At 74.5% G+C, this 41,114-nt stretch carries 36 protein-coding genes, 1 pseudogene and 1 riboswitch; of the genes and pseudogenes, 22 read left to right on the top strand and 15 right to left on the bottom strand.

Going from position 1 to position 41,114, the window contains the following annotated elements; all coding sequences use genetic code 11:
* Positions 1-1,375: LuxR C-terminal-related transcriptional regulator (locus ACFV4N_RS14540; protein WP_499672999.1), on the top strand; the 1,375-nt coding region annotated here is incomplete at its 5' end.
* 78 nt (positions 1,376-1,453) lie between these two features.
* Here the strand turns inward: ACFV4N_RS14540 and ACFV4N_RS14535 are convergent.
* From ACFV4N_RS14535 to ACFV4N_RS14525, 3 genes are all read right to left on the bottom strand, one after another.
* Positions 1,454-2,425 (bottom strand): ABC transporter ATP-binding protein, encoded by a 972-nt coding sequence (locus tag ACFV4N_RS14535; RefSeq protein WP_499672998.1) that lies wholly within the window; start codon positions 2,423-2,425, stop codon positions 1,454-1,456.
* On the bottom strand, positions 2,425-4,008 hold the full coding sequence (locus ACFV4N_RS14530) for an ABC transporter permease (RefSeq protein WP_499673000.1): 1,584 nt from the start codon (positions 4,006-4,008) through the stop codon (positions 2,425-2,427). Before ACFV4N_RS14530 ends, ACFV4N_RS14535 begins: the two co-directional genes overlap by 1 nt.
* 275 nt (positions 4,009-4,283) lie before the next feature.
* Complete coding sequence (locus tag ACFV4N_RS14525; protein ID WP_499672997.1) at positions 4,284-5,318, bottom strand: thiamine ABC transporter substrate-binding protein; 1,035 nt, start codon at positions 5,316-5,318, stop codon at positions 4,284-4,286.
* A riboswitch (TPP riboswitch) is annotated at positions 5,306-5,422 on the bottom strand. (Overlaps the previous gene by 13 nt.)
* Positions 5,423-5,447: 25 nt before the next feature.
* Here ACFV4N_RS14525 and ACFV4N_RS14520 point away from each other — a divergent pair.
* A complete protein-coding gene (locus tag ACFV4N_RS14520) occupies positions 5,448-5,747 on the top strand; it encodes a 4a-hydroxytetrahydrobiopterin dehydratase (protein ID WP_499672996.1) in 300 nt (99 codons plus the stop codon).
* Here ACFV4N_RS14520 and ACFV4N_RS14515 read toward each other — a convergent pair.
* Positions 5,703-6,926: a mannosyltransferase gene (locus tag ACFV4N_RS14515; protein ID WP_499672995.1), complete on the bottom strand. Its 1,224-nt coding sequence runs from the start codon at positions 6,924-6,926 to the stop codon at positions 5,703-5,705. The genes ACFV4N_RS14520 and ACFV4N_RS14515 overlap by 45 nt on opposite strands.
* A gap of 517 nt (positions 6,927-7,443) precedes the next feature.
* Here ACFV4N_RS14515 and ACFV4N_RS14510 point away from each other — a divergent pair.
* Positions 7,444-8,010 carry a Uma2 family endonuclease gene (locus tag ACFV4N_RS14510; RefSeq protein ID WP_499672994.1) on the top strand — a complete coding sequence of 189 codons (567 nt, stop codon included), beginning with the start codon at positions 7,444-7,446 and terminating at the stop codon, positions 8,008-8,010.
* A 51-nt stretch (positions 8,011-8,061) separates the two neighbouring features.
* On the opposite strand, the gene ychF is transcribed toward ACFV4N_RS14510, so the two are convergent.
* Positions 8,062-9,141: a redox-regulated ATPase YchF gene (ychF, locus tag ACFV4N_RS14505; RefSeq protein WP_499672993.1), complete on the bottom strand. Its 1,080-nt coding sequence runs from the start codon at positions 9,139-9,141 to the stop codon at positions 8,062-8,064.
* A 79-nt stretch (positions 9,142-9,220) separates the two neighbouring features.
* Between ychF and ACFV4N_RS14500 the strand changes: the two genes are divergently transcribed.
* The gene (locus ACFV4N_RS14500; protein WP_499672992.1) at positions 9,221-10,489 is read left to right on the top strand and encodes a DNA-3-methyladenine glycosylase 2 family protein; all 1,269 of its coding nucleotides are present in this window, start codon (positions 9,221-9,223) and stop codon (positions 10,487-10,489) included.
* Positions 10,486-10,998, top strand: a complete 513-nt coding sequence (locus ACFV4N_RS14495; protein WP_499672991.1) for a methylated-DNA--[protein]-cysteine S-methyltransferase — start codon at positions 10,486-10,488, stop codon at positions 10,996-10,998. Before ACFV4N_RS14500 ends, ACFV4N_RS14495 begins: the two co-directional genes overlap by 4 nt.
* 49 nt (positions 10,999-11,047) lie before the next feature.
* Here the strand turns inward: ACFV4N_RS14495 and ACFV4N_RS14490 are convergent, their stop codons facing one another.
* Together ACFV4N_RS14490 and ACFV4N_RS14485 are read right to left on the bottom strand one after the other, a co-directional pair.
* Entirely contained in the window at positions 11,048-11,890 is an 843-nt protein-coding gene (locus ACFV4N_RS14490; protein WP_499672990.1) for a DUF6542 domain-containing protein, read from the bottom strand.
* 47 nt (positions 11,891-11,937) lie between these two features.
* Positions 11,938-12,885: a DNA recombination protein RmuC gene (locus tag ACFV4N_RS14485; protein ID WP_499672989.1), complete on the bottom strand. Its 948-nt coding sequence runs from the start codon at positions 12,883-12,885 to the stop codon at positions 11,938-11,940.
* 88 nt (positions 12,886-12,973) lie between these two features.
* On the opposite strand from ACFV4N_RS14485, the gene ACFV4N_RS14480 reads away from it, so the two are divergent.
* Positions 12,974-14,119, top strand: coding sequence for a metallophosphoesterase family protein (locus ACFV4N_RS14480; protein WP_499672988.1), 1,146 nt, complete (start codon positions 12,974-12,976; stop codon positions 14,117-14,119).
* Complete coding sequence (locus ACFV4N_RS14475; RefSeq protein ID WP_499672987.1) at positions 14,116-16,992, top strand: AAA family ATPase; 2,877 nt, start codon at positions 14,116-14,118, stop codon at positions 16,990-16,992. Before ACFV4N_RS14480 ends, ACFV4N_RS14475 begins: the two co-directional genes overlap by 4 nt.
* 287 nt (positions 16,993-17,279) lie before the next feature.
* Here the strand turns inward: ACFV4N_RS14475 and ACFV4N_RS14470 are convergent, their stop codons facing one another.
* The 4 genes from ACFV4N_RS14470 to ACFV4N_RS14455 form a co-directional block, all read right to left on the bottom strand.
* Entirely contained in the window at positions 17,280-18,104 is an 825-nt protein-coding gene (locus ACFV4N_RS14470; RefSeq protein ID WP_499672986.1) for a MerR family transcriptional regulator, read from the bottom strand.
* Positions 18,097-18,633, bottom strand: coding sequence for a VOC family protein (locus tag ACFV4N_RS14465; RefSeq protein WP_499672985.1), 537 nt, complete (start codon positions 18,631-18,633; stop codon positions 18,097-18,099). The genes ACFV4N_RS14470 and ACFV4N_RS14465 overlap by 8 nt, the downstream gene beginning before the upstream one ends.
* Positions 18,634-18,689: 56 nt before the next feature.
* Positions 18,690-19,652 carry a TIR domain-containing protein gene (locus tag ACFV4N_RS14460; protein ID WP_499672984.1) on the bottom strand — a complete coding sequence of 321 codons (963 nt, stop codon included), beginning with the start codon at positions 19,650-19,652 and terminating at the stop codon, positions 18,690-18,692.
* A gap of 109 nt (positions 19,653-19,761) precedes the next feature.
* On the bottom strand, positions 19,762-21,654 hold the full coding sequence (locus ACFV4N_RS14455) for an ABC transporter ATP-binding protein (RefSeq protein WP_499672983.1): 1,893 nt from the start codon (positions 21,652-21,654) through the stop codon (positions 19,762-19,764).
* Positions 21,655-22,027: 373 nt separating this feature from the next.
* On the opposite strand from ACFV4N_RS14455, the gene ACFV4N_RS14450 reads away from it, so the two are divergent.
* Positions 22,028-22,669: a PLL family lectin gene (locus tag ACFV4N_RS14450; protein WP_499672982.1), complete on the top strand. Its 642-nt coding sequence runs from the start codon at positions 22,028-22,030 to the stop codon at positions 22,667-22,669.
* A gap of 69 nt (positions 22,670-22,738) precedes the next feature.
* On the opposite strand, the gene ACFV4N_RS14445 is transcribed toward ACFV4N_RS14450, so the two are convergent.
* A complete protein-coding gene (locus ACFV4N_RS14445) occupies positions 22,739-23,683 on the bottom strand; it encodes a 4-hydroxy-3-methylbut-2-enyl diphosphate reductase (protein ID WP_499672981.1) in 945 nt (314 codons plus the stop codon).
* Between the two features lie 62 nt (positions 23,684-23,745).
* Here ACFV4N_RS14445 and ACFV4N_RS14440 point away from each other — a divergent pair, with 62 nt between their 5' ends.
* The 8 genes and pseudogenes from ACFV4N_RS14440 to ACFV4N_RS14405 all read left to right on the top strand — a co-directional run bounded on the left by ACFV4N_RS14440 (position 23,746) and on the right by ACFV4N_RS14405 (position 29,747).
* Positions 23,746-24,297: a lipid droplet-associated protein gene (locus tag ACFV4N_RS14440; protein ID WP_499672980.1), complete on the top strand. Its 552-nt coding sequence runs from the start codon at positions 23,746-23,748 to the stop codon at positions 24,295-24,297.
* Positions 24,298-24,300: 3 nt separating this feature from the next.
* Positions 24,301-25,548 (top strand): annotated as a pseudogene (gene xseA, locus ACFV4N_RS14435) (exodeoxyribonuclease VII large subunit); the annotation flags it as partial.
* 274 nt (positions 25,549-25,822) lie between these two features.
* Entirely contained in the window at positions 25,823-26,230 is a 408-nt protein-coding gene (locus tag ACFV4N_RS14430; RefSeq protein ID WP_499672979.1) for a sugar ABC transporter substrate-binding protein, read from the top strand.
* Positions 26,227-26,466 (top strand): exodeoxyribonuclease VII small subunit, encoded by a 240-nt coding sequence (locus ACFV4N_RS14425; protein ID WP_499672978.1) that lies wholly within the window; start codon positions 26,227-26,229, stop codon positions 26,464-26,466. Before ACFV4N_RS14430 ends, ACFV4N_RS14425 begins: the two co-directional genes overlap by 4 nt.
* 80 nt (positions 26,467-26,546) lie before the next feature.
* The gene (gene glpX, locus ACFV4N_RS14420; RefSeq protein ID WP_499672977.1) at positions 26,547-27,596 is read left to right on the top strand and encodes a class II fructose-bisphosphatase; all 1,050 of its coding nucleotides are present in this window, start codon (positions 26,547-26,549) and stop codon (positions 27,594-27,596) included.
* Positions 27,597-27,720: 124 nt separating this feature from the next.
* Entirely contained in the window at positions 27,721-28,488 is a 768-nt protein-coding gene (locus ACFV4N_RS14415) for a S1 family peptidase (protein ID WP_499672976.1), read from the top strand.
* Between the two features lie 143 nt (positions 28,489-28,631).
* Positions 28,632-29,246 (top strand): L,D-transpeptidase, encoded by a 615-nt coding sequence (locus tag ACFV4N_RS14410; RefSeq protein WP_499672975.1) that lies wholly within the window; start codon positions 28,632-28,634, stop codon positions 29,244-29,246.
* A 183-nt stretch (positions 29,247-29,429) separates the two neighbouring features.
* Complete coding sequence (locus ACFV4N_RS14405; protein WP_499672974.1) at positions 29,430-29,747, top strand: L,D-transpeptidase; 318 nt, start codon at positions 29,430-29,432, stop codon at positions 29,745-29,747.
* A gap of 156 nt (positions 29,748-29,903) precedes the next feature.
* Here ACFV4N_RS14405 and ACFV4N_RS14400 read toward each other — a convergent pair whose 3' ends face one another.
* Positions 29,904-30,875, bottom strand: coding sequence for an NAD(P)/FAD-dependent oxidoreductase (locus ACFV4N_RS14400; protein WP_499672973.1), 972 nt, complete (start codon positions 30,873-30,875; stop codon positions 29,904-29,906).
* 65 nt (positions 30,876-30,940) lie between these two features.
* Here ACFV4N_RS14400 and ACFV4N_RS14395 point away from each other — a divergent pair, with 65 nt between their 5' ends.
* From ACFV4N_RS14395 to ACFV4N_RS14375, 5 genes are all read left to right on the top strand, one after another.
* Positions 30,941-32,335, top strand: a complete 1,395-nt coding sequence (locus ACFV4N_RS14395; protein ID WP_499672972.1) for a class II fumarate hydratase — start codon at positions 30,941-30,943, stop codon at positions 32,333-32,335.
* Positions 32,336-32,588: 253 nt separating this feature from the next.
* The gene (locus ACFV4N_RS14390; RefSeq protein WP_499672971.1) at positions 32,589-34,139 is read left to right on the top strand and encodes an ATP-dependent DNA ligase; all 1,551 of its coding nucleotides are present in this window, start codon (positions 32,589-32,591) and stop codon (positions 34,137-34,139) included.
* A gap of 66 nt (positions 34,140-34,205) precedes the next feature.
* Positions 34,206-35,645, top strand: coding sequence for a GuaB1 family IMP dehydrogenase-related protein (locus tag ACFV4N_RS14385; protein WP_499672970.1), 1,440 nt, complete (start codon positions 34,206-34,208; stop codon positions 35,643-35,645).
* 34 nt (positions 35,646-35,679) lie between these two features.
* On the top strand, positions 35,680-36,660 hold the full coding sequence (locus tag ACFV4N_RS14380; RefSeq protein WP_499672969.1) for an ABC transporter ATP-binding protein: 981 nt from the start codon (positions 35,680-35,682) through the stop codon (positions 36,658-36,660).
* Entirely contained in the window at positions 36,657-37,427 is a 771-nt protein-coding gene (locus ACFV4N_RS14375) for an ABC transporter permease (protein ID WP_499672968.1), read from the top strand. Before ACFV4N_RS14380 ends, ACFV4N_RS14375 begins: the two co-directional genes overlap by 4 nt.
* Before the next feature lie 48 nt (positions 37,428-37,475).
* Here the strand turns inward: ACFV4N_RS14375 and phoH2 are convergent, their stop codons facing one another.
* Both phoH2 and ACFV4N_RS14365 read right to left on the bottom strand, forming a co-directional pair.
* Positions 37,476-38,765 carry an RNA 5'-3' helicase PhoH2 gene (phoH2, locus tag ACFV4N_RS14370; protein WP_499672967.1) on the bottom strand — a complete coding sequence of 430 codons (1,290 nt, stop codon included), beginning with the start codon at positions 38,763-38,765 and terminating at the stop codon, positions 37,476-37,478.
* A 469-nt stretch (positions 38,766-39,234) separates the two neighbouring features.
* Positions 39,235-40,470: a DUF885 domain-containing protein gene (locus tag ACFV4N_RS14365; protein WP_499672966.1), complete on the bottom strand. Its 1,236-nt coding sequence runs from the start codon at positions 40,468-40,470 to the stop codon at positions 39,235-39,237.
* A 234-nt stretch (positions 40,471-40,704) separates the two neighbouring features.
* Between ACFV4N_RS14365 and ACFV4N_RS14360 the strand changes: the two genes are divergently transcribed.
* Entirely contained in the window at positions 40,705-41,073 is a 369-nt protein-coding gene (locus ACFV4N_RS14360) for a hypothetical protein (RefSeq protein WP_499672965.1), read from the top strand.
* Positions 41,074-41,114 lie beyond the last annotated feature (41 nt).

Below are 41,114 nucleotides of genomic sequence, written 5' to 3'. Positions count from 1 at the left end.
GCCGGACGCGGCCGCGCGGCGGCTCGTGCGCCCCGCCGGCGAGCTGCTCCACCGGGACCGGGACCTCGCGGTCACCGCGCTGGGCCTCGCCGGCGAGGCCGCGGCCGTCGCGGGCGACCACGCGCTGCACCGGGACACCGCCCGCCTGGCCGCGACGTGGCGGCGACCCGACGAGCCGCCCGCCTCCCGGCTCACCCTCGACCACCTCGTCGGCACCGCCGCCGGCTACGCGGGCCGCCACGACGAGGCCGTGCCGCTCCTGCGCTCGGTCGTCGACCTGGCCGAACGCGTGCCGAACGCCACCGCCAAGATCCGGGGCGGGCACGCCGCCCACGTCCTCGGCGACGCCGACCGCGCCCGCGCGCTGGCCGACCGGGGCGTCGACGCGGCCCGCGAGAGCGGCCTCGTGGCGCTCGTGCCGTGGGCGCTGGCCCACCGCGCGCTGACCGCGCTCACGGCCGACGGGCACGAGGCCACGCTCACCGCCGCGTTCGAGGGCGTCCACGCCGCGACCGCCGCCGGCCAGCACAACGCCGTCGCCGAGCACCTGGTGATCCTCGCCCTGCTCGCCGCCCTGCGCGGCGACGCCGACACCGCGCGGCACCGCGTCGACGCGGCCGCCGACCAGGTCCGCAGGCTCGGCCTCGGCCGGTCCGGCACGGTCGGCGCGTGGGCGTCGGCCTGCGCGGACCTCGTCCGCGACCGGCCCGCCGACGCGCTGCGCCGGATGCGCTGCGCCACCGTGCGCGGCGTCCACGCGGGCATCGAGGTCATGGCCTCACCCGACGTCGTCGAAGCCGCCGTGCGCGCCGGCGAACCCGACACCGCCGACCGCGCCCTGCGCCGGTACGAGGCGTGGGCGCGCAGCACCGGCGCACCGTCGAGGCTGGCCGTGTCGCACCGCTGCCGCGCCCTCGTCAGCGCGGGACCGGAGGCCGAGGAGCACTTCGCCGAGGCCGTGCGCCTGCACCGCGCCGCCGGGACGCCGCTGGAGCTGGCCAAGACCGAGCTGTTCTACGCCAGCCGGCTGCGGCGGGGGCGGAAACCGCGCCGGGCCAGGGAGCTGCTGCACGACGCCGTGCGGCACTTCGAGCAGTACGAGGCCGACCACTGGGCCGAGCGCGCCCGCGCCGAACTGCGCGCCGCGGGCGAGCCGGTGGGGCAGGGCCGGGCGCCGGGTCGGGCCGCCGACCGGGCCGCCGGGTTGACGCCGCAGCAGCGCCAGATCGCCCGCCTGGTCGCGGAAGGGGCCACCAACCGCGAGGTGGCGGCCCGGCTGTTCCTCAGCCGCCGCACCGTGGAGCACCACCTGCGCAACATCTTCACGCGGCTGGACATCCGGTCCCGGGCCGAGCTGGCCGGGTTCGTGGACTGAGCCGGTCGGGTTCGCGGGCCGGGCCGGGTTCGCGGGCCGGGACCGGCCGGTTTCGCGGGTCGGGGCCGGGTGGTCCGGTCAGCCGATGACCGCGACCCCGTCGTGGTCCACCACCAGGCGGACCCGGTCACCGGGCGACGGGGGCGCGGCCACCGGCGCCACCGCCTCGAACCCCTCCCCCGCCACGTCCACCAGCAGCCGCACGTGGTCGCGCCGGTGCACCCGTTCCCGCACGGTCGCCTCGACCGCCCCGCCCGGGTCGACGCGCAGGGCCGTGGCCCGCAGCCCGACCCGCGCGTCCACGCCCACCAGCTCCCGGGCCGCCGCCGCGTCCAGCACCCGGCCGCACCCCAGGAACCGGGCCGTCTCCACGTCCACCGGCCGCCGCCACACCTCCGCCGGCTCGCCCACCTGCACCACCCGGCCCGCCCGCATCACCGCGACCCGGTCGGCGAGGGTGAACGCCTCGTCGTGGTCGTGCGTCACCACCAGCGCCGTCGCGCCGGTCTCCCGCAGCAGCCGCGCCAGGTCCACGGCCAACTGCTCGCGCAACGCCCGGTCCAGCGCGGACAGCGGCTCGTCGAGCAGCAGCAGCTTCGGGCGCGGCGCCAGCGCCCGCGCCAGCGCCACCCGCTGCTGCTCACCGCCGGACAGCTCGGTCACCCGCCTGCTCCCGTAGCCGGCCAGGCCCACCAGCTCCAGCAGCCCGTCGACGCGCCCGTCCCGCTCCGCCCGCCCCACGCCGCCCATGCGCAGCCCGAACGCCACGTTGCCCGCCACGTCCCGGTGCGGGAACAGCTGCCCGTCCTGGAACACCAGGCCGAACCCGCGCCGGTGCACGGGCGTGCCCGCCAGGTCCGCGCCGTCCCACGCGACGCGGCCCGCGCTCGGCGGCTCCAGGCCCGCCACCGCCCGCAGCAGCGTCGACTTGCCGCAGCCGGACGGCCCCAGCAGCGCCACCACCTCGCCGTCGGCGACCGCCAGGTCCACCCCGGACACGGCGGTCACCGCGCCGTACCGCACGCTCAAGCCCTCGACGCGCAACGCCACTAGAACTCCCCGCCGCTCGGCACGCGCAGCCGCTCGATCGCGAGCACGGCCACCGTGGTCACCACCATCAGCAGCGCGCACGCCGCGTACGCCATCTGGCTGTTCAGCTCGCCCGGCCGCGACATCAGCCGGGCGATCACCACCGGCAGCGTCGGCGACTCCGGCCGGGCCAGGAAGCTCGTCGCGCCGAACTCGCCCAGCGCCACCACGAACCCGAACCCGGCCGCCGCCACCAGCGACCGCGACGCCAGCGGCAGGTCCACCTCGCGCCACACCCGCCACGGGCTCGCGCCCAACATCGCCGCCGCCTGCCGCACCCGCTCGTCCACGGCCCGCAGCACCGGCAGCACGACCCGCACCACCAGCGGCGTCACCACCAGGGCCTGGGCCAGCGGCACCAGCAGCGGCGAGGTGCGGAAGTCACCCGGCAGCGCGTCCATGGTCACCAGGTAGCCGAAGCCGACCGTCACCGCGGACACGCCCAGCGGCAGCATCAGCGCCGCGTCCAGGGCCTCGGCGAACCACGAGCCGCGCCGGCGCAGCCCCACCAGCACCACCGCCGACACCACGCCCACCACCAGCGCGATCAGCGTCGCGTCGGTGGCCGCGCGCAGCGAGTTCAGCGCCGCGTCCAGGCCGGTCACCGCGAGCGTGCCGCGCTCGCCCGTGCCGGCCAGCGCCGCGTACCCGGCCAGGCTCCACCCGTCCCGGCCGGACAGCGACCGCACCAGCAGGCCCACCACCGGCGCGAGCAGGGCGGCGACCACCAGCCACGCGGCGGCCACCACCGCCCACTCGCCGCCGGTCGGCCGGCGCGGCGGCTCCACCCGCAGCGGCAGGCCCCGCTCCCGCCTGCGCCGGGCCGCGCCGCCCAGCGCCAGCACCGCGACCACGGCCGCGAACTGGAGCAGCGACAGCGCCGCCGCGCCCGGCAGGTCGAACAGCTCCACCGTGCGCAGGTAGATCTCGGTCTCCAGGGTGCGGTGGCGGGCGCCGCCGAGCACCAGCACCACGCCGAAGCTGGTGGCGCAGAACAGGAACACCACCGAGGCGGCCGACCCGATCGCCGGCGCCAGCAGGGGCAGCGTCACCGACGCGAACGCCCTCGGCCGCGACGCGCCGAGCGCCCGTGCCGCGTCCTCCGCGCGCCGGTCGACGCGCGCCCACAGGCCGCCGACCGTGCGGGCGACCACGGCCACGTTGAAGAACGCGTTGGCCAGCACGATCGGCAGCACACCGCCGTCCGGCCACAGCGCCCGGAACGCCAACCCGACCACCACGGTCGGCAGCACGAACGGCACCATCACCGCCGCCCGCACCACCCCCGTGCCGCGCACCCGGCAGCGGGCCAGCACGAACGCCACCGGCATCCCGGCGACCAGGGCGAGCCCCGTCGCGGCGGCGGCCTGGCCGAGGGTGAAGCCGACCAGGGACCAGGTGCGGGCGTCGGACAGGACCGGGAGCACGCCGCCCTCGCCCAGGCCGAGGCCGACGATCGCGGCCACCGGCCAGGCGAAGAACACGCCCAGGAACGCCAGCGGCAGGACGGCCGCGAGCGCCCACCCCGCGCCGGGGGTGAGCAGGGTGCGGCGGAGCGGGCCCGGCTGGCGGCGGGGGTTGGGGCCGGGGCCGGATGGGCCGAAGTCGGCCGGCGCGAGGTCGGGCGGACCGGGGCTCGCCGAGCCGGAGCCGTCCGAACCGGGACCCGCCGGCACGAGACCGGCCCGGCTGGGGCTCGGCGAGCCGGAACCGGCCGGGTCCGGGCCAACCGAGTCCGGGCCGGTCGGAGCAGCGCTCGCCGCGTCCGGGCCGGCCGGAGCGGAACCCGGCGGGTCGGAGCCGGCCGGCACCGGGCCGGTCAGCCCTGCACCAGGGTTCGCCACTCGGACACCCAGCGCTCGCGGTTCGCGTCGACCTCGGCGGCGGGCAGCGACCGGGACTCGGCCGGCAGCGGCGCGGCCTTGGCCCACGCCTCGGGCAGCGCCACGCCCTCCCGCGACGGGTACACGTACATCTGGCCGGGCACGTCGGCCTGGAACCGCTCGGACAGCAGGAAGTCCACGACCTTCTTCGCGTCCTCGGCGTTCTTCGCCCCGTTGAGCACGCCCGCGTACTCGACCTGGCGGTAGCAGGTGTCCAGCAGGGCCTTGGTGCGCGGCGTGCCGTCGTCGCCGATCTCCGCCGACGGCGAGGACGCGTAGGACACCACGATCGGCCGGGGCCCCTTGCCGCTGGAGCCGGAGAAGTCCTGGGTGTAGGCCTCCTCCCAGCCGCTGACGACCTTGACGCCGTTGGCGGTCAACCGGCCCCAGTAGCGCTGCCACTCGCCCTCGCCGAAGGTGGCGATGGTGCCGAGCAGGAACGCCAGGCCCGGCGACGAGGTGGCAGGGTCCTCCACGACCAGCATGTCCCGGTACTTCGGGTCGGCCAGGTCCGCGAGCCCCGCCGGCTCGCCCACGTCCTTCAGCGCGGCCACGTCGACGTTCAGGCACACGTCGCCGACGTCCACGGCGTGCAGCCGGTTCGGCGGGTCGAGCTGGTAGCGCTGGGCGCCGTGCCGCGCCTCCGGGCTGGCGTACTCGGCGAACACGCCCTCCGCCAACGCCCGCGAGGCGAAGGTGGAGTCCACGCCGAAGGCGACGTCGCCGATCGGGTTGTCCTTGGTCAGGACCAGCTTGTTGGTCACCTCGCCCGCGTCGCCACTGGCCAGGGGCTTGATCGTGATGCCGGTCTCCGCCTTGAAGGCGTCCAGCACCTCCTGGGACGCGGCGAACGAGTCGTGGGTCACCAGGGTGACCACGCGCTCGCCCTCGGCGGGCCCGTTCGTGGCGGCCACCGAGCAGCCCGAGAGCAGCGCGAGCGCGGCGGCGGCGGACAGCAGGGGTCGGAACATCATCTCTCCCTACACCGGCATGACCCGGATCAGGTGCGGACGGTCGAAGGCCTGCGTGCCTTCCTCTCAGCCCGGCGCGACACCGGACTCCCGTGGTGAACCGGCAGTTTAACGGGCAGGATCTGGACCATGCCGAAGGCCGAGCTGTTGACCGACGACCAGGTGGACGCCGAACTGGTCTCGCTGACCGGGTGGCGCGCCAGGGAGGCCGCCCTGGAGCGCACCGTCGAGCTGGCGAGCTTCCCCCGCGCCATCGAGGTGGTGAACCGGGTCGCGGAGATCGCCGAGCGCGACGACCACCACCCGGACGTCGACATCCGCTGGCGCACCCTGACGTTCCGCTGCCGGACGCACGTCAGCGGCGGGATCACCGCGCTGGACGTGTCACTGGCCCGGGAGATCGACGCGGTCCTCGACGCGCTCGCGTGACGGGGCACGGGACCCACGCGACCCGGGCCGCAGCGCCACCGCGACGGTGACCAGGGTGAGCAGCCCCACCGCCGGGTAGACCCAGCCGAGCGCCGACAGGTGCCAGGGGCGCGGGATGACCCAGATCGACTCCTGCGCGATGAGCAGGATCGAGATCAGGTAGCTGCCGATCGCCGCCAGCCACGCCACCGCGGTCACCTTGGCCAGCCGGTGCGCGGTGCCGTAGAGCAGCCACATCAGGGCGGGCACGGCCCACACCCAGTGGTGGCTCCACGAGATCGGCGACACCAGCAGCCCCAGGAGCTGCACGGTGACGATCATCGCGAGGGTGTCCTTCGCCTTCACCGCCGCGTGCAGGGCGAACCCGGCGAGGACCGCGGCCACCACCGCGCCGGCCAGGAACACCGGCCCGGTCTGCACGTCGTACCCGAGGGTGCGGCTCAGCGCGCCGCGCAGCGACTGGTTGATCGCCGAGCCGACGGGGCCGACGCGCTCCGCGTCGCCGAGCAGGTGGAACCAGTACTGGGCGGACAGGGCCGGCGACACCGCCCAGCCGACCCCGACCGCGGCGGCGAACGCGACGACCGACCACACCGCCGCCCGGTACTGCCTGGTGACGAGGAAGTAGAGGCCGGAGATCGCGGGCGTGAGCTTCAGGGCCGCCGCGACGCCCACGCCGGCCCCCTGCGCCCAGGCGCGCGCGCTGACCAGCGTGCCCATCAGCAGGGCGGCGAGGACGAGGTTGATCTGGCCGTAGTTCAGCGTGGTCCGCACCGGCTCGACCCAGATGAACAGGCCGGTCCACAGCAGGGCCCGGCGCGGGTCGCGGCTGCCGACCAGCTCCAGGGACTTCCGGGTGACGAACCACAGGCACGCCAGGCTGACGAGCTGCCAGAACCAGCGCGCCACGCCCCACGGCACCCAGGACAGCGGCACGAACACCAGCGCGGAGAACGGCGGGTAGGTGAACGGCAGGGCGAACTGGTCGGAGAACTCCTCCAGCCGCCACTCGTACAGGGCCCCGGTGAACAGCTCCGGTGAGGCGTTCCGGTAGACCATGAGGTCGACCATGGTCATCTTCGTCTGGAAGGCGACCATGGCCAGGTGCCCCAGCAGTGAGAGCCCGAACAGCCACGGTGCGAGGGCCAGCGCACGCCCCTCCAGTGCACGCAGCGCCACTCCTACCTCCACGTTCGTGTGAATTGCACGACTGCCGGGCCACGAAACGGGGTACCCGAACGTCAAGACGAGTGGGAGATCAACGCAAGGGGATATCGCATGACCGCCGACATCGTCGTGTTCACCGTCGCCGCCCTGGGCATGCTGGCGACCGCGGGTGGCGTCTTCGCCATGGCCCGCCACAGCCGCAACCAGGTGCGCTGACGGCACGCAGACAGTACCTCGGGGCGGCGCACGCGGTGCGCCGCCCCGAGTCGTGCCGGGGGTCGGCGCGCCCGTGGCGAGGGCCGGCGCGCCCGTGGCAGAGGGCTGTGACGGACGTTCCGCAAACGCTTGCGCACTGCCTGGCGCGGCCATGGACAGCATGTCCCGGTGGTCCACCGACCCCCGTGGACCGCCTCATCGTGCGATGGCGCTCCGCGCCGCGCCGCTGGTGGACTGTGACCACAGCGCCCCGAGATCCTGGAGGCCACCCGTGAGCATCTCCCACGCCGCAGGAACGAGTTACGGTGAAGTCATGGCCGGCTTGCCCGAGTGGATGCGCCCACCGCGCGAAGAAGGCTGGCTCGCGGAGGACCTGGATCAGCTGCCCGAGGCGCCCCGACACACCGAGTTGATCGACGGAGCGCTCGTTTTCATGATGGCCCCGCAACGGCGCTGGCACAGCCGCTTCCTCACGAGGCTCACCCTCGCGCTGGAGGAGCAGGCGCCGGGAGGCGTCGAGGTGGACCGGGAGATCACCGTCCGCCTCGACGCCCACAACCGCCCCGAACCGGACATCGTCGTCACGACCGCCCCCTTCGTTGGGGAGCAGACCTGGCTCGCGCCGCAAGAGGTGCTGCTGGTGGTCGAGACGGAATCGCCGGAGTCGCGGATCCGCGACCGCACCGTCAAGCCGCACAAGTACGCCGAGGCCGGCATCGGGCACTACTGGCGCGTCGAGGAGGAGGGCGGCAAACCGGTCGTGCACGTCTACGAGCTGGACGAGCAGACCAAGACCTACGTCCCGGTCGGCATCTTCCGCGACCGACTGCGCCGCCCGGCGCCGTTCGAGGTCGAGCTCGACCTGGCCGAGCTGGTCTAACGCGGCTTCGTCCACCCCGCCGGCGCGGCCTCGCCGGCGGGGATCGGCCCGTCACACGTTGAAGCGGAACTCCACCACGTCGCCGTCCGCCATGACGTAGTCCTTGCCCTCCATGCGGACCTTGCCCGCCGCCCGCGCGGCGGCCATCGAGCCCGCCTCCACGAGGTCGTCGAAGGACACGACCTCGGCCTTGATGAACCCGCGCTCGAAGTCGGTGTGGATCACGCCCGCCGCCTGCGGCGCGGTCGCGCCCTTGGGGATCGTCCACGCCCGCGACTCCTTGGGCCCCGCCGTCAGGTAGGTCTGCAGCCCCAGGGTGTGGAACCCGGCCCGCGCCAGCGCGTGCAGGCCCGGCTCGTGCTGGCCGATCGACTCCAGCAGCTCCCGGGCGGACTCCTCGTCCAGCTCCAGCAGCTCCGCCTCGACCTTGGCGTCGAGGAACACCGCGTCCGCCGGCGCCACCAGCTCGCGCAGCTCCTTCAGCTTCGCCTCGTCGGTCAGCACGCCCTCGTCCGCGTTGAACACGTACAGGAACGGCTTGGTGGTGAGCAGGCTCAGCTCGCGCAGCAGCGGACCGTCCACTTCGGACCGCGCCGCGAACAGCGTGCGGCCCGAGTCGAGGACCTCGCGCGCCTTCTGCGCGGCCTCCAGCGCCGGCCGCCGGTCCTTGACCGTGCGCGCTTCCTTCTCCAGCCTCGGGATGGCCTTCTCCAGGGTCTGGAGGTCCGCGAGGATCAGCTCGGTGTTGATCGTCTCGATGTCGGCGACGGGGTCGACGCGGCCGTCCACGTGCACCACGTCGTCGTCCGCGAACACCCGGATGACCTGGCAGATCGCGTTGGCCTCGCGGATGTTGGCCAGGAACTTGTTGCCCAGGCCCGCACCCTCCGACGCGCCCTTCACGATGCCCGCGATGTCGACGAACGACACCGTCGCGGGCACCTCGCGCTCCGAGGAGAAGATCCCGGCCAGCTTGCCGAGGCGCTCGTCCGGCAGCGGCACCACGCCGACGTTCGGCTCGATGGTCGCGAACGGGTAGTTCGCCGCCAGCACGTCGTTGCGCGTGAGGGCGTTGAACAGGGTGGACTTGCCGACGTTGGGCAGGCCGACGATACCGAGGGTCAAACTCACGGGAGGTGAGTCTACGCGCCCCACCCCCGTGTCCGATTCCCGCGAGACCACACCGGTAAGGGCTGGCAGAGTGGTTGCCGTGCTCCTCGACGACGAACGCGCCTACCGGGCCGTCGCGGCCCGTGACGCCCGGTTCGACGGCTGCTTCATCCTGGCGGTGCGCACCACCCGCATCTACTGCCGCCCGTCCTGCCCTGCGGTGACGCCGAAGCGCCGCAACGCCGAGTTCTACCCCACGGCGGCGGCCGCGCAGTCGGCCGGCTACCGGGCGTGCCGGCGGTGCCTGCCCGACGCCGTGCCGGGCTCGCCCGAGTGGAACCTGCGCGCCGACCTGGCCGCGCGCGCCATGCGCCTGATCTCGGACGGCGTGGTGGAGCGCGAGGGCGTGCCCGGCCTGGCGAACCGGCTCGGCTACTCCGAGCGCCACCTGACCCGCGTGCTGACCGCCGAGCTGGGCGCCGGTCCCCTGGCCCTGGCCCGCGCGCACCGCGCCCACTCCGCCCGCCTGCTGATCGAGACGACCGACCTGTCGTTCTCCGACGTGGCGTTCGCGGCGGGCTTCGCGAGCGTCCGCCAGTTCAACGACACGATCCGGTCGGTCTTCGCCACGACGCCGTCGGCCATGCGCGCCACCCGCGCGGTCACGGGCCCGGCCGGCCGCATCACCCTGCGCCTGCCCTACCGGCCGCCGTTCGACGCCGCCGGCCTGCTGGCCGGCTTCCGGGCCTCGGCGATCCCGGGCGTCGAGCACGTGACCGACACCGCCTACGCCCGCTCCCTGCGCCTGCCGCACGGCCAGGCCACGGTCCGCCTGGAACCCGCCGACGGCCACGTCCTGTGCACGCTCCGGCTCACCGACCTGCGCGACCTGGGCAGCGCGGTGAGCCGCGTGCGGCGGCTGATGGACCTGGACGCCGACCCGGTGGCCGTCGACGGGTTCCTGTCCGCCGACCCGGTGCTGCGCCCCCACGTGCTGTCCCGGCCGGGCGTCCGCCTGCCGGGCAGCGTGGACGGCGCGGAGACCCTGCTGCGGGCCCTGGGCCACACCTCGCCCGGCGAGCCGCTGGCGCACCCGGACGGCGAGGTCACCCACCTCTACCCGGAGCCGGCGGCGATCGACTCCCCGGTGGCGCGGGCCCTGGCCGACGGCTCCCTGCGGGTGGACGTGGGCCGGGACGCGGACGAGCTGCACGCCGAGCTGGCCGCGTTCCCCGGAGTGGGCCCCGAGGTCGCCGCGTACGTGGTGATGCGCGTCCTCGGCGCCCCCGACATGCCCTTGACCAGTGACGACAACGCCTGGCGGCCGTGGCGCTCCTACGCCGCCGTGCACCTCGGGAGAGCAGCGTGACCACTGCGCACGTGTCCACGATCGACACCCACATCGGCCCCTTCACCGCCGTCGTCGCACCGGACGGCGCGGTCCTGGCCAGCGGCTGGACCGCGGACCCGGACGACCTGCTGCCGCAGGTGTCGCCCTCGCTGCGCCCGACCGACCTCACCACCCGCCGCGACCTGGGCGAGGTCACCCGGGCCGTGCGCGCCTACCACCGGGGCGACCTGGCGGCGATCGACGGCGTGCCGGTGCGGCAGCGGGCGGGCGGGTTCACCGAGCAGGCGTGGACGGCGCTGCGCGCGGTCCCGGCCGGCCGGACCGTGTCCTACGCGGAGTACGCCGAGCTGGCCGGGCGGCCGGCGGCGGTCCGGGCGGCCGCGAGCGCGTGCGCGAAGAACGCCGCCACGCTGTTCGTGCCGTGCCACCGGGTGGTGCGGACGGGCGGCGCGACCGGGAACTTCCGCTGGGGCGTGGAGACCAAGCGCCGGCTGCTGGCGCACGAGGCGTCGCGGGGTCCGGCCTGAGCGCCGCGGGAGAGCGGGAGAGCAGGACCGGGAGAGCGGGACCGGGAGATCAGTCCTCGTCGCGCGGGCGGGGCTTGCGCTGCCCCGGGCGGCCCTCGCGGGACGCCGGGCGGCGCGGCCGGTCGCCGGGCGCGCCCTCACGGGGCCGGGGCCGCTTGGGCCGGTCCTCGTCGGAGGAGGCGGCGGCAGCGGCGGGACGGCGGCGCTCGCCGTCCGGGCGGGGGCGCTTCGGCCGGTCCTCGGGCGCGTCCGCCGACGCCTTGGCGGCCTTCCCGGCGCGCTCGCCCTTGACCGGCTTCTCCGCGCCCGACCTCTCCCCCGCCGGCTTCTCCGCGGCCGGCTTCTCCGCGCGCTCGCCCTTCGCGGGCTTGGCCGGCTTCCGCCTGGCCTCGTGGACCTCGTCCCCGGTGGGCCGGTTCGGGTCCTTCTGCGTGGTCACCCGGACGATCCCGACGACCACCGTCAGCGCGGTCGTCACCGCCATCGCCGGGAAGCCGTCGATCAGGGGTTTGCCCAGGTCGATGCCGATGGACGCGAGCCCGCCCGAGGGCATCCCGCGCGCCACCACCGCCACCAGCGGCACGACGACGGCCAGCACGAGCGGCGGCTGGACGATCGGGCCGAACATCGACCGCCGCTCCACGAACACCACCGCGCCGACGCAGCCGACGAGGAACGCGGCGGCGAACGCCCACCCCACGGTCGGGGCGGACGACAGGTCCACGTACGCGCCGACGGCGGCGACCACGAACGAGATGAGCACGGCGGCCCACCAGGGCAGGCCCCGGAAGCTGCCGAACATGGCGCGGTCGTTCCAGCGGACGCCCTCGTCGAAGTCGTCGAAGTCGCCCTCCGGCTCGCTGCGCGAGTCGTCACGCGTTGCAGCGGTCACGCAGCACACTCCTCGATCGGGCGGGGCGGAAGGTCCGCCACACTCTATTACGCCTCGCGGGCGTCCAAGGGTGCACCGAGGCTCTCGTCCGCCCGGCGCACCAGCGGCAGCGCCGTGACCCCGGACGACGCGTCGCTCAGCGGCTCCACGGCCGCCCGGAAGCCCTCCAGCGCGTCCAGCTCGCGCCGCCGCGCCGACAGGAACCGCTGGAGGTGCGTGCTCGACAGGTTCACCGCGTCGATCGCGCCGTCCGCGGCCCGGTGGGCGCGCCCGGCGGCCTCCCGCACCCGCTCCACGTCGTCGGCCAGCGCCCGGTCGGTCACCGCGAACATCGCGGCCGAGGCGATCACCGCGAACCCGGTCGGCCCGCACAGGAACACCCGCCGGTCCAGCAGCCACCTCAGCAGCTCGGGGTCGGTGTCCAGGGCGGCCACCACGGCGGCGTCGCTGGGCACGAACATGATCGTCCCGTAGATCGCGTCGGCCCACCGCTGGTAGCCCTTGCCGGCCAGCTCGGCGGCCCGCGCCCGGATGTTGCGCACGTGCACGCGCAGCGCGTCGGCCCGCTCGTTCGGGTCGTCGGTCTCGACCGCCTCGGCCCACGTCGCCATGCTCATCTTCGCGTCCACGGGCACCTGCCGGCCGCCGCCCACGGCGAGCACCAGGTCCGGCCGCACGGACCCGCCGCCCGCGACGTCGACCTGCACCTCGAAGTGGACGCCCTGGCGCAGCCCGAGCGCCCGCGCGGTCTCCACCAGCACCTTCTCGCCCAGCTCGCCGCGACCGCTGACGGACGAGAACGCGACCTCGTACCGCTGCAGCTCCGCCCACTGCCGGTCGCCGCGCTCGCGCTCCGCGGCCACCGCGGCCAGCGCGGCGTCGGTGCGCCGCACGCTGTCCTGGTAGAGCCGGTGCAGGAACACCAGGGCGCCCGCGAGCAGGAGCGCCACGACCACCGCCGCCGTGCTGAGGACCGCCGTCACACCGCAGATCATTCCGCATCGCCGTGAGATCACACGTTCGAGCGACACGCCGAGACCCCCTGCCGGGCTCCGCCACCGGCCGGCCCTAGCGTGTGCCGGCATGAGGTTCCTGCACACCTCCGACTGGCACGTGGGCCGGACCTTCCACGGTCGGGACCTGCTCCGCGAACAGGAGGCGGTGCTGGGCGGCCTGGCCGACCTGGTGTCCGACGAGCGGGTCGACGTGGTCGTGGTGGCGGGCGACCTGTTCGACCGGGCGGTGCCGAACGCGGAGGCCGTCGCGGTGTGCTCGCGGGTCCTCAAGCGGATCCGGGCGGCCGGCGCGCGGATCGTGGTCACGCCCGGCAACCACGACTCGGCGACGCGGCTGGGCTTCCTCGGGGCGTTCGCCGAGGCGGGCGGGCTGCACCTGCGCACGCGCGTGGCCGAGCTGCACGAGCCGGTGCTGTTCACCGACGAACACGGGCCGGTCGCGGTGTACGGCATCCCGTTCCTGGAGCCGGAGACGGCGCGGCACGCGCTGGGCGTGCCGGACGCCAAGGGCCACGCGGGCGTGCTCGCCGAGGCCATGCGGCGGGTGCGGGAGGACCTGGCCCGGCGCGCCGGCGCCCGGTCGGTGGTGCTGGCGCACGCGTTCGTGACCGGCGGCGAGCCGTGCGAGTCGGAGCGCACCATCGCGGTGGGCGGCGTGCAGGACGTGTCGGGCTCGGTGTTCGCCGGGGTCGACTACGCGGCGCTGGGCCACCTGCACGGGCAGCAGACCCTGGCCGACCACCTGCGGTACTCGGGCAGCCCGGTGGCGTACTCGTTCTCCGAGGCCCGGCACGACAAGCTGGTGTGGCTGGTGGAGCTGGACGCGGGCGGCCTGGCGGGCGTGGAGAGGCGGGGCCTGCCCGTGCCGCGGCCGCTGGCGACCCTCGGCGGCGAGCTGGAGGAGCTGCTGGCGGCGGCCGAGCACGAGGCGGTGGCGGACCACTTCCTGTCGGTGACGCTGACCGACCGGGTGCGCCCGCTGGACGCGCTGCGCCGCCTCCAGGCGAGGTTCCCGCACGCGGTGCACGTGGAGTGGCGGCCGGCGGAGGGGCGGGCGGGCGACCTGCGGTTCGCCGAGCGCGTGCGCGGCCGCACCGACGAGGAGGTCGCGTGCTGCTTCGTCGAGGACGTGCGCGGCGACCGGCCGGGTGAGCGGGAGCTGGCGCTGCTGCGCGAGGCGTTCGCCGCGGCGGCCCGGGAGGTGGACCGGTGAAGCTGCACCGGCTGGCGGTGAGCGGGTTCGGCCCGTACGCGGAGCGCGAGGAGGTCGACTTCGACCTGCTCGGCGCGGACGGGTTGTTCCTGCTGCACGGCGACACCGGCGCGGGCAAGACGACGCTGCTCGACGCGGTGGCGTTCGCGCTGTTCGGGAAGGTTCCGGGCGCGCGCGGCGACGTGAAGCGGCTGCGCTGCGACTACGCCTCGCCGGACACGCCGACGTTCGTCGAGCTGGAGCTGACCGTGCGGGGCAGGCGGTTCCTGGTCCGGCGCAGCCCCGAGTACGACCGGCCCAAGCGGCGCGGCGACGGCGTCACCCGCCAGCAGGCGCAGGTGTCGCTGACCTGGCTGGCCGGCTGGGAGGGCGAGGGCCACACCCGCATCGACGACGTGGCGCGCGAGATCGACGCCCTGCTCGGCATGACCGCCGACCAGTTCTTCCAGGTCGTGCTGCTGCCGCAGGGCGAGTTCGCGCGGTTCCTGCGCGCGGAGACCGTCGAGCGGGAGAAGCTGCTGGAGAAGCTGTTCGGCACCGAGCGGTTCCTGGACGTGGAGAAGTGGTTCCGCGAGCACCGCCGCGAGCGGCGCCAGGAGGTGGAGCGGCTCGGCCTGGTCAACCGCGACCTGGTGCAGCGGGTCGCGGAGGCCGGGGCGGAGGAGCCGCCGGAGGTGGCCGACCCCGAGTGGCTCAGCTCGCTGCTCAAGCGGCTGGACGAGGACGGTCGCGAGGCCGGGCAGCGGGCCGGCGAGGCGCTGGCGCTGCGCGCGGAGGCGGAGCGGGCCTGGCAGGGCGCCCGTGCGCTGGACGAGCGCGTGCGGCGGGTCCGCGACGCGCGCCGGGCGCTCGACCGGTACGCCGAGGAGGAACCGGACCTGCGGGCGCGGGTCGCGGAGCTGGACGCGGCCCGGCGGGCCGCCGCGGTGGTGCCCGCGCGGACCGCGCAGGACCGGCTGGAGGCCGCGCTGGCGCAGGCCGGGGCGCGGGAGCGGGCGGCGGGCGCCGCAGTGGCCGCCCTCGGGTACGGCGGCACGGACCTGCGCGGCGACGCCGAGCGGTGCCGCGAGGAGTCCGGCGCGCTGACCACCCTGGCCGCCGAGGCGCTGAAGCAGGAGGAGGACCGGCGGCGCGTCGCGCACCTGGAGCAGTCGATCGCGGCCACGTCCCGGGACCTGGCGGTGCTGGTGTCCCAGCTCGACGAGGTGCCCGCCCGGCTGGCGGCGGCGCGGTCGGCGGTCGAGGAGTCGGGGCTGGCCGCCGCGCGGCTGACCCAGGTCGCCGGGCTCGCGGCCGCGGCGGCGGAGCTGCCGCGCGTCGAGGCGGCGTTCCGCGCGGCCGACGAGGCGCGGCGCGGCGCCGTGGACGAGCACCAGCGGGCCCGGGACGCGCTGCTGCGGGTGCGGCAGGAGCGGCTGGAGGGCATGGCCGTCGAGCTGGCGGCCGGGCTGCGGCCCGGCGAGGCGTGCCCGGTGTGCGGGTCGGACGAGCACCCCGCGCCCGCGCGGCCCCTGCCGACGGCCGTGACGGCGGCGGACGAGGACGCGGCGGCCGACGTGGAGCAGCGGGCGGCCGACCGGCGGGTGCGGGCCGAGCAGGAGGCGCAGAAGCTGGAGAGCCGGCTCGCCCACCTGCGGGAGCAGCTCGGCGACCGCTCCCCCGACGAGCTGGAGCGCGAGCACCGCTCGGTGCTGGCGCTGGCCGGGCGGGCCGAGGCGGGTCAGGCGGAGCTGGCCGAGCTGGAGCGGCAGGTGGAGGACGCGCTCGACCGGCGCGGCCGGCTGGAGCGGGACCTGGAGCGGGCGGGCGCGCAGCGGGACGAGCTGGTCGCGGCGGTCGCGGAGCGCGCGGCGCGGCTGGAGGAGGCGCGCGGCGACTTCCCGGACGTGGTGGCGCGCCGGGCGCACCTGTCCGACCTCGCCGACGCGCTCACCGACCTGCACGCGCGGCGGGTCGCGGTGGCCGAGCACGCCGAGCGCCTGGCCGAGCAGCGGCTGGAGGTGTCGCGGCTGGCGGCGGGGGCGGGGTTCGCCGACGTCGCCGAGGCCCTGGCCGCGGCGCGCCCCGACGCCGCGCTGGCCGAGCTGGAGGAGCGCGTCCGCCGGGCGGAGCACGCCCGCGCCGCCGCCGAGAGCACCCTGGTCGAGCTGGCCGACGTCGACCCGGCCGCCGAGGTGGACGTGGCGGGCGCCGAGGCGCGGTTCCGCGAGGCCACCGAGGTCGCCACGCGGGCGTCCGGCGCCCGGGACGAGGCCCTCCGGCGCGCGGCGCGGGCCGCCGACCTGGCCGGGCAGCTGCGCGCGGCGTGGGCGCGGCTGGAACCGGTGCAGGCGGCGTTCGACGAGCTGGACGCGCTGACCGACGTGATCAACGGCCGGGGGCAGAACAGCCGCAGCATGACCCTGCGCACCTACGTGCTGGCCGCGCGGCTGGAGGAGGTCGCGGTGGCCGCGAGCGCCCGCCTGGAGCGCATGAGCCAGGGCCGCTACCGGTTCGTGCACTCGGTGGAGGCCGGGCCGCGCGGCACCAGGGGCGGGCTGGGCCTGGACGTGCTGGACGACTACTCGGGGCTCCAGCGGCCGGCGAAGACGCTGTCGGGCGGCGAGTCGTTCCTGGCGTCGCTGGCGCTGGCGCTGGGGCTGTCGGACGTGGTGGCGGCCGGTGCGGTGCTGGACACGCTGTTCATCGACGAGGGCTTCGGCACGCTGGACGCGGAGACGCTGGAGCTGGTGATGACCACGTTGGACGAGCTGCGCGCGGGCGGCCGGGTGGTCGGCCTGGTGTCCCACGTGGACGAGCTGCGGCAGCGCATCCCGACCCGCCTGCGGGTCCGCAAGGCCCGCGCGGGCTCGACGCTCGAACTGACGGCCTGACCGAGGGGTTCGGGGTGACGCCGGGCGCTCCGTGGCGCGGTGCGGTGGTCGTGGTCGCGTTCCTGTGCAGGCGGTGGCGGGCCTGCTCGTGCCCGCGGGCGCGGTCGCCACGTGGCGGCAGGTCCTCCTCGCCCGGGAGGGCCAGATCACCGAGCGGTCCACCAGGGCCGTCGAGGCGCCTTCGTGCGCAACCGCGCGCCGCGGGAGACCGGGGCGCACGAGCCCGGCGACGGCCCCGGCGAGCGGCAGCCGCGGATGCGGCTGCGCCGGCTCGGGGCCGACCGGTCCTAGCCCTGCTCCCAGGTCGCGGTGTCGGGGTCGATGCCGTGGGCGCGCGCGTCGGCGTCGATGATCCGGCGGAACCACGCGGCGAGGCCGGCGCGGACGCCGTCGTAGTGGGCGGCGTACCCCGGGTCGGTCTCGAACACCCGGCCCAGGCAGACCTGCATCCGCCGGGTGAGGGGGAAGTACGAGGCGAAGACCTCGCGGTGCCGCTCGACGAGCCGGTTCGCCTCCGGGCTGCCCGGTTCGACGCCGGCGTCCATCGCGTCGCCGAGGGCGCGTTCGAAGTCGGTGACGGCCTCGGCGACGGCCCGCCACTCCTCCGGGCCGCGGGCGGCCGAGCGCTCGGCGTACTGGAGCCACTGCGTCGTGCCCCCGTAGCGCCGGCGGGCTTCGGCGGACCAGTCCGGGTCCCACCGGGGTCCGAAGACCTCGGCCTGCTGCTCGGCGGTGAGCAGCAGGCCGCGCTCGTGGGCGTCGATCATCCGCTCCAGCCCGGCGTCGAGCCGCCGGAGCCGGTCGATCCGCTCGGCGACCCGGGCGCGCTGCTCGCGCAGCGCGCCCGGCACGTCCGCGACCGTGTCGTCCAGGATGGCCCGGATCCCGTCCAGGCCGAGGCCCAGCTCGCGGTAGACGACGATGCGGTGCAGGCGTTCCAGGTCGCCGGCGGTGTAGAGCCGGTACCCGGCGACCGTGCGCAGCGACGGTCGCGCCAGGCCGATCTCGTCCCAGTGGTGCAGCGCGCGGACCGTCACGCCCAGCCGCGCCGACACCTGGCCGACGGTCAGGCCGTCGGTGCCGTCGGTGCCGGCATCGGGGGCGTCACGCATGTTCCACATCGTCGCCGCGGCCGGCGGCCGGCGGGGTGATCCCGATGGCCGCCAGGTTCCGCGCCTCCTCGCCGTCGGGGTCGAAGACCTTCGCCGCGGTGAGGACGACCCGCGCGTGCTCGGGCGTGATCACCTCCACGTCGCGGGTGTTCCAGGGGGTGTCCCGCGGCCCGTCGACCGAGTCCGGCCGCAGCGCGCGGCAGGCCGCGACCAGGGAGTCGACCTGGCCGAGCACGCACGAGAAGCTGACGCTCATCGCCGGCGCGCGCTCGGGCACCTCCTCCGCCGAGACGAGGAGCACGTCCTGGAACGCCCACCGGCGCAGGTGCACGAGCCTGCCGGGGATGCCGAACAGCTCGAAGAAACCGAGCCCGCGCGTCCAGAAGTCCACCGAGGCCGCCAGGTCGGCCGTGGGGATCGTCACGAACGCGGGCATCCCGTAGATGCCGCGGAACGGCTCCGGCGGGACCGCGTCCGGGCCGGGCGTCGGCACGGGGCTGATCTCGAAAGCGTCGTAGTAGTTGCCCATGTGCCCCACCCTGCGGCCTCACGCGGCGTGAGGGTCAAGCCGGGAACCGGCCCGGTTCACCGCCGGGCGGCCCGCACCGGCACGACCTGGCCGGACAGCGCCTCCTGGTCGCCCTCCCGCTCGACGGCGGGCTCGCCGGGCACCACGACCAGCGCGATCTCCTCGGCGATCTCGTCCACGGTGCGGTCGCTGGTGCCGCGCACGACGAGGTCGGCCAGCCACGGCAGCCCGTCCAGCGCCTCGACCCTGGTGATCCCGTGCAGCACCGGCAGCACCACCTGGTCGCCCTCGACCCGCGGCGTCCCGGTCGCGGTCGGCTCGAAGAACCCCGGCGACAGGACCACCACGCCGAACCGGCTGCACGCGAGGCCGCGCTCCAGCCGCTTCGCCAGCGAGTCGCCGATGGCCAGCTCGAACTCGTCCAGCCACACCGACGCGCCCCGCGCCCGGAGCGCCTCGGCGAGCGGGCGGGCGACCTCCTCGCGGTCCTCCACGACGTGCAGCACGAACACGTCGCGCAGGCCGTCGGCCGCGCCCCGCTCCCGGACCACGCCCAGGCGCGGTTCGCCGGCCACCGGCTGCGCGGACGCGGGCGGCAACCGCTCGGCCAGCCACCTGACGCGCAGGTCCAGGTCGCCGGACGCGCTGCCGAGGTCGCCGACGACGCGCCACCGGCCCGGCCACGGCACGGTCAGCTCGAACGACGACCCGGTCGCCCACCCGCCGACGTAGGCGTACTTCCGGCCGCGCATCATCCGCGCGTAGTTGGGGCCGTCGACGAGGCGCACGCTGGCCGCGGGGCCGTCCAGGCTCACGCGCGCCACCGCGCCCGCGGGCTGCCGGGTCGGCTCGGTGCACCAGAACCTGCCCGGTCTCCCCGCCGCGCGGCGCACGTCCCGCGTCCGGCCGAGGCGCAGCAGCAGCCGCCAGTTCGGGGCGGGCCGGAGCACCAGCAGGAGCAGCAGCGCGGTTTCCGCGCCCAGGACCAGCGGCCAGTTCTCGGCGAGCCATTCGAACATGACCGGAGCCCTCTCGGCGGGATGTCACCAAGGGGCCATCCTGGTGAACCCGGGAGCGCGGGTCAAGGGAGTGCGCGGCGCGCCGGGAACGCCGTTCGCGCCGGAAAAGCTACTCGTTCGCCGGGGCCAGGAGCCCGCCCCGGTAGGCGGCGGCCTGGAGCTCGAACAGCTCGGCGTAGTGGCCGCCCAGGGCCATCAGCTCCTCGTGCGTGCCCTGCTCCACGACCCGGCCCTGGTCGAGCACGACGATCCGGTCGGCGTTGCGGATGTTCGCCAGCCGGTGCGTCACCAGGATCGTGGTGCGGCGCGCGGTCGCCTCGCGCAGCCCCGCGAACACGCGCGCCTCGGCCTTCGCGTCCAGCGCGGCCGTCGGCTCGTCGGCCACCAGCACGGCGGCGTCGCGGTACATGCCGCGGGCGATGCCCATGCGCTGCCACTGGCCGCCGGACAGGTCCTGGCCGTCGTTGAACTGCCGGGACAGCACGGTGTCGGGGCCGCCGGGCAGCGAGTCCAGCACCTCGTCCGCGCCGGACCTCGCCACCGCGTCCCGGTAGGCGGGCTCGTCGTCCCGTTCCAGCCGGCCGACCAGCACGTTGTGCCGCGCGGTCATCGGCCACCGCGCCGGGTCCTGCGCGATCACCGCGATCGACGAGTGCACCAGGTCCGGGTCGGCCTCCGCCAGGTCCACGCCGTCCCAGCGGACCGAGCCCGACGTGGCCGGGTAGAGGCCGGTGAGCACCTTGCCCAGGGTGGTCTTGCCCGAGCCGTTCTCGCCGACCAGCGCGACGACCTCGCCCCGCTCCACGGTCAGGTCCACGTCGCGCAGCGCGGGCCTCTTCCCGCCCGGGTAGGTGAAAGACACGTTCTCCAGGGTGATCCGCTCCGGGTCGGCGGGCGGCCGGACCCCGGAGCGCGCCTGGGCCCGCTCCGCGCCCTCGGCGAGCAGCTTCTTGTAGAAGTCGATGTAGAACGAGTCCTCGTAGAGGGAGTTGACCGCGCGGGTCGTGCCGGCCAGCGACGAGAACCCGGTGCGCATGGCCAGCACCGCCGTGCCCGCGAGCGCCAGCTCCATCGCCCCGGTGTGCAGCAGCAGGCCCAGCACCAGGTAGGCGACGCCCGTGCCGACGCCGGCGAGCGCCCGGCCGACCAGCCGCACGAGGTTCGTCCGGTGCGCCATCCGGATCTCGTCGACGACCAGGCTGTCGGCGATCCTGCGGTGCTCGGCCAGCAGCCGCTCCTGGAGGGTCAGCGCGTGCCGCTCGAGGGCGAAGTCGCGGTCCGTGGCGACCTCCTCCACCACGCCCTTGCGGGTGTTGCGGGTGACCGAGTCCAGGAAGTGCTCGTAGCGCAGCTTGGACGCGCGCGCCGCCGCCCACGCGTTGGCCAGGGCGGCCAGCAGCAGCGCGGGCGCGAGCCAGGGGTTGAGGAACCCGACCGTGACCACCGCGGCCACCAGCGAGATGCCGCCGGAGAGCAGGTCGGCCAGGTAGCGGAGGCTGGACTCCAGCGAGCGGACGCCGCGCCGGCCGCCCTGGCGGGCCAGCTCGCGGAAGTCGGCGTCCTCGAACGCGAGCAGCTGCGCCCGCACGAGCACCGCCGTGACCTCGTCGTTCGCCGCCCGGGTGACGCGCGGCCGCAGCGAGCTCTCCACCGCGGACACGGCCGTGTCGAGCAGCGCGCGGACCACCAGCGAGCCCACCACCACGGCCAGCGCGGGCAGCGCCCGGACCACGCGGTCGGGCGTGGGGCCGTCGCGGAGCAGCGCGGTGAACACGTCCGCCGTGGCCAGCAGGCCGAACGCGGTGACGCACCCCGAGGCGACGTGCACCGCGCCCGCCAGCACCGTGAGGCGCGGCGAGGTCGCCCACGCCAGGCGTGCCACCGCCGCCACCGCCGCGGGCAGGCTGCGCAGCGCCTTGCCGAGGCTCACCGACACCCCGCCGCGACGGCGGGCCCACTGGGGGGTGGCGACGTTCTCCACCCCGATCAGCACACTGCTCATGCACCCAGGGAACGGAACTTCCCCGGATCTGCCAACCACTTTCGCCGTCGGCGCAGGCAGTCGCTTCGGAGGGGCGGAATTGTCGTACCCCTGTGGGACGATCGGAGCGGGCCGCGATCTCGTTCGCGCGGATGAGGCGACATCATTTCACGACCGGCACCCCTAAAGGGTTCCTCCGCTCGGTTCACCTTTCCCCTTTGCGCAGCGCACGGTGACCACACCCCTTCACGACGAGGCATTTTCGCGGAGATCTTCGGCGATGACGAGTGAACGTGAATTCAGCCGTTCGAATTAACACAAACGTGCTACGTTCGCTTTGTTTCAGGTGCGAAAACACCACGCCGACGGAGGGAAGTCGATGCGCTCCGCACTCGTGAAATCCTTGCTCGCCATTCTCCTGGTGTCGTCCTCCACCGGCGTCGCCGCGGCCGCCGCCGAACCCGCGCGCCCCGAGGGGGCCGGGCCGGCGACGGAGAGGCAGTGGTCGGGTTGGGAGGACCTGGGCGGGGTGCTCCTCGCCGGGCCGACCGTCTCCTCGTGGTCGGCGGGCCGGCTGGACGTCTTCGCCCGCGGCACCGACAGCGCCGTGTGGCACAAGTGGTGGGACGGGTCCTCGTGGTCCGGCTGGGAGAGCCTCGGCGGCGTCATCATCGACAACCCCGCCGCCGTCTCCTGGGGGCCCAACCGCATCGACCTCTTCGCCCGGGGCACCGACAACCACCTCTGGCACAAGTGGTGGGACGGCTCCTCCTGGCTGGGCTGGGAGAGCCTCGGCGGCGCCATCACCGCCGGCCCCGCCGTCGCCTCGTGGTCCGGCAACCGGCTCGACGTCTTCGCCCAGGGCACCGACCACCAGCTCTGGCACAAGTGGTGGGACGGCTCGTCCTGGCTGGGCTGGGAGAGCCTCGGCGGCGTGTTCAAGGACAACCCCGCGGCCGTCTCCTGGGGGCCCAACCGCATCGACGTCTTCGTCCAGGGCACGGACGACCACCTGTGGCACAAGTGGTGGGACTGAGGTCCCGGCGCCCGGCCCCCGGGCCGGCCGGAGCGCCGCGGCGCCCCCGGTCGACCCGGGGGCCGGGCGTCAGCGCACCATGTCCTTGCGCAGCTCGCGCGGCAGGGCGAAGGCGATCTTCTCGTTCGCCGTGGTGATCTCCTCGACCTGCCCGTAGCCGCGGTCGGCCAGGTGCTCGAGCAGGTCCATCACCAGGATGTCCGGCACCGACGCGCCCGAGGTCACGCCGACCGTGGTGACGCCGTCGAGCCACGCCTCGTCGACCTCGCGCGCGTAGTCGATCAGGTGGGCGGCCTTCGCGCCCGACTGGAGCGCCACCTCCACCAGCCGCACCGAGTTGGACGAGTTCTTCGACCCGACCACCAGCACCAGGTCGCACTCCGGCGCCATGGTCTTCACCGCGGTCTGCCGGTTGGACGTGGCGTAGCAGATGTCGTCCGACGGCGGCTCCTGGAGGTCCGGGAACCGCTCCTTGAGCTGCCGCACGCGCACCATGGTCTCGTCGACCGACAGCGTGGTCTGGGACAGCCAGACCACCTTGGACGGATCGCGCACCTCGACCTTGTCCACGTCCTCGGCGGTGTCGACGAGCTGGATGTGCTCGGGGGCCTCGCCCTGCGTGCCCTCGACCTCCTCGTGCCCCTCGTGGCCGATGAGCAGGATGTCGTAGTCCTCGCGGGCGAAGCGCTTGGCCTCGTTGTGGACCTTGGTGACCAGCGGGCACGTGGCGTCGATGGTGCGCAGCGAGCGCGAGGCCGCCTCCTCGTGCACGGCGGGCGACACGCCGTGGGCGGAGAACACCACCAGGGCGCCCTCGGGCACCTGGTCGGTCTCGTCGACGAAGACCGCGCCCCGCGCGGACAGCGTCTCGACGACGTGCTTGTTGTGGACGATCTCCTTGCGCACGTAGACCGGGGCGCCGTACTGCTCCAGCGCCTTCTCCACCGTCACCACGGCACGGTCCACGCCGGCGCAGTAGCCACGCGGCTTCGCCAGGAGCACTCGCTTGTCCATGTGCCCAGGGTACGGCGTGCCAGGTGTAGGCATCCGGCGGCCGACTGCGGCAGGCTGTAACCATGAAGCCACTGCCGCTGCCCGTCCGCCTCGCCGCGGGACTGGCGGTCACCGCCGTCGAGCAGGCCCGCAAGCTGCCGCAACAGCTGGTGGGGCTCCCGGTGACCGTGGTCAGCGAGGCGTTGCAGCTGTCCATGCGGGTCCAGCAGCGGGTGACCGAACTCGCAATCAAGGGTGACGACGTGCTGGCCGTGCTGCGACCGGCCGAGCAGGAGCCCGAGTGGGCGACCTTCGACGAGGACGAGGACGAGGTCACCGGCCTCCGCCCGGACCCGGACCTGGACGACGAGGACGAGGACGAGGACGACCGGGACGGGGTCCGCCGGCCCGCCGAGGACCCGTGGGCCGAGGAGGAGCGGGCCCTGGCCGCGGAGTCGCCCGCGGTGCTGCCGGAGTACGACCAGCTCACGCTGCCGCAGCTGCGGGCCCGGCTGCGCACGCTGTCCGCGGCGGACCTGGAGCAGCTGCTCGCGCACGAGCGCACGCACGCCGCGCGCCCCGAGTTCACCGGGATGCTGACGCGGCGCCTCGCGAACCTGAAGTCCGGCGGCTGACGGGTGGCGGAGGAGAGGTCCGGTCCTGAGAGGTCCAGTCCGGAGAACCCGTGGCCGGTGCGCACGGTGGCGCGCAAGATCTTCGACTGGATCAACCGCCTGGGTGACGTGTGGGTGGAGGGCCAGGTCACCCAGCTGAGCGCCCGCCCCGGCACGTCGACCGCGTTCCTCACCCTGCGCGACCCCTCGGCGGACATGTCGATGCAGCTCACCGCGCCCGTGGGCGTGGTGCGCGAGCTGCAACTGGCCGAGGGCAGCCGCGTGGTGGTGCACGGCAAGCCGCACTTCTACCCCAACCGCGGCACGCTGAGCCTGCGCGTGGACGAGATCCGGCAGGTCGGCATCGGCGAGCTGCTGGCCCGGATCGAGCGGTTGAAGAAGCTGCTGGCCGCGGAGGGCCTGTTCGACCCGCGGCGCAAGCGCAGGCCGCCGTTCCTGCCGAACAAGATCGGCCTCATCACCGGCCGCGCGTCGGCCGCGGAGCGGGACGTGCTGACCAACGCGCACGCGCGGTGGCCGGGCGCGCGGTTCCGGGTGGTGAACGTGGCCGTGCAGGGCGTGTCGGCCGTGCCGCAGATCCTCACCGCACTGTCGACACTGGACCACGACTCCGAAGTGGACGTCATCGTGCTGGCCCGCGGCGGCGGCAGCGTCGAGGACCTGCTGCCGTTCTCGGACGAGGCGCTGTGCCGGGCGGTGGCGGCCTGCCGCACGCCGGTGGTGTCGGCGATCGGGCACGAGCCGGACACGCCGCTGGTGGACCACGTCGCGGACCTGCGCTGCTCGACGCCGACCGACGCGGGCAAGCGGGTGGTGCCGGACGTGGCGGAGGAGACCCAGCGCGTCCGCCAGATGCGCGACCGGGGCCGCCGCGCCCTGCGCGCCTGGGTGGACCGCGAGGAGAAGCTGCTGGCGTCGCTGCGGACCAGGCCGGCGCTGGCCGACCCGCACGGCCCGCTGGACCGGCGCGCCGAGGACGTGGACCGGCTGCGGGAGCGGTCCCGGCGCGCGGTGCGCAACCGGCTCGACGCGGAGGCGACCGGCCTGACCGCCACGCGCGCCCGCTTGACGACCCTCGGGCCGGCCGCCACGCTGGCCCGGGGGTACGCGGTGGTGCAGCTCGTCACGCCGGACGGCGAGGTGGGCGGGGTGCTCCGGTCGACCTCCCAGGCGCCCCCCGGCGCCCGCCTGCGGGTGCGCGTGGCCGACGGGGCGGTGCACGCGGTCGTGGCCACCGGCGACGGCGACGGCGACGCGGCACGGGCAGGCGACCCGGCACGAGCCGGTGGCGCGGCACGGGCCGGCCGGAACGGCGCACCGGCACCCGCCCGGTCGAGCGACACCCCGGCACCAGCCGGCACGAACGACGACCCGGCACCAGCCGGTACGAACGACGAGCCGGCACCAGCCGGCGAAGACGGCAACCCGGCGCGAGCCGGCGAGAGCGGCACCCCGGCGCGGACCGGCGACGACGGCGGTCCGGCGCACGCCGGCGGTGACGGCGGTCGGGAGGAAGGAGGCGGTGGTGCCGAACCCGGCACGTGAGCCCACGTTCCTGCCCTTGACGATGGCCGCCGCGAACGAGGCGGACGACGAGGGCGCGCGCACCGTGCGCGACCGGGCGGAATCGGCCGACCGGGCCGCGGCCGACTGCTGGCTGGCGCTGGTGGCCGGCTGCACGTCCGGCAGGCAGGCGCTGGTCGACCGGCTGCACGACCTGTCCGAGGCGACCTGCGGCTACGCCGGGGCGCGGTGGTGGACGGGCCGGGGCTCGGTGCACCGCACGCGCGTCACGGCCGCCGAGCACCGCATCGACGACGCGGTGCGCGAGGGCGACGGCGCGGAGTTCGCCGAGGCGTTCATCGGCTACGACCAGGCGGTGGCCACGGTCGTGGCGCACGTCAAGAGCAGATTGGGGAAGTCGGTCACGTGAGCGAGCCCGCAGCCGGAGAGCTGGGCGTCGAGGAACTGGGCTACGAGCAGGCCAGGGACGACCTGGTGGAGGTGGTCCGCAGGCTGGAGGCCGGCGGCCTGTCGCTGGACGAGTCGCTGAGGTTGTGGGAGCGGGGCGAGGCCCTGGCGAAGACCTGCGAGCGGCTGCTCGCGGGCGCCCGCGAGCGGATCGATCAAGCACTGAGTGTGACCGAGGAGGACGTGGCCGAGGGGTGACGACGTGCGAGGATTGTTCTACCGCCGGGTAATCCACGCCGGTCGGTGACCAGTCCGGCAGCCGCACCAGGGAGCGCCACATGACCAGCAGCCCGTCCGAGCGTCGTCGCGAAGCACCCGACCGGAACCTCGCGCTGGAGCTCGTCCGGGTGACCGAGGCGGCCGCGATGGCCGCCGGGCGCTGGGTCGGCCGCGGCGACAAGAACGGCGGCGACGGCGCGGCCGTGGACGCCATGCGCAAGCTCATCGGCACCGTGTCGATGCGGGGCGTCGTGGTGATCGGCGAGGGCGAGAAGGACGAGGCGCCCATGCTGTTCAACGGCGAGGAGGTCGGCGACGGCAACGGGCCGGAGTGCGACGTTGCCGTCGACCCGATCGACGGCACCACGCTGATGGCCAAGGGCATGCCGAACGCGCTGGCCGTGCTCGCGGTGGCCGAGCGCGGCGCGATGTTCGACCCGTCCGCGGTGTTCTACATGGAGAAGCTGGCCACCGGGCCGGAGGCGGCGGACGTCATCGACATCACCGCGCCGATCGCGGAGAACGTCCGGCGGGTCGCCAAGGCCAAGCACTCCGACGTGTCCGACGTGGTCGTGTGCGTCCTGGACCGGCCCCGGCACGAGTCGATCGTGCGGGACGTGCGCGCGGCGGGCGCCCGCGTCCACTTCATCTCCGACGGCGACGTGGCGGGCGCGATCTCGGCGGCCCGCCCGAACACCGCCATCGACCTGCTGGTGGGCATCGGCGGCACGCCCGAGGGCATCATCGCGGCGGCGGCGCTGAAGTGCATGGGCGGCGCGATCCAGGGCAGGCTGTGGCCGAAGGACGACGAGGAGCGGGCCAGGGCGCTGGCCGCCGGGCACGACCTCGACCGGGTCCTGACCACCGACGACCTGGTGCGCGGCGACAACGTGTTCTTCTGCGCGACCGGCGTCACGGACGGGGACCTGGTGCGCGGCGTGCGCTACCGGGCGGGCGGCTGCACCACCCAGTCGATCGTGATGCGCTCCAAGTCCGGCACGGTCCGCATGATCGACGGCTTCCACCGGATGGACAAGCTCCGCGAGTACGCCTCGGTGGACTTCGACGTCCCGGCGGGCGGCGTGGACGCCCTGCCGCCGCTGCCCTGACCGGCGACCGGCTGTCAACTGTCAATCCGCGCTACCGGCCGATCGGCTGTGTTGATCACGCTGCGTTCATCCCTAGTTTCCGATCTGTCGCCGACAACCCTGCGTCGGCGGCGGAGAGGAAGCGATGAAGGTACGTACCCTGTTCACCGCCTTCGCGGTGGCGATCGGCGCGGCGCTCGCGAGCGCGGCCGGGGCGGCGGCGGCCCCGGCGGCGGACGGCGAGGTCACCCCGTTCATCGTGGGCGGCGGCAACGCCACGCAGACCTACTCGTTCATGGTGTCCCTGCAGAGCACCTCGGGTAGCCACTTCTGCGGCGGCTCGCTGATCAAGGCCAACTGGGTGGTCACGGCCAAGCACTGCGTGCAGGGCCGGTCGGCGTCGTCGATCCGGGCCCGCATCGGCACGACCAACCGCACCAGCGGCGGCACGGTCGCGTCGGGCGCCCAGGTCGTCACGCACCCCAGCTACGACATCGCGCTGGTCCGCCTGGCCACGTCGGTGAGCCAGACGCCGATCGCCGTGGCGTCGTCCTCGGGCGCGGTCGGCACCGCCACCCGCATCATCGGCTGGGGCCAGACCTGCGCCCCCGCCGGCGGCTGCGGCGCGCCGGTCACGCTCCAGGAGCTGAACACCTCGATCGTGTCCGACGGCAGCTGCCTGGGCATCTACGGCTCGTACGAGATCTGCACCAACAACCCCGGTGGCCGGGCGGGCGCCTGCTACGGCGACTCGGGCGGCCCGCAGATCAAGTCGGTCAACGGCACGTGGCAGCTGATCGGCGCCACCAGCCGCGCGGGCAACAACAGCTCCACCTGCGCCACCGCCCCGTCGATCTACATGGACGTGCCGGCGTTCCGCTCGTGGATCGGCCAGTACGCGGGCGCGGTCTGACCGCCGCACCCGCACCGCCGTTCGAGGGCCGTCCCACCTCCGGGTGGGGCGGCCCTTCCCCATTCGTTATCGACCGGACTGCAACGAAGCGCGCCACGGGGGCGTCACCAAGGGTGTCACCAGCACGAACCCGGGGGTGCGCGATGCGCAAGAAGACACTGACCGCGTTGGCCGCGCTGGCGGTGGTCCCGTTCCTGACCACCGCCTGCGCCACGGGCGGACCGGCCGCCGCGCCAACACCGTCCACTTCGGACTCCCCAGCGGTGTCCGCGCCCGCCGACCCGACGGCGTCGCCCGCGTCGCCCGCCCCCGAGCCCGAGCCGTCGCCCGAGCCCGCCGAACCGGCCCCCACCACGACCACACCGCGGCCCCAGCCCGCGCCGCCGCCCCCGCCGATGACCGTGCCCGGCACCCCGTGCGACATCGCCGACGGCGCGTGCGTGCGGTTGTCCACCAAGGAGTCCTGGCTGATCAGCGGCGGCCGGGTGAGCTACGGCCCGGTGCCGATCACCTCCGGCCGCCCCGGCTACGAGACGCCGGTGGGCACGTTCCCGGTGCTGTGGAAGGTCCGCGACGACTGGAGCCGCCCCTACAACGCGCCCATGCCGTTCTCCACCTACTTCGTGGGCAACGGCATCGCGTTCCACGAGGGCAGCCTCACCGAGCCGTCGCACGGGTGCGTCCACCTGTCACGTGAGGCCGCCTCGAAGTACTTCGACACCCTCCAGGTCGGCGCCCAGGTCCAGGTGACCGCTTGAGAATGTGAGCGGTTTGGGTCACACCTACCCCGGGGTAGCCGAACGGGCGAGGGGTGATTCGAGATGAAGAAGACGCTCGGTACTGCGACAGTCGCAGCGGCCGCGGCGGCCTTGTCCTTCGGCCTCGCGGCCCCCGCCAACGCTTCCACCGGCACGCCGTGCTCCATCGCGAACGGCGCGTGCGTGAAGTTGTCCACCAACCAGGCGTGGCTGATCTACAACGGGAGTGCCAGCTACGGGCCCGTCGCGGTGTCCCACGGCATGCCGGGGTACGAGACCCCGGTCGGCACGTACCCGGTGCTGCGCAAGGTGAAGGACGACTGGAGCGTTCCCTACAACGGGCCGATGCCCAACTCGGTGTACTTCACCACGAGCGGCATCGCGTTCCACCAGGGTGACACCTCGCAGAAGTCGCACGGCTGCGTGCGACTGGGCCCGCAGGAGTCGTTGACGTTCTACGACAACCTGTTCCCGGGCGAGCAGGTGCAGGTGGTGGCCTGACCCTTCCGGTATCGGGTCCCCGTCCCCTCCGCGGGGGGCGGGGACCCCGTCACGTCGCCGGGGCCGGGTTCGGCGGCTGGGACAGCGCGTTGCCCGGCACCGGGAAGACCGCGAGGTCCGCCCGCACCAGGACCGCCACGACCACCGCCGCGGCGGTCACCCGGCGTTGCTGGAGTGGCCGGGGAACAGGTGCGCCTCCGGGTTGAGCAGCACCGCGATGTTGTTGACCGCGGTGGCGGCCTCGCCGAACCCGGTGGCGATCAGCTTCACCTTGCCGGGGTACTGGGCGACGTCGCCCGCCGCGTAGACGCGCTCGCGGGCGGTGCGCATGGTGGTGTCCACCAGGACCGCCCGGTGGTCCAGCTCCAGGCCCCACGACTCGATGGGCCCGAGGTCGGCGGTGAAGCCCAGCGCGGCGACCACGGCCTGCGCGGGCAGCACCTCGCGACCGCCGCCCTTGAGGCCCAGCTCCACCTCGGCCAGCTCGGGGTCGCCGCGCAGCTCCAGCACCTCGGCGTCGGTGATGATCGGCACGCCGAGGTCGCGCACCTGCCGCACGGTCGGCGGGTGGGCGCGGAAGGTGGCGCGGCGGTGCACCACGGTGACGCTCGCCGCGATCGGGGCCAGGGCCAGCGCCCAGTCGAACGCCGAGTCGCCGCCGCCGACGACCACCACGTGCTGGCCGGTGTGCGCGGCGAGGGCGGGCACGAAGTGGACCACGCCCCGGCCGAGCCAGCCGTCGCCCGCGGGCAGCGGTCGCGGCTTGAACTCGCCGATGCCGGCCGTGATGAGCACGGAGCGCGCCTTGACCACCGCGCCGTCGGCCAGGCCGACGTGCAGCCGGTCGTCCACAGTGGACAGCGTGCGGGCCTGGCGGCCGAGCAGGTAGGTCGGCTTCCACTGGTCGGCCTGCCGCACCAGCCCGTCGACCAGCTCGCGCCCGCGCACGGCCGGGAACCCGGCCACGTCGAAGATCATCTTCTCCGGGTACATCGCGGTGATCTGGCCGCCCGCCTCGGGCAGCGCGTCGACCAGCGCGACGGACAGGTCCCGGAAGCCCGCGTAGTAGGCGGCGAACAACCCCGTGGGGCCCGCACCGACGATGAGCAGGTCGACCTCAAGGTCCATGACGACGACCATAGGTGTTCCGCGCCACTGTGCCCAGTTAGGCAAGGCGGTCCAAACTCGGTGTCATGGGTGAACAGGAGTACCGCGTCGAGCACGACACCATGGGCGAGGTCCGGGTGCCGGCCGACGCGCTGTGGCGTGCGCAGACTCAGCGCGCGGTGGAGAACTTCCCGATCTCCGGGCGCGGCCTGGAGCGGGCGCAGATCAGGGCGATGGGCCTGCTCAAGGCCGCCGCCGCGCGGGTGAACGAGCGGCTGGGGGTGCTGGAACCCGAAGTGGCCGGCGCCATCGCCGCCGCCGCCGACGAGGTGGCCGCGGGCGAGCACGACGCGCACTTCCCGGTGGACGTGTTCCAGACCGGGTCGGGCACCTCGTCGAACATGAACGCCAACGAGGTGATCGCGACCCTGGCGAGCCGGGCGCTCGGCCGGGACGTGCACCCGAACGACCACGTCAACGCCTCGCAGTCGTCCAACGACACGTTCCCGACGACCCTGCGGATCGCGGCGACCGAGGCCGTGGCGCGCGACGTGGTGCCGGCCCTGGAGCACCTGGCGGAGGTCCTGGAGGCGCGCGCCGCCGACTGGACGTCGCTGGTCAAGTCGGGCCGCACGCACCTGATGGACGCCGTGCCGGTCACCCTGGGCCAGGAGGTGGGCGCGTGGGCCACCCAGGTGCGCAACGGCGTCGAGCGGCTGACCGCGTCGCTGCCCCGCCTGGCGGAGCTGCCGATCGGCGGCACGGCCGTGGGCAGCGGCCTGAACGCGCCGGCGGGCTTCGGCACGGCCGTCTCGGCGGAGCTGGCGGAGGTCACCGGCCTGCCGCTGACCGAGGCGCGCGACCACTTCGAGGCCCAGGCCACCCAGGACGGCGTGGTCGAGGTCTCCGGCCAGCTCCGGGCGACCGCCGTGGGCCTCTACAAGATCGCCAACGACCTGCGCTGGCTGGGCTCCGGCCCCCGCACCGGCCTGGGCGAGCTGGCGCTGCCGGACCTCCAGCCGGGCTCGTCGATCATGCCGGGCAAGGTCAACCCGGTGATCCCCGAGGCGGTGATGATGGTGGTCGCCCAGGTGATCGGCAACGACGCCACGGTCGCGTTCGCCGGCTCGCAGGGCAACTTCCAGCTGAACGTGATGCTCCCGGTGATCGCCCGCAACGTCCTGGAGTCGTCGCGCCTCCTGGCCGCGGTCTCCCGCCTCCTGGCCGACAAGGTCCTCGTCGGCGCCGAGCCGCAGGTGGACCGGATGCGCGAGTACGCCGAGTCCTCCCCCTCCATCGTCACCCCCCTGAACCGCTACCTCGGCTACGAGGAGGCGGCCTCCATCGCCAAGCAGTCCCTCAAGGAGCGCAAGACCATCCGCGAGGTGGTCCTGGAACGGGGCCACGTCCCCACCAAGCTCACCGAACCCCAACTGGACGAGGCCCTGGACGTCCTGCGCATGGCCAAGGGCACCCCCTAACCCCGCGAGTCCTCCACCCGGACACCGCGAGTCGTACGCCCAGACCCACCGTGTCGTACGTTCCGACCGCGCGAGTCATGCGCCCGGCACCCGCGAGTCATGCGTTCCGACCGCGCGAGTCATGCGCCCGCGACCCGCGAGTCATGCGCTCCGGCCGGGCGAGTCATGCGCCCGGCACCCCCGAGTTCGGCGTCCGGCCCCCGGGGCCCTCGCCGACCGGCCTTTGTCGGTGGTCCGGTGCACCATGGTGGGCGTGCTGTTCACCGAAGTCGTCGAGACGTCCGCCGCCGTGGGGGCGACGCGCTCCCGCCTGGCCAAGGTCGGGGCCCTGGCCGACCTCATCCGCCGGGCGGGCGCGCCCGCCGAGGTGACGAGCACGCCCGCCGTGGTGTCGTTCCTGGTCGGCGCGCCCAGCCAGGGCCGCATCGGCGCGGGCTGGCGGACGGTGGTCGACCTGGACGTGCCGCCCGCCGCCGGCCCCTCGCTCACGGTGTCCGATGTGGACGGGGCGCTGGGCGCGTACGCCGCCATCGGCGGCAAGGGCTCGGCGGCGCGGCGGGTCGCGGCGCTGCGCGACCTGTTCTCCCGGGCCACCGCCGCCGAGCAGGACTTCCTCAAGCGCCTGCTCACCGGCGAGCTGCGGCAGGGCGCCCTCGAAGGGGTGATGCTGGACGCGATCGCCAAGGCCGCCGAGGTGCCCGGCGAGGTGGTGCGGCGGGCGTTCATGCTCTCGGGCAGCCTCACCGCGACCGCCACCGCCGCGCTGACCGGCGAGGCCGCGCTGGCGGCGTTCCGGCTGGAGGTGGGCCGCCCGGTCCGGCCGATGCTGGCCTCGCCCGCCGAGTCCCTGCCCGACGCCCTGGCCGAGCTGGGCGAGGTCACCGTGGAGCACAAGCTCGACGGCGCGCGCATCCAGGTGCACCGGGACGGCGACGTCGTCCGCGTCTTCACGCGCACGCTGCGCGAGGTCACCGGGACCGTGCCCGAGCTGGTCGAACTGGTCCGCGGCCTGCCGTGCGACTCGGTCGTGCTGGACGGCGAGACGCTGGCGCTCACCGACGACGGCAAGCCCCGCCCGTTCCAGGAGACGATGAGCCGCTTCGGCGCCCGGGACGTCCGCGAGCTGCTGCTCAGCCCCTTCTTCTTCGACTGCCTGCACCTGGACGGCCGCGACCTGCTCGACGAGCCGCTGCGCGCCCGGCTGGACGCCCTGCGCGAGGTCGCCGGCGACCACGTCATCCCCGGTCGGGTGAGGCCGACCGGGGAGGAGGCCGCCGCCGTGCTCGACGAGGCGCTGGCCGCCGGCCAGGAGGGCGTCGTGGTCAAGTCCCTGGACTCGGCCTACGCCGCCGGCCGGCGCGGCCGGGCGTGGCAGAAGGTGAAGCCGGTCCACACCCTCGACCTGGTGGTGACCGGCGTCGAGTGGGGCAGCGGCCGGCGCCGCGGCCTGCTGTCGAACCTGCACCTGGGCGCCCGCGACCCGGACGGCGGCCCGCCGGTCATGGTCGGCAAGACGTTCAAGGGCCTGACCGACGAGCTGCTGGCCTGGCAGACCCGCGAGCTCCTGGCCCGCGCGACCGAGCGGGACGACTGGCTGGTCACCGTCCGCCCCGAGCTGGTCGTCGAGATCGAGCTGGACGGCGTGCAGGTCAGCCCCCGCTACCCCGGCGGCGTGGCGCTGCGGTTCGCCCGCGTGGTCCGCTACCGGCCGGACAAGGACCCGGGCGAGGCCGACACCATCGACGCCGTGCGGGCCCTGCTGCCCGGCCCCGGTTTGTCGGAAAGCACCACCGGAGGCGCCTGAGGACACCCGGGTGCTGTGCGCACGACCAGGGCGGGCGGGCCCTCCGACGGGTATCGTCAACTCTTCGTGCGATTCATCGAAGGGCATCGGCCCAGCTACGACCTGACCTACGACGACGTGTTCCTCGTGCCCGGCCGCTCGGCCGTGGAGTCGAGGTTCGGCGTCGACCTGTCGACCTCGGACGGCACGGGCGCCACCATCCCCGTCGTCGTCGCGAACATGACCGCGGTGGCCGGGCGGCGGATGGCCGAGACGGTGGCGCGGCGCGGCGGCCTGGTGGTCCTGCCGCAGGACGTGGCGCCCGAGGCGGTGGCCGAGATCGTCGGGTGGGTCAAGGACCGCCACCCGGTGTGGGACACCCCCCTGACGCTCGCCCCGGGCGACTCGGTCGCGGACGCGCTCAACCTGCTGCACAAGCGGGCGCACAACGCGGTCGTCGTCGTGGACGGCGACGGCCGGCCGGTGGGCGTGGTGGACGAGGCCGCGTGCTCCGGCGTGGACCGCTTCACGCGCCTGCACGACGTGGCCGACCCGCGCGTCACCACCCTCCCGATGGACACCGCCCCGCGCGAGGTGTTCGACGCGCTGACCGGCGGCGCGCAGCACGTCGCGCTGGGCGTCGACGGGCAGGGCCGGCTGCGCGGCGTGCTGACCGCCCTGGGCGCGCTGCGCGCCGACGTCTACCAGCCCGCCCTGGACGCCTCGGGCAGGCTCCGGGTGGTCGCCGCGATCGGCGTGAACGGCGACGTCACCGCCAAGGCCGAGGCGCTGCTGGCGGCCGGCGTGGACGCGCTGGTGGTGGACACCGCGCACGGCCACCAGGAGAAGATGGTCTCCGCGCTCAAGGCCGTCCGCGAGGCCGGGCCGGCCGTGCCCGTGGTCGCGGGCAACGTGGTCACCGCCGAGGGCGTCCGCGACCTGGTCGAGGCGGGCGCGGACATCGTCAAGGTCGGCGTCGGCCCCGGCGCCATGTGCACCACCCGGATGATGACCGGCGTGGGCCGCCCGCAGTTCTCGGCCGTCACCGAGTGCGCCGCCGAGGCCCGCGCGCTCGGCAAGCACGTGTGGGCCGACGGCGGCGTCCGGCACCCGCGCGACGTGGCCCTCGCGCTGGCCGCGGGCGCCGCGAGCGTCATGGTCGGCTCCTGGTTCGCGGGCACCTACGAGTCGCCCGGCGACCTCCAGCGCGACGAGCAGGGCCGGCTCTACAAGGAGTCCTTCGGCATGGCCTCCAAGCGGGCCGTCAGCGCCCGCACCCGCACCGACAACGCGTTCGACCGGGCGAAGAAGGGCCTGTTCGAGGAGGGCATCTCCACCTCGCGGATGCGGCTGGCCCCGCAGCGGCCCGGCGTGGAGGACCTGCTCGACTCGATCACCGCGGGCGTCCGCTCCGCCTGCACGTACGCGGGCGCGCAGACGCTGGAGGAGTTCCACGCCAAGGCCACCCTGGGCGTGCAGAGCGCCGCCGGGTTCGCCGAGGGCAGGCCGCTGCCGTCGGGCTGGTGATGAAAACCGTTGGCCGTCGCCCTACGCTGCTCGGGTGGACGCAGCCGTATCGGTGAAAGATCTGGTCAAGGTCTACAAAAGCGGTCAGGCGCCGGCCGTGGGCGGTCTCGGGTTCACGGTCCGGAGAGGTGAGGTGTTCGGCCTGCTCGGCCCCAACGGGGCGGGCAAGACGACCACCGTCGGGGTGCTGACCACCAGGGTGCGGCCGACGTCGGGGACGGCCCTGGTGGAAGGCGTCGACGTGGTCGGGGACTCCCGGCGGGCGCGGCAGCTGCTGGCCGTGGTGCCCCAGCGCAACAACCTGGACCGGGCGCTCGACGTCCGGCAGAACCTGCTGTTCCACGCCGCCTACCACGGCCTGGGGCGCGCCGAGCGCAAGCGGCTGGCCGACGAGGTGCTGGAGCGCATGGGCCTCGCCGGCCACGCCAAGAGCCTGGTGGACAACCTGTCCGGCGGCCAGGCGCAGCGGCTGATGATCGCGCGGGCGCTGATGCACCGCCCGAAGGTGCTGTTCCTGGACGAGCCGTCGACCGGCCTCGACCCCCAGGCCCGGCTGTTCGTGCACGACCGGGTCGCCGCCCTGCACGCCGACGGCGTCACGGTCGTGCTCACCACCCACGACATGGACGAGGCGCACAAGCTGTGCGACCGGGTCGGCATCGTCGACCACGGCAAGCTCCTCGCCCTCGACTCCCCCGACGCGCTGACCAGGACCCTGCCGGGCAGCGCCACGCTGAGCGTCTCGGTCACCCTCGACGGCGCCGGGCCGGGCACCGTCGGCGACGCGCTGGCGGCCGTCGGCGGGGTGGAGCGGGTCGAGCAGGTCGCCACCGGGGACGCGGAGCCGGGCGGCCCGCGGCTGTTCCGCCTCTACACCGACGTGGCGCCCGCCGCGGCCCTGCCCGAGGTCCTCCACGCCCTGGAACGGCTCGGCACGCGGGTCGACGACCTGGCGATCGGCAAGCCGAGCCTGGAGGACGTGTTCATCCACCTGACCGGCAGGGAGCTGCGATGACCTCGCTGCGCACGTTCAACGCCATCCTGTGGCGCGACGTCTTCGTCACCGGCCGGGAGCTGCCCAGCTTCCTCGCCCAGGTGATCGTCCAGCCGTTCTTCACCCTGTTCATCTTCGCCAAGGTGCTCGGCGACATCGGGTTCGTCCAGGGCGACTTCGCCGCCGTGCTGCTGCCCGGCATCGTGGCCATGAACGGGTTCCTCGGCGCGCTCCAGAACACCACCCTGCCGCTGGTGCTGGACTTCTCGTGGACCCGCGAGATCGAGGACCGGCTGCTCGCGCCGATCCCGATCCCGCTGGTCGCGGTGGAGAAGATGGTGTTCGGCGCGCTGCGCGGCCTGCTCGCGGCGGTGCTGATGATCCCGATCGGGTTCGCGATGCTGGACGTCACCTGGCCCGCGTCCGGCCTGCTCCCGGCGCTGCTGGTGATCGTGCTCGGCTCGCTGGCGGGCGCGGCGGTCGGCATGGTCGTCGGCACGTCGGTCTCGTCGCGGCACATCAACGTGATGTTCGCGGTGATCCTGACGCCGCTGCTGTTCACCGGGTCGGCGCAGTTCCCGTGGCGCGCGCTGAGCGAGGACCTGCGCTGGTTCCAGGTGCTGTGCGCGCTCAACCCGCTGACCTACATCAGCGAGGGGATGCGCGCCGAGTTGGCGCCGCACGTGCCGCACATGCCGCTCTGGGTGTGCCTGGTCGTGCTGGTGGCCTCGATCGCGGGGTTCGGCGCGCTGGGCGTGCGCGGGTTCCTGCGCCGGGCGCTCGACTGACGCGGGAGGGGCCCGCCGGCGCGCGGCGGGCCCCTCGTCACCGGCGCGTCAGAGGGTGTAGTCCTCCAGCATCTCGGTCACCAGCGCCGCGATCGGCGAGCGCTCCGACCTGGTCAGCGTGACGTGCGCGAACAGCGGGTGGCCCTTCAGCTTCTCGATCACCGCCAGCACGCCGTCGTGCCGCCCGACCCGCAGGTTGTCGCGCTGCGCCACGTCGTGGGTCAGCACCACCCGCGAGTTGGCGCCCAGCCGCGACAGCACGGTCAGCAGCACGTTGCGCTCCAGCGACTGCGCCTCGTCCACGATCACGAACGAGTCGTGCAGCGACCGGCCCCGGATGTGGGTCAGCGGCAGCACCTCCAGCATGCCGCGGTCCATGACCTCCTCGAGCACGTCCTGGCTGACCAGCGCGCCGAGGGTGTCGAACACCGCCTGCGCCCACGGCTGCATCTTCTCGGTCTCGGAACCGGGCAGGTAGCCCAGCTCCTGCCCGCCCACCGCGTACAGCGGGCGGAAGACCACGACCCGGCGGTGCTGGCGGCGCTCCATGACCGCCTCCAGGCCCGCGCACAGCGCGAGCGCCGACTTGCCGGTGCCGGCCCGTCCGCCCAGCGAGACGATGCCGACCTCGGTGTCCAGCAGCAGGTCCAGCGCCACCCGCTGCTCGGCGGAGCGGCCGTGCAGGCCGAACGCCTCGCGGTCGCCGCGCACCAGCTTGACCCGCTTGTCCGGGGTGACCCGGCCCAGCGCGCTCGACGTGCCCGCCAGCAGCCGCAACCCGCTGTGGCAGGGCAGCTCGGCCACGTGCGCGAGGTCGAACGGCACCGGGTCGACCGAGCCGTCGCGGTACAGGGCGTCCACCACGGACTGGTCGACGTCCACGTCGGACATGCCGGAGTACCCCGACAGCGCGACGTCCTGCGCCCGGTACTCGTCGGCCGCGAGGCCGACCGCGCCCGCCTTGACGCGCAGCGGCATGTCCTTGGTGACCAGCGTGACGGCGTTGCCCTCGGCCGCGAGGTTGAGCGCGCAGGCCAGGATCCGGGCGTCGTTGGAGTCCGTGCGGAAACCCGCGGGCAGCACCTCCGGGTCGGAGTGGTTGAGCTCGACGCGCAGGGTGCCCCCGAGGTCGCCGATGGGCACCGGGCTGTCCAGCCTGCCGTGCTTGAGCCGGAGGTCGTCGAGCAGGCGCAGCGCCTCCCTGGCGAACCAGCCCAGTTCGGGGTGGTGCCGCTTGCCCTCCAGCTCGCTGATCACCACGAGCGGCAGCACGACCTCGTGCTCCGCGAACCGCGTGGTGGCCAGGGGGTCGGAGAGCAGGACGGAGGTGTCCACCACGTACGTGTGAACAGTCGGCGCACCGCGGCGCCGGGACGTGCTGCGCGATGAGCCTGAGGAACGGCTCGCGGGTCGTCGTGCGTTCACGGCAACTCCTCGCGAACGCGGCACCCGCGTCCGCTCCTCGCTGGGCCAGGCACCACCCCGATCGGCCGGTCCGCCTCACTCGCTCAGGCGCACCGGCCACGAAGGCCGGGTGCCGGCCCCCTCGCGCTCGCAACAGCCACGATCAGGGCCTCCCTGCGCGGGCCGCAGTGGACGCGTCCCGCCAACCGGAAGTTACCTCCGCAGTCCCTCTTATGCAGGCAGCCACACAGGTGATTCGTCAATTCGTCACCTCGCGGCAAAACGGGCGAAAGATGCCCGGCACGGGTGCGCCTGCCCGAGCGCGTGGCGTCATCTCGGCGTAACGCGGCGTGGTCCACGCAGATCAGGACCGTTGCGCCGGACGCGGGTGGGGCGGCCGCGCTCAGTTCCGGGGCAGCCGGGGCACACCCGCCGCCACCTCCTGCCGGAGGGTCAGCGGCACCAGCGGTTCGTCCAGCAGCCTCAGGTAGCGGTCACTCAGAGTGTCGGACGGTGACCGCAGGTCCAACCAGGCCCGCACCAGCCGCACGCCCTCCACGTACGTGGTGGTGTAGGCCCGCCACAGCGGGTCGCCGAGGAAGCGCAGCATGTGCCGCGCCCGCCGCTCGGGCACCAGCAGCCAGCGGCGCAGGAAGTCGACCACGTCGTCCGGGTGGGCGCGCCGGTCGTGCAGCATCAGCGCGGCGTCCTGGCGCACGGTGAGCAGCCCCGCCAGCGCGCCCTCGACGCGCTCGGTCAGCTCGCCGTCCACCCGCAGGCCCAGGTCGGCCACGATCTCCTCGGTCCAGCGGCCCCACCCCGGGCCCACCGCGGCGTGCAGGCCCAGCTCGGCCATGCCCTCGGCCATCAGGCACTGCGGGGTGTTGATCAGGAACAGCGCCTGCTCGGCGTGGCCGCGCTCGCCGACCAGGCCGACCTCCTTGCGGCAGTGCTCGGTGTGGTGGCCGGGGTAGGACTCGTGGGCGACCAGGTGGGGCAGGTTCGACACGCGGTGGCCGAGGTCGGCGTTGATCGCCACCCGCGAGCGGAAGCCGCCCAGGTAGTAGTTGAACCCGCTCCACGGCTTGTCGGTGACGACCTCGTACTCGACCACCTCCTCCGGCGGCAGCGCGTAGCGCTCGCGGACGCGGTCGCGCAGCGCGCTGGACAGGGCGTGCACGGCGGGGGCCAGCAGGCGCGGCGGCACCTCGTCCAGCGCGCGGTGGTCGGCCAGCCGCGAGGCCAGGGGGCCGCCGCCGGGCAGCAGCTCGTCCAGCGCCGCGTGGGCGCGGCGGTAGGTGTCGGGGTGGCCGGGCTCGACGTCGACCTGGAAGTAGGCGCGCACCTCGTCCACGAAGCCGACCCGCACGCCGGCGAACTTGCGCGCGGTGGTCTCGACGGCCGTCAGGTGCGCCTCCAGGAAGCGGCGGCGCACCGGCTCCAGGTCGTCGACCCGGGCCAGCTCGCGGCGCAGCACCGCGGCGCGGTCGGCCAGGTTGGCCGGGTGCGGCCGCGGCTCGTCGTCGACCCGGCGGCGCAGCGCGCGGTCGCCGGTGAAGGAGTCCACCAGGCCGGGCGCCAGCTTCCCGAGCCTCAGCCCGAGCAGCAGGTACTCCCGCACGATCGCCTCGCCGTCCACGGCCGGGGACGATACGAGATGACCGCCCGATTTACCACAGCGCCACGGCGAGCCGCGAATCGAACGCGAGAAGAACACCTCAACGGGCGACAAGTCCTCCGAGGTCCATCACACAATGGTGTTAGAGCCATCGGGTCGGGGGCCGAAATTCGATAGTTTGCCCGCGACGAACCCGCATACGCGTTTCGGGTGAGAGCGGACCACCGGGGAAACCCACGGATAGAGGAGAGCGAAGTGCTGAAGAAGGCAGGCACCATCGCCGCAGTCGCGGCCGGCCTCATGATGCTCGGGTCGCCCGCGTTCGCGGTGGCCGGTGAGCCCTACGAGCACGACAAGGGCTGGGGCAACAACACCTCCATCGGCGAGCTGAACTCCTACTTCGAGGAGGACGAGGACGACACCGTCGCCGACCAGTTCGGCCTCATCAACTTCGGCAACGACTCCGACCTGGCGAGCAACATCAACCTCTGCCAGATCGAGCTGAACGTCATCGCCATCCCGGTCCTGTCGCACAACGACGACGGCAGCGCCTGCATCAACACCGACAACGACGACAACGACGACAACGACAGCCACGGCCACGGCCACGGCGAAGACGACTGAGCCCACCCCGGCAGGGGCCGGGACCAGCAGGGGCGGTGGCC

Source organism: Actinosynnema sp. NPDC059797, from assembly GCF_042732085.1.
Lineage (GTDB): Bacteria > Actinomycetota > Actinomycetes > Mycobacteriales > Pseudonocardiaceae > Actinosynnema.
The sequence above is the reverse complement of the archived record's forward strand: the minus strand, read 5'-3'. Positions and strand labels throughout refer to the sequence as shown.

What these genes read in the sequence shown, in the direction of transcription:
- ACFV4N_RS14440 (WP_499672980.1), top strand. Translation starts at nt 23,746, where the DNA reads ATGAAGCCACTGCCGCTGCCCGTCCGCCTCGCCGCGGGACTGGCGGTC.
- ACFV4N_RS14400 (WP_499672973.1), bottom strand. Translation starts at nt 30,875, where the DNA reads ATGGACCTTGAGGTCGACCTGCTCATCGTCGGTGCGGGCCCCACGGGG.
- ACFV4N_RS14485 (WP_499672989.1), bottom strand. Translation starts at nt 12,885, where the DNA reads ATGATCTGCGGTGTGACGGCGGTCCTCAGCACGGCGGCGGTGGTCGTG.
- ACFV4N_RS14510 (WP_499672994.1), top strand. Translation starts at nt 7,444, where the DNA reads ATGGCCGGCTTGCCCGAGTGGATGCGCCCACCGCGCGAAGAAGGCTGG.
- ACFV4N_RS14525 (WP_499672997.1), bottom strand. Translation starts at nt 5,318, where the DNA reads ATGTTCCGACCCCTGCTGTCCGCCGCCGCCGCGCTCGCGCTGCTCTCG.
- ACFV4N_RS14410 (WP_499672975.1), top strand. Translation starts at nt 28,632, where the DNA reads ATGCGCAAGAAGACACTGACCGCGTTGGCCGCGCTGGCGGTGGTCCCG.
- ACFV4N_RS14460 (WP_499672984.1), bottom strand. Translation starts at nt 19,652, where the DNA reads ATGTTCGAATGGCTCGCCGAGAACTGGCCGCTGGTCCTGGGCGCGGAA.
- ACFV4N_RS14480 (WP_499672988.1), top strand. Translation starts at nt 12,974, where the DNA reads ATGAGGTTCCTGCACACCTCCGACTGGCACGTGGGCCGGACCTTCCAC.
- ACFV4N_RS14375 (WP_499672968.1), top strand. Translation starts at nt 36,657, where the DNA reads ATGACCTCGCTGCGCACGTTCAACGCCATCCTGTGGCGCGACGTCTTC.
- ACFV4N_RS14470 (WP_499672986.1), bottom strand. Translation starts at nt 18,104, where the DNA reads ATGCGTGACGCCCCCGATGCCGGCACCGACGGCACCGACGGCCTGACC.
- ACFV4N_RS14445 (WP_499672981.1), bottom strand. Translation starts at nt 23,683, where the DNA reads ATGGACAAGCGAGTGCTCCTGGCGAAGCCGCGTGGCTACTGCGCCGGC.
- ACFV4N_RS14395 (WP_499672972.1), top strand. Translation starts at nt 30,941, where the DNA reads ATGGGTGAACAGGAGTACCGCGTCGAGCACGACACCATGGGCGAGGTC.
- ACFV4N_RS14415 (WP_499672976.1), top strand. Translation starts at nt 27,721, where the DNA reads ATGAAGGTACGTACCCTGTTCACCGCCTTCGCGGTGGCGATCGGCGCG.
- ACFV4N_RS14520 (WP_499672996.1), top strand. Translation starts at nt 5,448, where the DNA reads ATGCCGAAGGCCGAGCTGTTGACCGACGACCAGGTGGACGCCGAACTG.
- ACFV4N_RS14455 (WP_499672983.1), bottom strand. Translation starts at nt 21,654, where the DNA reads ATGAGCAGTGTGCTGATCGGGGTGGAGAACGTCGCCACCCCCCAGTGG.
- ACFV4N_RS14465 (WP_499672985.1), bottom strand. Translation starts at nt 18,633, where the DNA reads ATGGGCAACTACTACGACGCTTTCGAGATCAGCCCCGTGCCGACGCCC.
- glpX (WP_499672977.1), top strand. Translation starts at nt 26,547, where the DNA reads ATGACCAGCAGCCCGTCCGAGCGTCGTCGCGAAGCACCCGACCGGAAC.